Consider the following 55,585-nt stretch of genomic DNA (forward strand, 5'->3'; position numbering starts at 1 on the left):
ATGGCCGCCCGCCGTACCTCCTCCCGCATGAGCCGGCCGGCCGCGGGCGGGCGGACTCCCGCCCCGCCCGCGGCCGGCCGGGGTGGGGCGGGGTGGCCTCCCCCGCCCCACCCGCGGATCCGCTACCCGCGGGATTCGCTCAGCACCCGGAAGGCGATCCCCGCCCGCCGCAGGCGCTCGATCAGCGCGTCGCCCATCGCCACGGCGGTGGTCACCTGGCCCGAGACCCGCGGGAGGTCGTCGAAGGCCAGGCAGAGCGCCGACTCGGCGAACATCTTGGCGGTCTCGTCGTATCCGGGGTCGCCGCCCGACACCTCGGTGAGGACGCGCTCACCGCCGCCCCGCCCGTCGAAGGTGACCTTGAACCAGCTCGCGGCCCGCTGCTCGGGGGTGGGCCCGGAGCCGGGCAGGACCCGGCCGAGCAACCAGGAGCGCGCGGGCGGGATCTGCGCGAGGACGGCCAGCGCCCCGGCCCCGGCGGCCAGGCCGAGGGCGCCGCCCAGGTGCTTGACGGCCATGTGGTGCCGGTAGACGAAGTCCGGGCCGTAGCGCTCCAGGGCCCGGGCCGAGCGGCCGACGATCTGCGGGTCGATCGTGGGCAGCGGCAGCGCCCAGCCGCCCACGTAGCGGAGGGTGCCGGGCAGCCCGCGGGCCCGGCGCCCGGCGGGGCGCTCCTCGGCCCGGCGGCGGTCGAGGGCGGCCCGCGCGGCCTGCGGGGCGCGCGCGAGGACCGTGACGGCCGAGTGCAGGGTCCCGCCCGACGGCCTGCCGTTCCCCCGCACGTACCCGTCGATCCGGATCGGCACGTCCTTGGGCAGGAGGCCGACGGTGAAGTGGACGCCCAGGTCGTACGGGATCGAGTCGAACCCGCACGCGTGCACGATCTTGGCGCCGCTCTCCTGCGCCCGCGCGTGGTGCCGGACGTACATCAGATCGACGAACTCCGGCTCGCCGGTGAGGTCGGCGTAGTGGGTGCCGGCCCGCGCGCAGGCGGCCACGAGCGGCTCGCCGTAGGCGAGGTAGGGGCCCACGGTGGTGGCGACCACCCGGGCCCGGCGGGCGATGTCGTCCAGGGAGGCGGGCTCGCCTGCGTCGGCGTGGAGCAGCGGCAGCCCGGGCAGGCCGAGCCGCTCCCTGACCGCCTCCAGTCTGCCCCGGTCGCGGCCGGCCAGCGCCCAGCGGCAGCCGGGGCCGGCGTTGCGCGCCAGGTACTCGGCGGTGAGGGCGCCGGTGAACCCGGTGGCACCGAACAGCACGATGTCGTAAGGACGGTCGTCGGGCATGGGTGGGGCTCTCCCCTCGGCGTCACGATCTTCCTCCGCCCCACATTGACACGCGCGGGCGGCGGTTGGGAACCGTCCCCGGGCATCCGTGAACCGTCCCGCCCGCCGGCACGTCATGGTCGTTGGCGGCTCCGGCACTTCCAGGAGGTCTCATGCGTCGCGTTCTCGGTCTCGCCACAGGTCTCGTCCTCGCCTCCACGGCGCTGGTCCCGGCCGCCTCCGCCGCCCCCGTCCCTGCGGCGGCCGGCGCGGGCCGGGCGGGGGCCGCCTGCCGTACGGACGCCGGGAAGTGCGGGCGCGACCCGCTCATCGCCATCGCGGTGAAGGTGCGCGCCACGCCCGCCGCCCGTCCCGGCGGCAAGGTCACCTACGTCATCGACTACTCCCAGACCTGGACGCCGTCCTTCGCCCCCTACTGGGGCGCCCTCTGGGTCGGGGGCAGGTTCCCCAAGGGGGCGCGCGGCCCGGTCCGCGCCGCGCTCCACGACACGTCGGGCAGACGCCTGGCCGTCCTGCCCTGCCGCCGGTACGCCGACGGCGTCTGGTGCGACGCCCACGGCCCGATGCCGCATCAGGGACGGATCGTCATGTCCGCCCGCCTGCCCGCCACGGCGAAGGGCACCGTCACGGCCAGGCTCGGGTTCGACAGCTTCGAATCGCTGAACGAAGCCGAGTACGCCCGGCACCACGGCAGGAAGAAGCTGCGGGAGAAGTTCTGCGAGTTCCGCTTCACGAAGACCGCCGCCACACGGGTCCGCACCGAATGACGCACGACACATCAACTACGGCCTCCGTCTGCCGATGAGAGACGCGTGTGGAATGTGATCAAAGGCGAGACCGGCCGTGCCGTCCGGTCGGCAGGCGTGCTTGCCGTCCTGGCGGCGCTGCTGGTGGCGATCGTGGGCACGGCCCTGTCGATCGGGGCCGGGACCGCGCTGCGCACCGTGCAACAGCGCGCCGCCGACCAGGCCATGGACCGGCGGATGGAGCTGGCGTGCTCGGCGGTGGCCGCGGAGACCGGCCGTTACGTCGACACGATGCGCATGATCGCCGCCTCGGCCGGTTCGATGCGGCCGCTGACGAGGACCGCCTTCGCCCAGACCGTACGGCCCCTGGAGCAGATGGGCCTGACCGGTGCCACCTCGATCGCGTTCATGGTCGCCGCCACCGACGAGCAGATTCCGCGGCTCCGGGCCGTCTGGCGCGACCGCGGGGTGGCTGACCTGGGGCAGGGCGTCGTGGGTCCCCAGCACGGGCAGGGGCACGAGAACGAGAACGAGCACGAGCACGTCTTCTCCGTCTTCAGTCATCCCCTGGCCGGGCTGACCGCGGCCGAGGGCACCGGCTCCTCCCTCCCCCAGGCGGCCGCCCAGGCCCTCGTCGAGGCCCGCCACAGCGGCCAGGTCACGGTCTCGGACACCTACCTGCCGAGCCGTGACACCCAGCTGCCGCCACACCGGCAGCAGCGGTCGTTCGTGCTGGTCGCCCCGGTCTACGGGCCCCTCGCGGACACCGGCGCGGCGCAGTCGTTCCTCGGCTGGATGCTGATGGAGGTGCGCGGTCAGGACTTCATCGGCGCCACCCTGCAGCACGTCATCCACGGCAGCGCCGACGTGCAGCTGCGCGCCCACCACGCCGACGGCACCGACGTGACGGTGACCACGCTGGAGGCCGCCGGCGACGACCCGCGCGACCTGCAGCGCGGCGGCCAGGTACGCGTCGCCCAGCGCCACTGGCATCTGCGGATCGCCGCCACCAGCGCCTACCTGCCCGAGACGAACAGCGCCCTGCCCGCGGCCGTGACCGCCGCGGGGATCGCGGCGAGCGTCCTGCTGGCGCTCCTGGCCTTCACTCTGGCCGGCAGCCGGGCGCGGGCGCGCGCCCAGGTCGTCGAGGCCACCACCGAGCTGCGTGCCGCCGAGCAGGCCGCCCGCCGCCAGGCCGCCCTGCTCACGGCGGTCCTGGACAGCGTCAGCGACGGTGTCAGCGTCGTCGACGAGCACGGCGCGTTCCTGCTGCACAACCCCGCCGCCAAGAGCATCCTCGGCGTCACCTCCACCAGTGACCGGATCGGTTCCTGGCAGCGCCACTACGGCATCTTCACCCCCGACGGCGAGGATCCGTTCCCCACCGAGCAGATGCCGCTGGTGCGCGCCCTGGCGGGCGAGTCGGCCGAGCAGGTGCCGATGATGGTCCGCAACCTGGCCCACTCCGACGGAGTGATCATCTCCGTGTCGGCCCGGCCGCTGGACGCCGCCAGCGGGCAGGCCGGCGCGGTCGCGGTCTTCCACGACATCACCGCGGTGCGCGAGCGCGAGGCCAAGCTGGCCGCCACCAGCGCGGCGCTCCACGAGGAGCTGGCCCAGCACGAGGCCGACCAGGCCGAGCTGCGCGCCGCACGCGACGAGCTGGTCGCCCAGAAGGCCTACCTGAACCAGATCATGGACGCCATCAACGTCGCCGTGATGACCGTCGGCACCGACGGACGGCTCGTGCACGGCAACCGCGTCGCCCGCGTCGTCCTGCCGCCCGGGGAGGCGCCGACCGTCGCCGAGATCGCCATGAAACTGAACATGACCCACCCCGACGGCGCCCCCATGCCCATCGAGGAGACCCCGCTGGTGCGGGCGCTGCGCGGCGAGAAGGTCAACAACATGGAGGCCCTCGTGACCGTGCACGACGGCACCCGGCGGGCCGTCGCGGTGCACGCCCGGCCGCTGCACCGCACCGACGGCCAGGTCGTCGGCGCCGTCGCCTCCTCCTTCGACATCACCGCGCTGCGCGAGCGCGAGGCCGAGCTGAGCGCGTTCGCCGGCATCGTCGCCCACGACCTCAAACGCCCGCTGGCCGCGGTGCGCGGCTTCGCCGAGCTGGTGCACGAGAGCCTGGCCGACCAGACCGGCCTGGACGAGCAGGTGCGTCACCTGGAGCGCGCCATGGCCGCCACCGGGCGGATGAGCCGCCTGATCGACGACCTGCTCACCTACGCCACGGCCCGGGACGCCCCCCTGCTCCTGGCCCCGGTCCGGCTGGACACGCTGATGCGCGAGCTCGTCGACGAGCACCTGACCGCGGTCTCGGCCGACCCCTCGGCCCTCATCCCGCAGGTGTACGTCGGATCGCTCCCGAACGTCCGCGCCGATGTGGCCCTGATCCGCCAGCTGCTGGACAACCTGATCGGCAACGCCATCAAGTACACCCCGCCCGGCCGCGCGGCCCGCGTGGACATCACGGCCCATTCGGCCGGTGACGGCTGGGTGCGCCTGGAGGTCGCCGACCGCGGCATCGGCATCCCGCCGGGCGAGCACCAGGCGATCTTCGCCAGCTTCCACCGGGTCGCCACCGCCTACAGCGGCACGGGGCTGGGCCTGGCCATCTGCCAGCGCATCGTCGAGCGTCACGGCGGCACCATCGCCGCCGGCGACAACCCCGGCGGCGGCGCCCGCTTCAGCATCACCCTGCCGGCCGCCTCGGTCGGCGTGGAACAGGCGGCGTGAGCCCCGGCCCGGACCCGGCGCGGCGGCCGCCGTCCGGGTTCCGGCGGCACTGTGGTCGCCGTCCGGGTCCCAGCGGCCCCGAACGTGTCTCGCGGCGGCCCCGGGCGTGTTTCCGGCGGCCCCGCGCGCCGTCCCGAATCGGCCCGGGGCGCACCTGTTGGTAGGTTCTTGCCGAGGACCGATACGCGGGTGAGCGCGGCGCGCACGAACGGAGGATCAGCGTGGTGGAAGTCGAGCAGACGGTGCTGCCGGGGATCGGGTTGCGGCACGAGTTCACCACGCGCTCCGGCCGGCGGATCGGCATCGTCTCCCACCGCACCGGCCGCCGCGACCTGGTGATCTATGATGCCGACGATCCCGATCGGGCGTGCGAGACGGTGAAACTGAACGACGAGGAGGCCGACACCCTCGTCGAGCTGCTGGGCGCCCCGCGCATCGTGCAGCGCCTCAACGCCCTGCACCGCGACGTCGAGGGGCTGGTCAGCCTGCAGCTGCCGATCCCGTCCGGCTCGCCCTACGCCGGGCGCCCGATGGGCGACGCCCAGGTGCGCACCCGCACCGGCGCCTCCATCGTGGCCGTGGTCCGCTCCGGCCAGGTCGTCGCCAGCCCGGGGCCGGAGTTCCGGCTCGCCGGGGAAGACATCGTGGTCGTGGTGGGCAGTCCGGAGAGCACCGCCGCCGTCGCCGACATCTTCTCCCACGGATAGGCCGGCGAGTGGAGCACTCTCACACGGCGATCCTTTTCCTCGAGTTCGGCGCCGTCCTGCTCGGGCTCGGCATCCTCGGAGCGCTGGCGCTGCGCGTCGGCATCTCCCCCATCCCCCTCTACCTGATCGCCGGGCTGGCCTTCGGCACCGGCGGCATCGTCCCTCTGGCCACCAGCGAGGAGTTCATCGCCACCGGCGCCGAGATCGGCGTCGTCCTGCTGCTGCTCACCCTCGGCCTGGAGTACAACGCCGGCGAGCTGGTGACCAGCCTGAAGAGCAACGCCCCGGCCGGTCTGGTGGACCTGGTGCTCAACGCCGCGCCCGGCGCGATCTGCGCGCTGCTGCTCGGCTGGGGCCCGGTCGCCGCGGTGGCCATGGCCGGCGTCACCTACGCCACCTCCTCCGGCATCACCGCCAAGGTCCTGTCCGACCTGGGCTGGATCGGCAACCGCGAGACCCCGGTGGTGCTGTCGCTGCTGGTCTTCGAGGACCTGACCATGGCGGTCTACCTGCCGGTGCTGACCGCCATGCTGGCCGGTCTCAGCTTCGCCGGCGGCGCGGTCACCGTCGGCATCGCGCTGGCCACCGTCAGCGTGGTGCTGCTGGTGGCGCTGCGCTTCGGGCGGTTCATCGAGGCGTTCGTCTCCAGCCCCAACTCCGAGGTGCTGCTGCTGAAGGTGGTCGGCCTGGCCCTGCTGGTGGCCGGTGCCGCCCAGCAGCTGCAGGTGTCGGCCGCGGTGGGGGCGTTCCTGGTCGGCATCGCCCTGTCGGGGGAGCTGGCCCACGAGACCCAGGCGCTGCTGGCCCCGCTGCGCGACCTGTTCGCCGCGGTCTTCTTCGTCTTCTTCGGCCTGCAGACCGACCCGGCGAAGATCCTGCCGATGGCGGGGCTGGCCGTGCTGCTGGCCCTGGTCAGCATGGTCACCAAGCTGCTGACCGGCGTGTACGCCGCCCGGCGGGCGGGCATCGGCAAGGCCGGCCGGGCCCGCGCGGGCATCGCGCTCATCCCCCGGGGCGAGTTCAACATCGTGATCGCCGGCCTGGCGGTGACCGGCGGGGCCCACCCCGACCTGGGTCCGCTGGCCGCCGCCTACGTGCTGATCCTGGCCGCGTTCGGCCCACTGGCCGCCCGCCTGGTGCAGCCGTTCATCACCGCCATCGCCAAACGCGCCTGACCCCGGCCCGCCCGTGCCCGCCGGAGCCCGATCCGGTTCTCCGGACGACCCGGATCTGGTAGGCATGGGCGGGTGATGCGATCCCTCGCCGTCCCGGCCGCCGTCGTCCTCGCCCTGGGCCTCACCCCCGCGACGGCCGCGGCCGCTCCCGGCGGGCCCGAGGTCCCGCCGGGGACCGCGGCCGGGTACGTGGTCTACGACCGGCAGGCCGGCAGGATCGTCGCGCACCGCTCGGCGCACCGGAAGTTCCGGTCCGCCTCGGTGGTGAAGATCCTGATCGCGATCGACTACCTGGAGTCCCACCGCAGCGTGCCCCGGCGGGACCAGGCGCTGCTGCGGGACATGTTGCGGGTCAGCGACGACGCCGCCGCCACGGCGTTCTGGAACCGGGGCGGCCGGGGCGGGATCATCAGCCGCACGGCCCGGAAGCTGGGCCTGACCGACACCGCTCCCCCGCCCGCCGACAAACCCGGCTTCTGGGGCTACACCTCGCTCAGCGCGCTGGACGTCGTCAGGACCTACCGCTACCTGCTCGACCGCGCCGACCGGCGGGTCAGCGGCCTCATCCTCGGTCACCTGCGCCGGGCCGGGCGGTGCGGCTCCGACGGCTTCGACCAGTTCTTCGGGATCCCGCGCGGGGTGCCCGGCCCGTGGGCGGTCAAGCAGGGCTGGTCGGGGTACGGCTCCACGCCCCCGGTCCGCTGCGTCCCCAGGAGCGGGGCGGGCGCGGTCACGGCGGGCGCCTCCCTCCCGGCCGCCTCCCCCGACGTCCTCCCGGCCGACCGCACCCGGGCGGCGGCCTCCGCCGTCCCCGTCCGCGGCCCGGCCGCGGAGGGCTCGCCGGTCTCCGCCGGGGCGGGCCCCGTCCCCGACCTGGGCCGTCCGGTGCTGCACACCACCGGCCTCGTCGGGCCGGGGGAGCGATGGGTCATGGTTCTGCTCACCGCCCATCCCGCGGGGACCGGCTGGCAGCGTTCGACCGCCCGCACGACCAGGCTCGCCAGGGAGCTCTACCGCAGCGTGGCCCCGTGACCGTGCGGCCCCGCGGTCAGGGGAGGGGACGGCGGCCGGCGAAGCCGAGCTCGTCGCGGTGGTACCACCCCAGCTCGCGGTCCCCTTCGAGCCAGCACAGCCGTACGGAGACCCCGTCGAGCGCCGAGGGGAAGTCGACCAGCAGCGGCGCGACGCCCTTGACCTCGAGGCCGTGTGCGACGAACCAGCCGAGGATCTCGCCCAGCCGCGCCTCCAGCGCCTTGACCTCCGCCAGCCCGCCCCGCTCCGACTCTCCCCGGTCCCTGAGATCCTGGGCGAGCTCCGCCAGGTCACCCCGCATGCGCACGAACGCGTCGGCCCGTTCCATCACGGCGGGCATCATCGCCCGCGCCTCCTCGACGGTGAAGGTCCTGTCCACACCTGCACCGTAGCGCCTGGCCGTACCGGATCGCGGGCCTCGGTCGGCGTCCCGGAGCCGCACTGCTCCGCGGACTCCAGGGAATCCCCCCGAAAAGGGACACTTCTATCCGTTTCCCTGAATCTCTTCGCCTCTGGGGCGTTACCGGGTCCGCAGACCTGGTAGGACAGAGGCAGCCCGCCCTGCCACCCGCGGGCGGAGGAGTATCGGATGCCCTTTTTCACCGTCTCATCGGACGTGCGCGGCCCCGCGCTCGTCGTCCACGCCGACGGCGAACTCGACTACGGTCACGCCCCCGTGTTCCGGAGCGAGATGACCAGGGTCTGGGAGGCCGGGACCCCGTCGCTGGTCGTCATCAACGTCACCGGGCTCACCTTCTGCGACTCCGCGGGGGTCGCGGAGCTGATCTGGAGCCTTCAGCGCAGCCGCGCCCTGGGCACCCGGCTCATCCTGGCGGGAGTGCACGGCACCCTGGAGCGGATCCTCGCCATCACCGGCCTGCGCTCCGCCTTCGAGGTCTCCCCGACCGTCGAGGAGGCCGTCCAGGAGATCTCCTAGGGACCCGCCCGCCGGACCGCCGGGCCCGCTCAGGTGGCATCCGGGCGCGGCGGCGCGGCGGGCCGGGAACGCCGACTCAGCTCTTCCGGTCGATCTTCTCCGCCGTGAGCACACGCGGCGCGTCCACGATCACGTCGGAGAAGATGTCGACGACCAGGGCGATGACCCCGCCGACCGCGATGAGGCCCACGCCTGCCCAGACCAGCGGCCAGTTCGGACCGAGGCACAGCGCCACGCCGCCGAGCGTGAATCCCGCGATGATGACGATCACCGCGAGCCAGGACTTGGGGCTCCCTGCGTGACTTCCGGCCATGGCGTCTCCCTGCTTCCTCTCAATATGAATCATCTGTTCGCGTTGTTCGCGACGGCGATCACGCGGGTCAGCGTCCGGCGGAGGTCCTGCGGTTCGGCGGGTCCCACGCGCGGACGCCCCACGATCGTAGGCGGTACCGGCCTCGCCTCGCTCCGCAGGTCCGTCCTTGCGGGGCGGGGACGCCGGCCGGGAGTCGTCCGCCCTGGCTGCGGCGTCGCCGCTGGATGCGGCCGACCGGCTCCTACCGTGTGAGCAGTGGGGAGAGCGTACCCGGATCGGGCGGCGGCAATCCGCCGACCCCCAGGCGGAGCGGCCCGGGGCTCCGGGGAGCGCCTGCCGCCCGGGGCGGAGCGCTCGCTGCATCTCCCATATAAGTCTACTTCCGTCATAGTAGGATTTTCTGGGCGCGTGCCGTTGTCGTCACCGACAGTCCCCGACAACCCCCGAACGATTCTCCGGCCGAGGAGCCCCATGTTCCACAGCAAGTCCATCGAGGAGCGGATCGCCGAGCGCCAGGCCGGGCGCGGTCCCCTCAAGGAGGGCAAGCACTTCGAGCACGGGCCGGCCAAGTTCCTGTTCATCTTCATCATCGGTTTCGTCGTCGTGGGCCATATCGCCGGACTGCTTTTCCTGATGGCCCTGGGTCTCCACTGAGACTCCCGAAACCCCGGCGGATCCGCCTCGCGTCCGGAACGTGATTTCGGACATGAGAGGATGATGATCCGGTTGGCCGGAGTTGGACTACCCGTCCGGATCAGGAGGTCACATGGCCGATGTCACGCCGGAGCCCGAGGGCCCCGAGGACGACGAGCTGAAGCGCAAGTTCCGCGAGGCCCTCGAACGCAAGAAGCTCGCCCAGACGGAGGCGAACGCGGGCGGGCGGGGGAAGAACTCCTCGAAGATCCACGGCGCTCACGGCCCCGTCGGGGGCAAGCGCTCCTTCCGCCGCAAGAGCGGCTGAGAGCTCCCCGGGGAACCGCCGGGCCGTCCGGGAAACCTCACGTGAACCGCCGGACCGCCCGGGGCGCCCCGGCGGGGACTTCCGGGAAGGCCGGGGACTCACGCGACGACGGTCCGGCGGGGCGCGCCCGCCGGACCGTCCCGCTCTTCCCCCGGCCCTCTCCGCCCTCCCGAGGGCTCGCCCCGCTCTCCCGCCGGTCCTCTCCGCCCTCCCGACGGACCGTCTCACCCTTCTAGCAGACCTCCCCGTCCCCCCACTGGGCCGTCTCGTCGGCGACGATCTGGAACGCGGCGGCGGACCCCGCCGCGACCGACTCGGCGGCGCTCTGCTCCTCGCTGGTGAGGTCCCCGGCGGCGTAGACGCCGGGGATGCTGGTGCGGCGGCCCTCGTCCACCTTGACGTAGCAGTCGCCGTTCAGGGCCAGGCCCCGGTTCTCCGCGAGGTGGGCCACCAGGGGGACCGGCCGCTGCCCGGGCTGCCAGAACAGGGTCTGGCGGGCGACGATCCGGCCGTCGTCCAGTTCGACCGCGTACAGGTCCCCGTCGGTGTGGCGCAGCCTCCTGATCTCCCCCTCGATCACCTCCGCGCCGTCCTCCCCGCCCGGCACGCCGCTCCCGGCCCCCGGGACACCGGTGAAGATGATCACGTTGTCGCTCCAGGCGGCGAATCCGGTCGCCGCGCTCCGGGCGAACTCCGGATCCGAGGTGACCACGCCCCAGGCGCGGTCGCGGTTCTCCCAGCCCGCGCAGAGCGGGCAGTGCACGACCGTCCTGCCCCAGCACTCGCCGAACCCCTCCACCTCCGGGTGGACGTCGACCATGCCGGTGGCGAGCAGCACCCGCCGCGCCCAGACCCGGGCCCCGCTCTCGCCGGTCACGTCGAAGCCGCCCTCCGCGGCGGGCGCCACGTCGGCGACGTCCTCCTCGCGCCGCTCCGCCATGCCGTACGCGTCCAGGTCGGACCAGGCGCGGCGGCGGTACTCGGCGTGGCTCACCCCGTCCAGGCCGACGATGCCGTGGACTCCCCGGGAGGCGGCGTTGCGCGGCGGCCCCGGGGAGTCGAACACCACCGTGCGGCGTATGGACCGGCCGAGCGTCATGGCCGCGGTCAGACCGGCCGGGCCGCCGCCGACGATCGCGACATCGTAGTGCTGCATGGTGGCTGTCTGCCCCCTCACGGACGGCCGTCACATCCGCGGCGCACCCGCGTCCGCCGCCGGGGGCCGGATCCCGCCCGGCCTCGCCGGATCGCCGCGATCGCCGCGTCGCATCCCCGCGCCCGGACTCCCAGGTAACATTTTTGAGCCATGCTCATATTCGCCTTGACCGGCGAGTTGACACGGCAGATCATGAGGCACCCGCTCCTCCGCACGCAGGGGTGTCCCATGGTCAGAATCACCAGATCCAAATCCCTCGCAGTCCTGTTATCCCTCATCGGAACCTTGACTCTGGCGGCCACAGCCGCCGTCGCCGCCCCGGCGCCTCCCGAATCGGAGGTCGGCGCCGTCGGGGAGCCGCCGGGGAGCGCCGCCCCCGTCCGGGGGTTCGTCGACGGGCACTCCCACCTGATGTCGTACGAGGCGTTCGGCGGCATGCTGCTGTGCGGCAAGCCGTTCGATCCCGACGGCATCGAGCAGGCCCTGGTGGACTGCCCCGACCACTTCCCGAACGGCGAGGCCGCCTGGTTCGAGAACTTCACCCGGACCGGCTCTCCCACCGGCACCCACGACCCGGTCGGCTGGCCGACCTTCCGCAGCTGGCCCGCCCATGACTCGCTCACCCACCAGCAGGCCTACCACCGTTGGGTCGAACGGGCCTGGCGCGGCGGCCTGCGCGTCCTGGTCAACCACCTGGTCGCCAACCGGCAGCTGTGCGCGATCTACCCGCTCAAGCGCAACTCGTGCGACGAGATGGCCTCGCTCCGCCTGCAGGCGCAGCGCACCTTCGAACTGCAGGACTTCATCGACGCCCGGTCCGGCGGTCCCGGCCAGGGCTGGTTCCGCGTCGTCCGCTCCCCCGCCGAGGCGCGGCAGGTGATCGCCGCCGGCAAGCTCGCGGTGGTCCTCGGCGTGGAGACCTCGGAACCGTTCGGCTGCCGCCAGACGCTGGGCGTCCCACGCTGCACCAGGGCGCAGATCGACCGGGGCCTGGACGAGATGCAGGCGCTCGGCGTGCGCAGCATGTTCGTCTGCCACAAGTACGACAACGCGCTGTGCGGGGTGCGCTTCGACTCCGGCACCCAGGGCGTCATCGTCAACCTGGGCAACTTCCTGTCCACCGGCAGGTTCTGGACCGCCCGGACCTGCACCGGGCCCGAGCACGACAACACGATCGAGAAGGCCGGGGCGCTGCCGCCCCCGCTCGACCGGCTGCTCCCCGGCGGCGTCGGCCTGCCGTTGTACCCCCCCGCCCCGCACTGCAACACCAGGGGGCTGACGAGCCTGGGCGAGCACATGATCAGGGGAATGATGGCACGCGGCATGCTCGTCGAGATCGACCACATGAGCGTCAAGGCGGCCGACCGGACCCTCGACCTGCTGGAGGCCGAGGGCTACGCCGGGGTGGTCTCCTCGCACAGCTGGACCGACCCGGGCTACCTCCGCCGGATCTACCGGCTCGGCGGCATGGTCACCGCCTACGGCCACCACGCCGAGGAGTTCGCCGCGACCTGGCGCGAGACCCGGCCGCTGCGCGCGGAGTTCGGGCGTCCGGGGTACGGCTACGGCCTGGACGCCAACGGCCTGGGCACGCTGCCCTCGCCCCGTCCCGGCAACGCGTCCAACCCGGTCACCTACCCGTTCACCTCCGTCGACGGCGCGGTCACACTGGAGCGGCAGCGCACCGGGGAGCGGGTCTGGGACGTCAACGTCGACGGGGTCGCCCACTACGGCCTGGTCCCCGACTGGATCGAGGACATGCGGCTGGTCGCGGGGAACGAGCTCGTCCAGGACATGGCCGCCGGAGCCGAGGCGTACCTCCGCACCTGGGAGGCCGCGGCCTCGCGGGCCCCGTGAGAATACGCTGGCGCCGCCACGGACGGATCGGTTACCCTCGGCCGCATGCAGCGCGCCCATGTGACGACGACGCCGGACACCGTCCCGGCGCGCTGACACCTGTCTGAAACGAAGCCCCGGGCGAGCGCCCGGGGCTTCGTCGTCGTCGGCCGCTCGTCCTCCACCAGGAGCGAGGAGACCGCCATGAACGACCAGCGCTATGACCACCACCCCGACCAGCACCCCGACCACCACCTCGACCGGCGCCACGACCACCGGCGCCTCGGCCGCGAGCTCGACCTGTTCGACACCGACCCGCTCATCGGCAAGGGCCTGCCGTTCTGGCTGCCGGCGGGCGCCGCCGTACGGCACGCCGTGGAGGCCTACGTGCACCGGGCCGAACGCCTGGCCGGATACCGGCACGTCCACTCCCCCATCATGGGCAAACGCGAACTGTACGAGATATCCGGGCACTGGGCTCACTACCGCGAGGACATGTTCCCGCCCATGATGGTCGGCGGCGAGGAGTTCGTGCTCCGGCCGAGCCTGTGCCCGCACCACGCGCTGGTCTTCCGCTCCCGGCCGCGCAGCCACCGGGACCTGCCGCTGCGCCTGGCCGAGCTGGGCGGCATGCACCGGGCCGAGCTGTCGGGGGTGCTCGGCGGCCTGTCCCGGGTCCGGGCCATCCAGCTCAACGACGGCCACGTGTTCTGCGCCGGGGAGGACGCCGGCCGGGAGGTGGGGGCGGCGCTGGCGATGATCGCCGAGGCCCACCGGGCGCTGGGCGTCACCGCCTCCGGGTACCGGCTCTCGCTCCGGGGCGAGGGGGACAAGTACATCGACGACCCGGCCATGTGGCGGCGGGCCGAGGTGATCCTGCGCGAGGCGCTGGAGGAGCGCGGCCTGCCGTACGAGGAGGCGGCGGGAGAGGGCGCCTTCTACGGGCCGAAGATCGACGTGCAGATCACCGACCCGGCCGGGCGCGAGTCCACCCTCTCGACCGTGCAGGTCGACCTGTTCCAGCCGGGCCGCTTCGGCCTGGAGTACACCGGCCCGGACCAGCGCATGCGCCGGCCGGTGATGGTGCACCGCAGCGTGGTCGGGAGCATGGAACGGCTCATGGCCCACCTGGTCGAGCTGTACGGCGGAGCCTTCCCCGCCTGGCTCGCCCCCGTCCAGGTGGTGGCGCTCCCGGTCTCGGCCGCCGAGCTGCCCGCGGCCGGGGAGTTCGTCCGGGCGTGCGAGGAGGCCGGTCTCCGGGCCGAGCTGTCCGGGCCGCAGGACGGCACCCTCGGGGCCCGGATCCGCGAGGGCAGGCTGGTGCCGTACCAGGCGGTGATCGGGGCGCGGGAGGCCGCGGCGGGGCAGGTCTCGCTCCGCCTGCGCGACGGCTCGCGCCGGGAACCGCTCCCCGCCGCCGAGGCGGTCGCCCGGTTGTCGGGGGAGGCCGTCCCCTTCCCCGGTGACGGCCTCCCGGACGACGGGCGTTGATAAAGCCGATCTAAGGGCGTTCCTCCTCTCCCGCGAGGCCCGCCGCGCGCATCGCGGCGTGCAGCGGTTCCAGCAGCGCCGCCGCCTGGTCCTCCCGGGTCACCAGGGCGGGCATCGGCCCGTACGGCACCGCCACCGGCGCGTAGGTCCCCTGGGGGGCGATCCCGACGGCGACCGCCGCGTCGGGCAGCCCCGCGCCGACCCGCGACGGGTCGAGCTGCGGCAGCGGCCGGCAGGACGCTCTGATGACCGCGAAGAGCCGGTCGACCCGGATGCTGTCGCGCGCCGCCTGGGAGCGGCCGGGCTCCGGCCGGAACAGCGGGTGGTGGGCCAGCACCAGGGCCGCGACCGCGGCCACGTGCGCCGCCGCGGTTCCCGTGCCGCCGCGGGGCCCGTAGCTGGTGGGCGGCAGCCCGGAGACGATCGCCAGACCGGGGGCGCAGCAGTCCAGCCCGGGGCCCCCGGCGCTGAAGCGCGGCACGAAGACGCCCTCGGGCGTGGGCCGGCCGTCCAGGTGGACCAGGTCGGCGCCGTCCGGCGGGAACGTGCCCAGCTGCCCGATCGCGCCCACCGCCAGCACCCCGGGCAGGGCGGCCGGATACGACAGCGCCCCGCCGGAGTCTCCGGCGGCGGCCACGCACGCCACCCCGTTGCGGCGCGCCTCTTCGATCTTGGCGGCGACCAGGGGGGAGTGCTCGGGGAAGCCGTAGGCGATCAGCGCGACGTCGATCCGCTGCTCGATGCAGTAGTCGAGGGCCTCCACGAGGTCCAGGGTCCAGCCCTCCGGAGCGATCCGGCACGCGTACACCTCCGCCTCGGGCGTCAGACCCACCACGCCCGAGCCGTCGTCCCGCCCGGCCAGCAGCACCGCGTTGTGCGTGCCGCCGCCGATCAGGTCCTCCTCCCAGCTCTTGTCGTCCTGGCCGATCACGTCGCGCCCGGCGGGGATGCGATCGGACAGGTCCGGGTGCCCGGCCGCCACGCCCGAGTCGATCACCGCGATCCGCACGCCGTGCCCGCGGTGGGTCGGCGGCAGCCGGTCGAATCCCATCGCCCGCGTTCCCCAGGAGTCGAGCTGCCGGTCGGGGAAGTCCGGGTGGGTCTCCGTGATCCGCAGGCAGGTCACCCGGTTGGGCGCGTCCACGCTCAGCAGCGGCCGGTTGACCACGACCGGCCAGCAGGCCCGGGGCGGGTGCACCACCAGCGCCCTGACCGAGGCCAGGACGTCGGGGGGCACGGTCAGCTCCGCCCGGCCCTCCGCTCCGGTGTAGGCGGTGAACGCGGTGCCGTACAGGCTCACCTCCGCTCCCTCGATCGGCCTGCCGGCGTCGTCGCCGACCTCGACGGCGGCCGTGCGCAGCGTCCCCGCGGGGGCGTCCAGCTCGTGGGCGTCCGGGGCGCCGAGCCCGTGGAACGCCGCGTGCCCGGCCCGGCCGTCGTACCGGACCGCCGCGCGGCCGAGCGGCTGGTCGGGCTCGATGTGCAGGCCGGGCACCCGGGCCAGGGCGGCGGCGCGGTCGGCAGGCATCTCGACGGCCGCCAGGCGCGGGAAGGCGCCCGCGGGGTGGACCGTGCCGACGGTCCGCACCACCGTGCACGCCGGGTCCTCTTCCAGTTGCGCGAGGACCGCCCGCACGTCGGTCGGCGGCATGACGGCGACCAGGTATCTGTCGCGGCGCGTGCGGATGCCCGTCCGGGCGGCGGAACGCCGGGAGGCCTGACCCGGCTTCGCCTCGCCGGTCCTGCTCTCAGCGGTTCTGGCCCCGCCCGCCTCGCCCTGGGCGCCGGAAGCTTGACGGCCCCTGCCCGCGGCAGGCTTCGGTTCTCGTGATCCGTTGGCCATCTTCTCGACTCTTTCGTCTCGTGTCTCGCCGGAGAGTCTCGTGTCTCGCCGGAGACGGGTGCGGCGCGCAGGCACCGCACCCGCCGCCTCACGACGGAGGCCGCCTCACAGCGGAGGCAGTGCCGGGTACGCCTGCCGGGCCTGGTGCACCATGGCGATGACGCCGGACAGCTGCCGCCGGGCGGCCGGATACTGCCCCGCCGCGTAGAGCTGCGCCGCCACGGTCAGCGCGGGCGCCGTCTGGGCGACCGCGGGAACCACCGCGCTCGCCGCGCGCAACCAGCGGTAGGTGTGTTCCAGGAGCCCCGCGACCTCCTGCCGCGAGACCGTGTCCGCGGGGTTCCGCGGCGCGGTGGCGGCGAGCAGGACCGGGTTCGTGGTCGGGTGCATGACCGGCCTCTAGAAGCCGCGGAGTTGGCCCGGCACCTGCTGGAAGGGCTGCTGCCAGAGCTGGCCGTACTGCTGCGGGCTGTACTGCTGGGGGCCGTACTGCTGCTGGAAGGGCTGCTGCCAGAGCTGGCTCTGCTGCCCCTGCTGCTGGGAGATCTGCTGGGCGACGAGCTGGTGGAGCTGCTGGTGGATCTGCTGCGCGGCGATGCTGACGACCTGCGGCAGGATGTACTGCTGCGCGATCGGCAGGATCTGGCTCACGAGCTGCTGGACGACCTGCTGCACCTGGTACGGCCCCTGCATGCCGAGCTGCTGCTCCAGCCCCATGGAGGCGGGGAAGCCCGGGGTGTAGCCCTGCTGCTGAAGGGCGGGAACCTGGGTGGTCGTGGTCATGGAGTCCTCCCTAACGCCGGTTCGGGCACCGCTCCGTCCGGTAACCCCAGATGAATGTCCAACCACATTGGACGCTACGTCGGCATTCGCGATCACACAAGGGCGGAAATCCCGGCTCCGGACCGGGACGCCGCGTTAGCCTTCTCCTTAGGAGAGGCATCGAATGAACGCGCTACAACGGCTCATCCACACCCGAATGGCCGAGCTCAACCGCTCATACGGCGAGGTGGCCCGTCAGGGCGGACTGCCCCGCTCGACCGTGCACCATCTCGCCTCCAACTCCCGCCTCAGCCGGCTGCCCAACCCCGTCACCCTCGAACGCCTCGCCCGCGGGCTCGACGTCCCCCTCGACGTCGTCCGCTCCGCGGCCGCCGCCGTGGCGGGCTTCAGCCTCAGCAACGGCCCCGCCGACGACCCGGAGATCGAGGTCCTGATCGCCTCGCTGGCCAAGCTCAGCCCCCAGGACCGCAGGCACGTGGCCGCGCTCGTGCGCTCCCTGCTCACCGCGGACGGCGCCGGCGACTCCGACGGCTCGGGCGGCTCGAATAGCTCCGGCGACGCCGCCGATGTCCCTCAGAAATCGGACAGAAAAGACGGATGAGACCTAGCCGAGGCTCCCGATCGCGCCTAGGTTCGTCAAGGGGAACCACACAACACAGTCAACCAGCTACGTGTCTGGGAAGTGTGTCATGCGCGTTGTGCGATGGCCCGGCCCACCGGCGGTTGTCAAGGTCAAAACTCGGGGCGTCCTCACGGTGGCCGTGTCCCCGGCCCTGACGCACCGGGAGGTCCTCGAACTGGCCAGCCTTGTCCTGTCCGGCAGTGAATATCAGGAATTCCGCAGAGAGATCGACCCCGCCCCGCCCGCTTCCGGGGCCACCTGACAGGCGCCGGCGTCCACGGCGCCGGCGGGCGGACCCGGGACCGCGGCCCGGCCGGCCGGACCGCCTTCCCAGCGTGCCGCCGCGCGGGCCGGGACCCGGGCGTCAGCCGGCGGAGGCCGTGCGCACCGGGCCGAACACGGCGCGGGTGTCGACGACCTTCCCGAAGGGAGACCAGAGACCCTCCTCGAACCTGGCCAGCATCATCGACTCGATCGGGAAACCGTCGCCGGGACCGGTGGACAGCGTGATCCCGGGGAGCAAGGTGTCGACGGGCACGTCGTCGAGGCTGCGGACCGCGTCGCGCAGCCCCTCCCGGGTGGGGCACTCCATCTGCTGGAGCGCCTTGACGAAGGCCTGGGCGGCGGTCCAGCCGAACACGGTCTGCGGGGCGGCGGGGTCGGCCTCGGGGGCGTACCGCAGCAGGCTCCTGCGGTAGACCTCGACCGCGGGATCGTCCGCCCACTGCGGGTCCGCGGGGTCCTTCTGGTACACGGCGGACACGATCTCCCGCACCTTCCCCGTGTCCACGGTCTTCATCACGGCCGGGGAGACGGCCACGCTGTTGAGGATGTGCAGGGGGTTCCAGGAGGTGATCGCCGCGTCGACGGCGAGGGCCTGGGCCCCGAACTTGGGCGTGGTGACGCTCAGCAGCACGTCGGCGCCCGAGGAGGCGAGGTTCGCCAGCTGTCCCTGGACTCCGGGGTCGGTGACCTCGTAGCTCTGCTCCGCGACGATCCGGACGCCGCTGTCGCGGACCGCGTCGGCGAAGCCGTCGAGCAGGTCCCTGCCGAAGTCGTCGTTCTGGTACAGCACCGCCACCGTCGCCCGCGGCATCGTCTCCTTCAGATGCTGGGCGTAGACCCTGGCCTCGGCCACGTAGCTGGGCTGGTAGCCGATGGTCCACGGACGGCCCCGGTCGGTCCCCCACCGGGAGGCGCCGGTCGCCACGAATACCTGGGGCACCCGGCGGCGGTCGGCGTAGTCGCGCACCGCGGCGGTCGAGGGCGTGCCGACCGTCTGGAAGATCGTGAACACCTTCTCCAGCTCCACGAGCCTGCGGGCCTCCTCCACGGCCCTGGCGGGCTGGTAGCCGTCGTCGCGGACGAGAAACTCGATCTTCCGGCCGTCCACCCCTCCCCCGTCGTTGACATGGCCGAAGTAGGCCCGCACGCCCGAGGCGATCAGCCCGTAGGCGGAGGCGGGCCCGGACAGGGGATAGATCCCGCCCACCCTGACGGCATCCTCGGTGATGCCCGTGACGTGCTGGCCCCGGCAGGCGCCGGCGGCCAGGACCTCGGGGCCGCCCGTGAGACGGCACCCGCCCAGCGGGAGCGTCAGGGCGAGCACGGCGGCCATCGCCGTACCCCGGACCGCCGTACCCCGGACCGCGCCGCGTGGCGTGCCCCGCGCCACCACACGGGTCACGCCGTACGACATGCCCCGGGCCGCCCCACGGGTCCTGGTCCTTCCCTGCACGGTCAGCCCCTCCCGAGCCGGCGCGCCACCCCGCCGGCCGCCATGCGCAGCAGCCCGGCCAGCCCGGTGGGCGCGAAACAGACGACTACGATGATCAGCAGTCCCGAGACGATGCCCGGGAGCGCGTCCCCGGCCCGCTGCGCGGCGGCGGGGACGAACGTCACGAAGACCGCGCCCAGGAGCGGGCCGGCCAGCGAGCCCGGTCCGCCGATCACGACGGCGGCGAGCAGGACGATCGAGAGCGTCACGGTGAAGGAGTCGGGGGAGACGAACCCGACCACCCACGCGTAGAGCGTTCCCGCCACCCCCGCGTACATCGCGCTCCACCCGAACGCCAGTGCCCGGTGGGAGCCGGGCCGCACCCCCAGGATCTCGGCCGCGTGCGGATTCTCCCGGACCGCCGTCAGCGCCCGCCCGGCACGCGACTCGAGCAGGTTGCGGGCCGCGGCGAAGGCCGCCGCCGCCACGGCGAGGACCAGCAGGTAGAGCCACTGGTCCTCGGCGAGCCCGGTCCAGGACGGCGCGGACGGCACGGGAACCGGCAGCCCCATCGACCCCCCGGTCACCGTCCCGAAGCGTTTGATCACCGGTGGGACGACCGCGGCGATCACGAAGGTCACCACCGCCAGATAGGGCCCGCTCAGCCGCAGGGCCGGCCGGCCGAGGGCGAGGCCGAGGCCGAAGGTGACCAGCGCGGCCACCGGCAGGGCCAGCGGGTACGGCACGCCGAGCCGGCCCGTCATGACCGCCGCGATGTACGCGCCGATCGCGAGGAACGCCCCGTGCCCGAGGGACACCCGGCCACCGTGCCCGACGACGAGGTTCAGCCCGAGCAGCGCGATCCCGTAGACGAGGACCATGGTCAGCTGGAAGACCCGGTACGGCTCCAGGACGAAGGGGGCGGCGCAGGCGGCCACGGCCAGCGCCGCCAGCGTCGTCCGCCGCCAGGGCCACACCCGCCTCCGGTCCCCGGCCATCCGGCCGACCGCGAGCCTGCGGTGCCCGGTCTGCGCGACGGCGTTCACGCCGGTCCCCTCTCGCCCGTCGTTCCCGTGCCGCACCGCGCCGCGCTCACCGCTGTCCCGCCGTTCCCGCCGGGCCGCGGCGGAGCATCAGGACCACGACGATGACCAGCAGCGGCACGATCACCTTGAGGTCGGCGCCGACGAACGCCACATACGTCCCGGCCAGCGTCTCGGCCACACCGAGCCCCAGTCCCGCCACGACGGCCGCCACGGGGTCGCGGAAGCCGCCCACGACGGCGGCGGCGAAGGCGTACACCAGGACGCCTCCCATCATGTTCGGCTCCAGGAACAGGAGCGGGGCCACGAGGATCCCGGCGATCGCCCCGACGGCGGAGGCCATCCCCCAGCCGAGGCCGAGCACCCTGCCGACCCGGACGCCGGACAGGCGGGCCGCCACCGGGTCGGCCGCGACCGCCCGCATGAGCAGCCCGGCGCCGGTGTGCCGGAAGAACACGTGGAGCAGCAGCATCATGACGGCGACGACCCCGAGCACGCCCAGCGCGGAGAAGCCGCTCTGCGCGCTGCCGAAGCTGAGCGCGGCGGGGAAGGGGTTGGGGAAAGAACGGACGGCGAAGGACCACACCAGGCCCGCCGCAGCGTTCACGAAGACCATCAGCCCCACCGTCACGGCCACCGGCGCCAGCTCCCGGTCACCCTCGACCCGCCGGATGATCGAACGTTCCACCAGCATGCCGCCCACGACCGAGACGGCGAGGGTGATCGGCAGCGCGGCCCAGAACGGCAGGCCCGCGTCGAGGAGCTGCCAGGCGACGTACGCCGAGAGCATGGCCAGCTCACCCTGGGCGAAGTTGACGATCCCGTTGAAGCGGTGGACGAGCACCAGGGCCAGGGCGAGCCCGGCGTAGACGGCTCCCAGGCTCAGTCCCTGCACGATCTGGAGCAGCAGTCCGGCCACCGCCGGTCACCTCCCCGGCCGGAAGAGGGAGGGACGGCGGCCGGCCTGCGGCCATCCCGCCGGGCCGCCCACGGTCAGGCGCCCCGACTCCATGACCAGGGCGCGGCTGGTGAACTCCAGCGCCAGCCGCGCGTCCTGCTCGACCAGGAGCATCGCGACCCGGTCGTGGGAGCCGACCGCGCGGAGCACGTCGAACATCCTCCGGGTGGCGACGGGCGCCAGTCCCCGGGAGGGCTCGTCGAGCAGGAGCAGACGGGGCCGCGTCATCAGGGCGCGGCCGACCGCGAGCATCTGCTGCTCGCCCCCGCTCAGGGTCCCGGCGGGCTGGCTCAGGTGCGCCCGCAGGACCGGGAACCAGGCCAGGACGCGGCGCATGTCCTCGGCCCGTTCATTGGCGGGCCGCAGGTGCGCGCCGATCCGCAGGTTCTCCTCCACGGTGAGGGGGGCGAACAGGCCCCGGCCCTCCGGGACGTGCGCCACCCCCAGCCGGACGATCTCCTCCGGGGCCCTGCCGAGCAGCTCGGTCCCGTCCAGAAGGACCGATCCCCGGCCGCGTACCAGGCCGGACAGCGCCCGCAGCATGGTCGTCTTGCCCGCGCCGTTCGGGCCGAGGACGGCGACCATCTCCCCCGCCGCCAGTTCCAGATCGACACCGTGCAGGACCCGCGCCGGGCCGTAGCCCGCGCGCAGGCCGTGCACCCGCAGCAGGGCCGCTGGACCGTTCCCCGTCCCGGGCGGGGGATCGAAGAGGGATCGGGGGTGGTCCCCCGGGCCGTTCACGGTCACGGGGCGACTCCCAGGCACGCGTCGATGACGGCCGGATCGCGGCTGACCCGGTCCGGCGGCCCGTCCGCGATCTTCCTGCCGGAGTCGAGGCAGACGATCCGGCCGCACAGGCCCATCACGAACTCCATGTGGTGCTCGACGACGATGATCGCGGCGCCGGAGACGAAGTGCGCGTCCCGGATGAGGCGGGCGATCTCCGCCACCTCGTCCTGGCCCAGGCCGCTGATCGGCTCGTCGAGCAGGAGCAGGCGGGGCCGTACGGCCAGCGCGCGGGCGATCTCGATCCGCTTCAGCGTCCCGTGCGGGAGGTGGGCGGCCGGGTGGTCGGCCAGCGGGAGCAGGCCCATGCGCTCCAGCACCTCGTCGGCGATCCGGTGGATCTCCCGCTCCTCCCGGCGGCTCCGGGCCAGCCGGAGCGCGGCCGCGCCGAATCCGGACCGCCCGTGGCGGTGGGCGCCGACCATGACGTTCTCCCGCACCGACAGGCCGGGGAAGAGGCCCAGGTGCTGGAAGGTCCGGGCGATCCCGCGACCGGCGACCTCGTACGGGGGCAGCCCGCCCAGTTCCCCGGTCTCGAAGAGCATCCGGCCCGCGACGGGGTCGCGCCGCCGGGTCAGGCAGTCGAACAGGGTGGTCTTGCCCGCTCCGTTCGGCCCGATCAGGCCGACCAGCTCGCCGGGACGGACCGTGAGATCGACCTCCGACAGGGCGGTGACGCCGCCGAACCGCACGGTCAGGCCGCCGATCTCAAGGGTCACCGTTTCTCCTCGGGAGAACATGGCCGGTCAGGGGGTTCTGGGAGGGCCGGCTGGGAGAAGGGAAGTCTCCGTGCTCCATGCCGGGGTGCGCATCGGTGAAATCACCGGTCTTGGGACCGTCCGCGCAGGTGTCGAGGACGATCCGACACCCCCTCTTCTCAGTCAGGACACCCGCGCGTAACACTGGGTCATGTCCTGCGCCTCTCCCGCCACCCTGGCATCGATGCCGCACCCCCGCGTACCGGTGCCGCACGCCCGGACCCCGGTGCTGCACGGCCGTGCCACCGAACTGGAGGCGCTGTGCCGCCTCGCCGGCGGCGCCCTCCTCGGTTCGGGCGGCGCGCTGCTCCTGCTGGGCGACCCGGGAACCGGCAAGTCCGCGCTGCTCGAGGCCTTCGCCTCGGTCGCCGCCTCGCCCATCGCCTCGACCGCCGCCGATACCGGTGCCGGTGCCGGTGCCGAGGGGGCCGGCGGCTTCGTGGTGCTGCGGGTGCGCGGCACCCAGACGGAGGAGCACCTGCCGTACGCCGGGTTGCACGCCCTGCTCCGGCCGATCGCGGCCGGGCTGGCGGCGCTGCCCCCGGCCCAGGCCGCGGTTCTGGCGCGGGTGCTGGAGCTGGGCACGGCCGACGGCGGGCTGGCGCTGCCCGCCGCGGTCCTGGCCCTGCTGCGCGCCGTGGACCGCCCGCTCCTGATCTGCGCCGACGACGTCCACCGCCTCGACGCGCCCAGCCGCGAGGTCCTGTTCTTCGCCGCCCGGCGCCTGGCCGGCGAGCGGATCGCGATGCTGCTCACGGCCGGCGCGGAGGCCGCGGAGGAGGCCACGGAGAGGGCGGGCGGGGGCGGCGGCGTCCCGGGTGACGTCCCCCGGCTCGTGCTCGGCGGGCTCGACGAGGAGGCGGCCCGGCGGGTCCTCACCGATCTGGCGCCGGAGATGCCCGAGGACCTGCGCGCGTCGCTGGCGCAGGCCGCCCACGGCAACCCGCTGGCCCTTCGCGAGCTCGTGGGCTCGCTGACCGCGGCGCAGCTGAGCGGCACCGCCGCGCCGCCGGAGACGCCCCCGCCCGGCGGCCGGCTGTGGCGCGCGCACGCCGACCGGCTCGCCCGGCTGCCCCGTGACACCGGAGACCTGCTCCTGCTGATCGCGGCCGACCCGGACCTGGACACGGTCACGCTCCTGCGCGCCGCCGAGCCGGGGTGCGCGCTCACCGCGCTGGAGGCGGCCGAGCGAGCCGGCGTCGTCGTCCGGCTGGCCGAGGACCGCTACGGCTTCCGCGAGCCGGTGACCCGGGCGGTGGTGTACGGCGACGCCCCGGCCGCCCGGCGGCGCGCGGCGCACCTGACGCTCGCGCGGATCCTGGACCAGGAGCACCAGGGCCTGCGGCGGGCCTGGCACCGGGCGGCCGCCCTGGACGGGCCCGCCGAGCGGCTGGCGGACGGGCTGGTGGAGGAGCTGGCGGCCGCGCCGCCCGGGGCGACCGGCGGGCGGGGTTCGTTCCCCGAGCCGTTCCGCGTCCTGGAACGGGCCGCCGAGCTGACCGTCCGCGGCGACGCCAGGGCGGCCCGGCTGGCCGCCGCCGCCCGCCACGCCTGGCACGCGGGCCTGCCGCAGCGCGCCCGGTCGCTGCTCAACCGGCTCAACCGGCTCAACTCCCTGACGATCTCCGAGGAGGTGCGCGGGCGCGCCGAGCTGGTCCGCGGCAGCCTGGAGCTGCGCAGCGGCAAGACCGGCAGCGCCTGCGACGAGCTGCTGGCGGCGTCGGAATGGCTGCTCGACCGGGACCGGGAACAGGCCGTGCGCACGCTGGTGCGGGCGAGCGAGGCCAGTTACATGGCCGGTGACACCCATCGGTTCCTGTCCATCGCGCGGCGGGCCGCGACGCTGCGCCGCGCGGACGACCCTCCGGTCATCCAGCTGATGTTCGAGTACCTGGAGGGCATGGCGGCGACCTTCCGCGGGCGCCACGGGGAGGCCGCGCCGCCGCTGCGCCGCGTGCTGGACCTGGCCCCCTCGGTGGACAACCCGTCCGTGCTGGTCTGGGCCTGCGTGTCCAGCCTCCTGCTGGGCGACGACGCCCAGGCGCTGAAGCTGTCCACCAGGGCCATCGAGACCGCGCGCGCCCAGGGGGCCGTCTCCACCGTGCCGCAGGTGCTGGAGTTCCTGATCCAGGCCGAGCTCTGGCTGGGGCGCTACGCCTCCGTCGCGGCCAACGCGATGGAGGGCCTGCGCCTGGCTCAGGAGACCGGCCGGCTCAACAGCGCGGCCCAGCATCTGGCCTGGCTCGCCCTGGCCGCCGCCGTGGAGGGCGACGAGGAGACGTGCCGGATCAGGGCCGGCAGCGCGATCGAGCTGGCCGACGCCCACGGCCTGGGCGTCGTCGGCGCGCTCGGCGGCTGGGCGCTGGCCCACCTCGACGTCGCCGCGGGCCGCCACGCGAACGCGGCCGGGAGGCTGCGGGCGGTGGCCCGGGCCGACGGGACGGGCGGCCACCTCGTCATCCGGGTGATGGCGACGCCGCACTTCGTCGAGGCGGCGGCGCGGACCGGTGACGTCGAGCACGCGCGGGCGGCCCTGGCCGTGCTGGACCGCTGGGTGGCCAGCACCGGCAGCCCCGACCGGCTGGCGCTGGCGGCGCGCTGCCACGCCCTGCTGGCGGGGCCGGGAGAGAGCGAGGAGCGCTTCCGCGAGGCGCTGGACCTGCACCACCGGGGCTCCTGCGCGTTCGAGACGGCCCGCACGCAGCTGCTGTTCGGCGGGGCGCTGCGCCGCAACCGGCGGCCCGGCGCGGCCAGGGAGCACCTGCACGGCGCGCTGGAGACCTTCGAGCGGTACGGCGCGCGGCTCTGGGCCGAGCAGGCGCGCAGCGAGCTGCGGGCCGCGGGGGAGGCGACGCCGCGGCCGGAGGGCCGTACCCGCGCGACCGGCGCGCCGGCGGCGGAGGCGGCCGAATCACCGGCGGTCCAGGCGCTCACGGCGCAGCAGCTGCAGATCGCCCGGCTGGTCGCGGACGGGGCCACCAACCGGGAGGTGGCCGCCCGGCTCTTCCTGAGCCCGCGCACCGTCGAGCACCACCTGCGCAACATCTTCTCCCGCCTCGGCATCCGCTCCCGCGTCGAACTGGTCCGGCTGCTGTCCTGAGCGGTGCCCGCTCCGGATTCTTACCAGTTCGAGCGTTCATGTGGCGCGTGCGCCGACGTCGCTGTTCACTGTGAGGCAGAACTCGTCAAAGTGCGGGCGCATCGACCACCGGCCCATGAAGGGCTTCGATTCCGGAAATACGTATCGTCATCATTGTGAGCCGTCAGTGGGAAGATTCAGGCGATGGTTCAGCGGGCTCGACCTCGCGACGCGCGGTGCGATCCTGGCGGCTGCGATCACAGGATCATTCGCGATCGCCGCCGCGGTTGTTCAAGGGCTTTTCGGACTATGGGGTAGCCAGGCGTCCAAGTCCGACCTTTTACCTGGCGCTTCCAGCCCGACCATCGCAGCGGCCGATCCGCTCCGGTCCTCCCCCTCTTCCCCACCCAGTCCGCCTGCGACGGTGTCGCCCAGTCCCACACCCGGCAGCCAGATGACGGCGCCTCCCGCCGCGACACCATCCGGCAGTTCTTCGGCCGTCACCGGCGGCCCGGATCAACTCCTGGTCAACATAAAGGTGTATGCGAACGGATCACGAAAAATAGGGATAAATCCAGACACGTTCCGAAGCCCCATGGAATGGGGATACACGACGGAGGTGTACGGGCAGGACGGGTTGCTCGAAGACGGTTGCTACGTGAAGACAACCCTGTTCCAGGGAAATACCCCCGTCTATCGCGGCCGGACGGCATGCAGCAGCAGCGTCAGCAATATAACGGTCATCAAATCAGGACGCTACCGGCTCGTCATCGACATCACGACCGATCAAGGACTTACCGGCACCGGCGAGAAGATATTCCAGGTCGAACAGGTGTGATCACGAAACACCCGCCGCACCGCACCCGGACCGCACGCCTGCATCTATCTCAGCCACACAGACAAGGAAATGCGCCACGATCGCATCGTGGCATCGGCGACCAGGCCGCCCGTGCTGAACGGCAGGCTCTTGATGTTCATTCAGACACTGTTCTCATGTGATCCGAAGATCACGTCAGCGGTCAAGGACTACATATCGCCGACGGCCGGCCTCCGGGAGAGATCACAGAGAGGCTTCTCCGGCAGGCGGTCGGCAACCCTCGGCGAGTATCGCCGCGGCCTCCCCGGTCCGGCCGCCGTGTCCGGCGCCGGCGCCCTCCGGGGTTCCGCGTCCCTGTCCCGGCGCTCGGAAAACCCATTGCCGTTGCGCCCGCAACCTGGTGGAGTGCCTCGGTGGCCGACATCTCAGCACACCGGGAGTTCTCCGCCCTGCTCACCCGCATCGGCGCCGACCCGGCCGTCGTCGGGGGGATCCTGAGCGGATCCCGGGCACGGCAGGGGATGGCGACGCGCCGTTCCGACTACGACGTCTACCTGATCACCGCCGATGACGGACCGGTCGGCGAAGAACGCCGCGACGCGCTGCTGGACGTCACGGCCATGTCACTGGAGGAGTTCCGCGCCCACGCGATGCCGGGATCGGGGACGGAGTGGAACAGATACTCCTTCGCGCATGCCCGCATCCTGAAAGACCGGCCGGACGGCCTCATCGGTGAACTCGTCTCCGCCAAAGCGACGCTGTCGGCCCCGGAGGCCCGCCAGACGGCCGCCGCCGCCCTGGACTCCTTCGTCAACGCCGTCTACCGCTGGCTGAAGAACCATCGCGACGGGCACGCCGCCGAAGCCCGCCTGGACGCCGCGGAAAGCATCCCTCCCCTCCTGACCTTCCTCTTCGCCCTCGATCACCGGGTCCGCCCCTACAACAGGTATCTCGCCTGGGAACTGCGGAACCACCCCCTCGGACCGCCTCCGTGGCGGCATGAGCGGCTGCTGCCGCTTTTGGAGAGCGTCTTGTCGCACGCCGCTCCGCACATCGCTCGGCGGCTCTTCCAGGAGGTGGAGCCGTTCGCACGTGCCGCCGGTCACGGCCCGACACTGGAGGCGTGGGGCGACGACCTCCGTCTCCTGCGGCGAGATCCCGCCGACGACGGCGCCTGCCATCCTGAGTAGCGACGCCCGTCGACGAGCCGCAGGCCGAGGGCTACCGCGCCTCCACCGGTCGTCGCCGCGAGACCGTCCGAGCACGACCCGCAAACAGGCAAGACCCGTGATTTCACCGATGCACTCGCGGCCCTGACAGAGCGAAAGTACTCCCGTCAACGTTCCGAGGGAACCGAGGGTCCCGGAACCGGGCCGTCGCATCCGGCGGCCGGGGATCCGGGGCGGCCTTCCTCCGCGGAGGCCGTCACCCGGTTTCCCTCCTACGGACAGGAGTACGTCACGTGCAGTCACACCCCCCGATCTCAGCAAGCCGCACGGCCCGGACGCTCGCCAAGCTGACCCTCGCGCTGGCTCTCGCCGCCGGGACCGGCGCGGTCGCCCCGGTCGCCGCCCACGCCGCCGTCGGATACGAGCGCGGTCCCAACCCGACCGAGTCCATCCTGGCCGCCACCCGCGGCCCGTTCTCCGTCTCCGACACCAATGTCTCCTCGCTGCTCGTCAGCGGCTTCGGCGGGGGCACGATCTACTACCCGACCGACACCAGCCAGGGGACGTTCGGCGGCGTCGTCATCGCCCCCGGCTACACCGCGAGCAAGTCCAGCATGGCCTGGCTCGCCGAGCGGCTCGCCTCGCACGGGTTCGTGGTGTTCAACATCGACACCATCACGCGCTCCGACCAGCCCGACAGCCGCGGCCGGCAGATCCTGGCCGCCGCCGACTACCTGACCGAGGACAGCAGCGCCACCGTCCGCAGCCGGCTCGACTCCAGCCGCATCGGCGTGATGGGCCACTCCATGGGCGGCGGCGGCACCCTCGCGGCGGCCAACAGCCGCCCGTCGCTGCAGGCGGCCGTGCCGCTGACCCCCTGGCACCTCGACAAGACCTGGGGAGGCGTCCAGGTCCCGACGATGATCATCGGTGCCGAGAACGACTCGATCGCCCCGGTGGGCTCGCATTCCGAGCCGTTCTACAACAGCCTCTCCAGCGCCCAGGAGAAGGCGTACCTGGAGCTCAACGGCGCCAGCCACTTCGCGCCCAACAGCGACAACGACACCATCGCCAAGTACGCCATCTCGTGGATGAAGCGTTTCGTCGACGACGACCTGCGCTACGACCAGTTCCTGTGCCCGGCTCCCGGCCGGAGCACGACCATCGAGGAGTACCGCTCCTCCTGCCCCCACTCCTAGCGGACCGTCCCCGGACGGGGACCGGATGATCGCGGCGGCGGCCGTCCCCCGGGCGGTCGCCGCTCCGCGTTCCCCCGGCGGGACTTCTCACCTGGCCGCGGCCGAACGCCGCTCCAGCACGGTCAGCGCCCACTCGCCCCAGACCTGGTTCTCACGCTCGAACGCCAGACCGCGCATCAGCGTCAGATAGGGCCCGACGCGTTCGGCGCACGCGAGATACTCCTCCTCGCTGCGGCCGTCCAGCAACCGGGCGCGCAGCCGCTCGTATCTGGCGATCTTGGCCTGGGCCCAGCCCATGCGCTCCTCGATGGCCGCCCGTACGGCCTCGGCCTCACCGACGTCCACGGCCTGCACCTTGACCATCAGCTCGTCACGGATCGCGCCCGGCCGCGGCGGCGCGGCGGTGAACTCGCGCAGGACGCGGCGCCCGGCCTCGGTCAGGGAGAACAGCCGCTTGTTGGGGCGTCGTTCCTGCTGGACGACCCGCGCCTGGACCAGGCCCTCGGCCTCCATCCTGTCCAGCTCCCGGTACAGCTGCTGGGGCGTGGCCATCCAGAAGTTGGCCACCGACGCGTCGAACCCCTTGGCCAGGTCGTATCCGGACGCCTCACCCTCCAGGAGCGCGGCCATCACCGCGTGGCGCAACGACACCCGCCCAAGGTATCACCGCGTTGACTAAGCACTTCGTTCTCTAGTCAACGAGACGACTACCAGGACCTGGACAGCCCCTCCGCGCATGGTTACTGTCTACCGCAAATAGTAAACAAATTGACTAGGAGTGGGCATGCATCCGTTCCGTCAGGCCGTCGAGGCCCGAGACAGCGCGGCGATCGAAGCGCTCCTCGCCGACGACGTCGTGTTCACCAGCCCGGTCGCCTACAAGCCGTACCCCGGCAAAGCCATCACGGCGGCGATCCTGCGCGGCGTCATGAGGGTGTTCGAGGACTTCCACTACACCCGTGAGATCTCCGGGGCCGACGGCCGCGACCATGTGCTCATGTTCCGGGCGACGGTGAACGGCAAGCAGGTCCACGGCTGCGACTTCCTGCACATCGACGACGACGGCCTCATCGACGACCTCACGGTCATGGTCCGCCCGCTGTCGGGAGCCAACGCGCTGGCCGAGGCGATGGGCGCCCAGTTCGAGCGGATCCAGAACGAGGCGACGGGCGCGGCCTCGCCGTCGACGGCGTGATCCTCGGCGGCGCCGCGTCCCGCCGGACCCCGGTGGCGGCCGACCGGGTCGGCACAAGTTGCTCACAAGTCGGCTCTGTCATCGTGGAGTCATGAGGAAAAGCCGTCGTGGAGGCACGAACAGACGCCGTCGTCACGTCACCGGCCGCGGTCACGCCGCGGGCGCCGGCGGAGGCCGCGCCGGAGACGCCGGCCACGACCCGGCTGTGATCACCGCCTCCGCGAGACGGGCGCCCGGGCCGATCGGCATGGTGGTGCTCATGCTGCTGTGGGGAGGCGCGTTCCTGGTGCCGATCCCGCTGTCCGTGCCGGGGATCCGGCTGGCGGCGGGCGCCGTCGGCACGCCCGGCACGCTCACCGTGGACGTGTGCGAGCCCCTCGGCCGGAACAGGTACGACTGCGAGGGGACGTTCGTGCCCGACGGCGGCGGCCGGGCCGTCCCGGTCTCCGCCCCGCCCCACCTGGAGGTGGGCGACGAGATACCGGCCCAGCTCACTCCCGAGGGCGATCGCGCGGCGCAGGCGGGTCCGCGCGGCGTGCTCGGCTCGCTGATCCTGCCCTTCCTGTGCGTCGGCGGACTCGGCTTCCTGCCGTACGTCATCCTGTACTCGACCTCCCGCGCCACCCGCCGCCACCTGCGCACGGCGGCGATCGCGGGCTGGGCGCTGACCGCAGTCTCGGCCGCGGGCATCACCACCGGGCTCGTCGCGGTCTACTCCACCTGATCGGCCCACGGCCCCGAATCGCGGCCCTGACGCCGGAGGCTCGCCCCCGGACGGGCGGGACGGGGAACGGTCTCTCAGCTTCCTCACAGTCCGCGTCATGGATCCTTGGGCTGTCGGTCCTCTCCGCATCGCCACGACAGGAAGCAGGCGTATGAAGGCAGCCGTCTACACCCGGTTCGGCCCTCCCGAAGTCCTCACGCTGTGTCAGCTGCCCAAACCGGTGCCCCGGGACGACGAGGTGCTCGTCCGGGTGCGGGCGACGACGGTCACCTCGGCGGAGTGCACCATGCGCCGCGGCGAGCCGCTGTGGGGCAGGGTCATTCTCGGGTTCCTCCGTCCGAGGGTGAGGATGCGCACGCTGGGCACCGAGCTGGCCGGGGAGGTCGAGCAGGTCGGGGCCGGGGTCACCCGCTTCCGGCCCGGCGACGAGGTCTTCGGGTTCACCGGGTTCCGGCTCGGCGCCAACGCCGAGTACGTGTGCCTGCCGCAGCGGGCCTCGCTCGCGCCCAAACCGGTGAACATCGGCTTCGAGACGGCCGCCGCCGCGGTGGACGGCGGTTCGACGGCGTTGTACTTCCTCCGCAAGGCCGGGATCCGCGACGGCCACAAGGTCCTGGTCTACGGCGCGTCCGGCAGCATCGGCACCTATGCCGTGCAACTCGCCAAGCACTTCGGGGCGCACGTCACGGCGGTGTGCGGCCCCCGGAACGCCGGCCTCGTCGCCGAGCTGGGAGCCGACGAGGTGATCGACTACACCAAGGAGGACTACAGCAGGAGCGGGGAGGTCTACGACATCGTCTTCGACACGCTGGGCAAGACCTCGTTCTCCCGGGCCAGGGCCGTGCTGGCGCGCCGGGGCCGCTACGCGCCCACCGTCGGGTTGCACAACACCTTCCTGTCGCTGGGGACGTCGCTGTCGCGCGGCCGGAGAGTGGTGACCGGTATGTCGGTGGAGAAGAACGACGCGCTGCTCTTCCTCAAGGAGCTCATCGAGGCGGAGAAGCTGCGGATCGTCATCGACCGGCGCTATCCCCTGGAAGAGCTGGCCGAGGCCCACCGCTACGTCGAGACCGGCCACAAGAGCGGGAACGTGGTGGTCACCGTCGGATCCTGACCCGCCCCGGGAGCGGCCGGGCGGGGCGGAGACGGCCGGCGGCGCCCCGCCGGAGGCAGTGCCCCGCCTCGCGGAGCGGAGACGGCCGGGCGCCGCTCCGCGTTCAGGTCAGCAGCCGGTAGAACCGCCAGAAGCCGAAGTCCTCGATCGGGAGGACCTCGATGCCGCGGAAACCCGCCTCGACCGCGTAGCGGCGCAGTGTGTCCGGGCGCATCACGGTGCCGGTGCCCGCCGAGGGCTGGTGGGCCATCCCGTCCGGCAGGCAGATGAGCAGGCTGAAGCCGTACAGCAGCCGCTCGGTGTCGTCGGCGGGGGCGGTGAAGGAGTCCGCGGCGGCCTCGTCCATGACGACGACCGCGCCGCCGGGTCTGATCGCCCGCCGTATCGCGGTCAGGGTCTCCACCGGCCGGGACATGTCGTGCAGGCACTCGAAGGCGAAGATCGCGTCGTAGCCGTCCTCGCCGAGCAGGGTCGCGTCGCCGTGGTGGAAGGCGACCTCGGCCCCCGCCTCCTTCGCGTTGCGTGCGGCCAGCTCGATCGAGGGCGCGTCGACGTCCACGCCCTCCACGACCGCCTCCGGGTAGGCGCGGGCCAGGGCGATGGAGGACCAGCCCCCGCCGCAGCCGACGTCGGCGACGCGCGCGCCGGGGCGGCGCAGCGCGGCGTCCAGGTCGGTCACCCCGGCCAGGGCCCCCGGGAGGGCGTGCTCGAACCAGGGACGGTTCATCTCGGCCTGGGACTCGCGCACGTCCGGGCCGAACACCTCCCAGGCGACGCCGCCGCCGTCGCGGTAGGCCTCCAGCAGGGCGGGCGTCTGGACCGCCGCGCCGGCGAGCATGCGGGCCAGCGGGGCGAGGTAGGCCAGGCTGGATTCGTCCGTCAGCACCTCGGCCGCGCCCGCCGGAAGGGCGAAGCGGCCGTCGCCGCCGACGGTGAGGATCCCGCAGGCGGCCTGCTGCTCCAGCCACTCGCGGGCGTAACGTTCGTGGCCTCCGGCGCGCGCGGTCAGCTCCGCGGGGGTGGCGGGGCCCCGTGCGGCCAGCGCGCGGTACCAGCCCAGGCGGTCCCCCAGGTGGATCGAGAGGATCTCGATCGCGCCGAGCGCGGACCGGAACACCCGGTCGGCGAACTCTTCGGTGTTCATGTCTCAGTCTCCCTCCGTCATCCCGCCGATGGTCCGGAGGGGGCCTGTCAAACCGCTGTCGCCAGGCTGTCGCGGCAGGTCGGGAGCCGTCCCTCGATCACCCCGTCGACGTACTCGGTGACGGCTCCCGCGGAGCGGATCAGGGCGAGCGCGCGCCGGTTCCGCGGGTGCACGGTGAAGGCGAGCGTGCAGATCCCGCGCTCGGCGGCGTGGGCGGACAGCGCGTCCAGGAGCATCCGGCCGACGCCGCGCCCCTGGTAGTCGTCCACCACGGAGAACGACGCCTCGGCCGTGCGCTCCTGATCGGCGATGACCACGTAGCGCCCGATGCCGACGGCCCGCCGTCCCGCGGCCGCGACCAGGGCGACGTGCCTGTCCTGGTCGGGATCGGCCAGGACGCGCAGCATGAACCCCGGCAGGCGTGGCATCGGCGCCAGGAAGCGCATGAACCGCGAGTTCTCCGACATCCCCTCGAACACCTCGAGCACGGGGGCGGTCTCGCCGCGGGTCAGGGGGCGCAGCCGTACCGGGACGGGCAGCGGCATGGTGACAGTGGTCATGGGGACCTCCGTAGGTCGGCGGATTCGGTGGATACCGCCACTGTCCACGCCCCCGCTGTCGAGGGTCTTGCACGCCGCTGTCATCCGGCGGACCCCTCCGGAGTTCCTCCTGTTAAGGATGGGGCAATAGGGTTAATCCGCTATGACCGGGAACATTGATAATCGTCTGCGTAAGCCCTATTTGTGGCTGCTCGGCTTCGGCGGTACGGCCACGCTCCTGGTCGGCGGCAGCGCCGTCACGCCACCGGCCACCCCGGTCTCCACCTCTCCCTCCCCCACCGTGCTGGCCCAGGTCACGGCCCCGCCCGTACCCGTCCCGACGGTGACGACGGCGACGGCGACGGCCCAGCCGACGGCCGCACCCCGCACGACGAGCACGCCCCAGACGGCGGTCACCCCTCAGGCGACGATCACCTCCCAGCCCGCGGTCGCCCCCCGGGTGACCGCCACCGCGCAGGCGACGGTCGCGCCGACCCCGCCGCCGGACCCGCAGGAGGCCGGCGCGCCGAAGACGCAGCTGTTCGCCAACGGGCGGCTGCAGCCGGAGAAGGTCCGGGTGTCCCGCTCCGCCAGCGGCCGCTACCGGGTCGTCCCCGGCGAGTCCCTTCCGCCCCGGGGCAAGAAGAAGGTCGTCCGCTACAAGGTCGAGGTCGAGCGCGGGCTCCCGTTCGACGCGGAGGAGTTCGCGCGGGAGGTGCACCGGATCCTCAACGACCCCCGTGGCTGGGGGTTCCGCTTCCACCGCGTCTCGCGCGGCCCGGTGGACATCCGCGTGTCGCTGTCCAGCCCGGCGATGACGGACCGCCGGTGCCTGCCGCTGCGCACCTTCGGCCTGCTGTCCTGCTGGAACGGCGGACGGGCGGTCATCAACGCGATGCGCTGGAACGAGGGCGTGCCGGGTTACCGCGGCGACGTCGCCTCCTACCGGGAGTACGTCGTCAGCCACGAGGTCGGCCACGGCCTGGGCCACGGCCACGTCCCCTGTCCCGGCCCGGGCCGGCGCGCCCCGGTCATGCTCCAGCAGACCAAGTCCCTGTACGGCTGCCGCCCCAACCCCTGGCCCTTCCCCAAGCGCGGGCCGCGCGCCCTGGGCTGAGGACGCGCGGCCGGGCCGGTCAGGTCTCGCCGCGCACCCTGCCGAGGATCCGGTGCGCGACCACGACGGCGGCGAGGAAGGCCCCGCTCACCACCTGCTGGAAGGAGGAGGTGAGCCCGGGGATCTGATTGATCAGGTTCTGGATCACCCCGAGGAGCAGCGCCCCGGCCAGGCCCGCGGGCAGCCCGGACACCAGACAAACGATGATCTTCGTACGGGCCACCGGCACGCCCATCAGCGCGGAGGTGGCCCGCGCGCTCGCGGGAGGTCTGCGTGGTCCGGACCGGCGAGGGCCAGCCGTCCGGGAGACCATCCGGCCATCATGGGCCGCCAGGGGTCCGCTCCGGCGACGGCCAGGGCGCGGGCGTTGTCCAGGCGACGGGCGAAGACGGCCACCCACAGGGCGGTCCGGTCGTCGTACTCGGCGTCCACGTCGTCGACGCGACGGGCCAGCTCGGTCACCGATTCAGGGGTTCCCCATTCGGCTGCGAGGTGCAACGGCTTTCCATCGTGGCTGCCGAAGGCGTAGACACCCGGGTTCGGATCGGCGCCCGCTTCCAGCCTGACACGGATCGCCTCGAGATCAGCTCAGCCGTACCCGCTGATGCCAGACCATCCCGCTGGTCCGGACCCTGTCATGGCGCTCCTCGGACGGCGTTTCACGGACATGGCGAGTATGCCGTATTCGAACTGACCGTTGATCACCCTGACTCAGCGCCGGGGAGCGGGTGATCGGAGCACGGCGCGCACCACCGCGTCGGTGTCGGCCAGATCGGGCAGCACGACCTCCGCGCCGGCGGCCCGCAGCGCGGCGGCGTCGACGAATCCGGTGGCCACCGCCACCACCCGCGCCCCGCCCCGGTGCCCGGCCAGCACGTCGTTGGGGGTGTCGCCGATCAGCACCGTGCTGTCCGCGGTGAAGACCTCGCCGTACTTGCGCCCGGCCCGCCGCTGGGCCAGCCGTACCAGCTCCGGGCGCTCGGCGTGGTCCATGCCGTAGGCGCCGACCTCGAAGTCCACGAAGCGTTCCAGGCCGAAGGCGGCCAGCTTGCCGATCGCGATGGGCTCCATGTTGCCGGTCAGCACCGACTGCACCACATCCTCGCGGACGGCCAGCGCCTGCAGCGCCTCGCGTGCTCCGGTGAGCGGGCGGCCGTGCTCGCCGATAGCGGCCTCGTAAGCGCGGAACGCCTCGACCAGCGCCGTTCCGAAGGTCTCCAGCAGCGCCTCGGAGACCTCGATGCCATGCAGTCGCAGGGTGTCGATGGTGATCGCCCGCTCGGTGCGGCCCAGCATGTCCGCCGGCTGCTTCATCGGGTGGCCGGTGGCGGCGCGGAAGGCCTCGGCGTACAGCAGCTTGCCGATCCCGGTGATGCTGACCAGCGTGTGGTCGATGTCCCACAGCACGAGCGTCCTCGGGTCGGCCACCGCCTGAGCATAACCCCGCGGACTCCCATGGAGGGGAGCCCGCGCACCGGCTTACGCGCCTCGACTTCTCGAAGGGGGCAGCTCTTGAAGGGGGCGGCTTCGGGCGGGAAGCAGTTCCTCAGACGCGCCAGGGCATGTGCTGGAGGGTCCAGGTGTTGCCGTCCGGGTCGGCGAAACGGGCGTAGTGGACACCGCCCAGGTCTTCGACCGGCTCCACGTCCGCGCCGCGCTCGATGAGCTCCGCGCGGGCCTTGTCGATGTCGCTCACCACCAGGTGCAGGCCGCGCAGCGTGCCGCCCGGCATGTCGAGGGACTCGATGCCCTCGGTCAAAGTGATCGAGCAGGCCGAGCCCGGCGGGGTGAGCTGGACGATGCGGACCCCGTCCGCGGGCTGCACGTCGACGTCCACCTGGAAGCCGAGGCGGTCGGCGTAGAAGGCCTTGGCCCGGTCGATGTCCGTGACGGGCACCGGGACGAGTTCGAGCAGGAACGCGCCGGGGCGGACGGGCGGCGCGGTGTGGTCCGCCGGGACGTCGGCGATGTCGGCCGGGATCTCGGTCTGCGTGGGCCGGGCCGGGGTGTGCTGGATGTCGGTCATTGCAGCTCGCCTTTCAGAGTCATCTCGTTCAACGTCTCGGCGAGACGGTCGTACGCCTCGCCCGCGCCGCGTTCCATGGGAGTACGGAGCACGCTGTCGCGGATCTCCCGCGAGGGGTAGCGCACCGTGGTGGTCATCGCCGTCCGGCCGTCCCGCTCGTCGAAGACGGTCGTGACGAGAGCCTCTCCTTCCTCCCAGCCGTCGTGAAGCTCGCTGTGAACCAGCCGGCCGGGCGCGTCGACCTCGTGGAAGACCCCGCCGAGGCCCATCTCGGCGCCGTCGGGCCCGCGCGACACGAAGCGCCAGACTCCGCCCGGGCGCAGGTCGACCTCGCAGACGACGAGGTGCCAGCCGCGCGCGCCGTGCCACCGCCGGAGGAGCTCGGGCCGGGTGAAGGCGTCGAAGACGAGCCGGCGGGGGGCGGTGAAGGTCCTGGTGAGCAGGAGATCGGTGTCGGACAGCGCCCGTACCGTCAGCCCTTCGCCCTGTTCCTGCCGCGACGTCACCGGATCTCCCGTTCGGCGGCGTCCGGCCCCTCGTGGTCGAGTTCGCCGAGCAGGGCGTCCAGCCTCTGGTAGCTCTCCTCCCAGTAGGAGCGGTAGTTCGCCAGCCAGTCCACGGCGTCCTTGAGCGGAGCGGCCTCCAGCCGGCAGGGCCTGCGCTGCGCGTCGCGCCCACGGGAGATCAGTCCGGCCCGCTCCAGCACCCGCAGGTGCTTGGAGATGCCCGGCTGGGTCATCGCGAACGGCGCGGCCAGTTCGGTCACCGTGGCCTCGCCCTCCCTCAGGCGGGCCAGAATCGCCCGCCGGGTCGGGTCGGCCAGCGCGGCGAACGTCGCGTCGAGAACGTCAGGAGCCATGAAGATTACCTTTCGGTTTTATAACCGACTGGTTTTCTATCGCGCCGGACCCGGTCCCGTCAAGGACTCGGCCGGACGGTGCTCTCCCGGACCATGAGCCGGTAGCCGGCCCGCAGTTCCTGCGGGGCGTGGGCGCGGCCGTCGAGCCGTCGTTTGAGCAGGTCCACCGCGATGTGCGCGAGCTGGCTCTTGTCCGGGGCCACGGTGGTGAGGGTCGGCGTGCTGTAGCGGCCGTCCTCGATGTCGTCGAGCCCGGCCAGCGCGATGTCCTCGGGCACCCGGAGCCCGGAGGAGAGGATGGCCCGCATCGCGCCGAGGGCGAGCAGGTCGTTGAAGCAGAACACCGCGTCGGGCCGCTCCCCCGCGCCGCCCGCGAGCAGGGCGGCCATCGCCGCGAACCCGTCGGCCCGGTGGTAGCGCTCCACCGTGGCCACCGTCTCCGGCAGCCCGTGCGCGGTCATCGCCTCCCGGTAGCCGGCCAGCCGGAGCGGGGCCGTACCGCTGACGGAGCTGTCCTGCGCGCCGAGCGCGGCGACGCGGGTGCGGCCCAGGCCGATCAGGTGCTCGGTGACGTCCCGGGCCGCCCGCACGTTGTCGATGGCCACGTGGTCGGCGGGGCCGTCGTGGATGCGCTCGCCCAGCAGCACCAGGGCCGTGTCGTCGGTGCGGGCGGCGAGCTCGTCGGCGCCGATCGCGATGGGGCTGAAGATGAGCCCGTCCACCCGGTGGTCGCGCACCCCGTCGAGGATCTGCCGCTCGCGCTCCAGGCTCCCGTCGGTCTGCTCGATGACCACCAGCCACCGCTGCTCGGCCGCGGCGTCGATGACGAACCGGGACAGCTCGGCGAAGTAGGGCGCGTCGAGCTCGGGCAGGGCCAGGGCGATCACGCCGGTGCGCCCCTGGCGCAGGTTGCGGGCCGACAGGTTGGGCCGGTAGTCGAGCCGGGCCAGCGCCTCCTCGACCTTGGCCCGGGTGGCGGGCGCGACATGGGCGTAGCCGTTGACGACGTTGGAGACCGTCTTCACCGACACCCCCGCCAGGACCGCGACGTCACGCAGGCTCGTTCCCACCTGCCCTCACCTCCCCGGCCGTACGGCTGCCGGGAGCCGCACACGATTCGACGGGGTCGATCGTAACGCCCCGGTATCGACCTGCGCGCACCCCGTTTACAACGTTGGAACAACGTTGTAGAAACTGCCTACCCGTAATGCCGCGTTAACAGAGAGGTCGTGTCTTGACGACCAGTGCCCGCCTCACCCTCGATCCCGCCTTCCGGATCGCCCCGGTGGAGCCCCGGCTGTTCGGCTCGTTCGTCGAGCACATGGGCCGCTGCGTGTACACCGGGATCTTCGAACCCGGGCATCCGCTGGCCGACGCCGACGGCTTCCGCACCGACGTGCTGGAGCTGACCCGGGAGCTCGGCGTGACCCTGGTCCGCTACCCCGGAGGCAACTTCGTCTCCAACTACCGCTGGGAGGACGGCGTCGGCCCGGTCGGGGACCGTCCCGTCCGGCTGGATCTGGCCTGGCGGAGCCTGGAGGGCAACGCCTTCGGGCTCAACGAGTTCATGGCCTGGACGGCGAAGGCTGGCGCGGAGCCGATGATGGCCCTCAACCTGGGCACCCGGGGTGTGGCCGAGGCTCTGGAGCTGGTGGAGTACGCCAACTACCCCGGCGGCACCCGCCTGTCGGACCTGCGCCGCTCGCACGGCGTGGACAAGCCGCACGACGTGCGGCTGTGGTGCCTGGGCAACGAGCTGGACGGCCCCTGGCAGATGGGGCACAAGACCGCCCGGGAGTACGGCCGGCTCGCCGCCGAGACCGCCCGCGCGCTCAAGCGCTTCGACCAGGGGCTTTCCCTGGTGGCCTGCGGAAGCTCCAACAGCGGCATGCCGACCTTCGGGTCGTGGGAGGCGGAGGTCCTGGAGGCCGTCTACGAGATGGTCGACTACATCTCGCTGCACGCCTACTACGACCCGTCCGACGGCGACGCCGACTCCTTCCTGGCCAGCGGGGCCGAGATGGACCACATGATCCGCTCGATCGCCGCCACCGCCGACCACGTGGGCGCGAAGCTGCGCAGCCGCAGGCAGATCAAGCTCTCCTTCGACGAGTGGAACGTCTGGTACCAGAGCCGCTTCCACGGCGAGTCGTCGCTGGAGTGGGCCGAGCACCCCCGGCTGATCGAGGACGACTACGACGTCACCGACGCGGTCGTGGTCGGCAGCCTGCTCATCACGCTGCTGCGCAACGCCGACCGGGTGGGCGTCGCCTGCCAGGCCCAGCTGGCCAACGTGATCGCGCCGATCAGGACCGAGCCGGGCGGCCCGGCCTGGCGACAGACGATCTTCCACCCCTTCGCGCTGACCGCCCGGCACGCCCGCGGCGAGGTGCTGCGGGTGGAGCCGGAGTGCGCGACGATCCCCACCGCCAGGTACGGCGAGACCCCCGCCATCTGGGCCACCGCCACCCACGAGGAGGCCACCGGGGAGATCACACTGTTCGTGGTCAACCGCGACCGGCACGACCCCTGCGAGCTCGACGTCACCCTCCCGGCGGGCCTGGTCCCCGCGGAGCACCTGGAACTCGCCGACGAGGACCCGTCGGCGACCAACACCGCCGCCGACCCCGACCGGGTCGTCCCCCGCCCCGGCGCCGGCCTCCGCCTGGACGGCCGCCGGGCCGCTCTTACCCTCCCTCCAGTTTCGTGGAGTATTGTCCGCTTCGCCCCCCAGGAGTAAGACATGACCAGCCCTCTCTCCCGCCGCTCCTTCCTCACGCTGTCCGGCGCCACCGGCCTCACCGCGGCGCTGGCCGCCTGCGGCGGCGGCACGAAGATCGGATCGGGCTCCACGGCCCCCGCCTCGGCCGCGCCGACGTTCTCCGGCGGCGAGTACTCCGGCCCCAAGGTGACCCTCGACTACTGGAACGGCTTCACCGGCGGCGACGGCCCGCACATGCGGACCATGCTGGACTCCTTCAACAAGGAGTTCTCCGGCCGGATCGAGGTCCGCAACGTCACCCGGCGCTGGGAGGACCTCTACCCCGCGATGCCCACCGCCATCTCCGCCGGCAAGGGCCCCGACGTGGCGATCATCCACAACGACTGGATCGGCACCTTCGCCGCCCGCCAGACGCTCGTCCCGCTGGACGACGTGGTCGGCGCGCTGGAGCTGACCGAGGCGGACTTCATCCCCGCCGTGTGGAACGCCGGCGTCTACAGCGGCAAGCGCTACAGCGTCCCGCTGGACGTGCACAGCCTGGCCGACTACTGGAACAAGAAGCACCTGGAGAAGATCGACCTGACCGAGGCCCCCGCCGACAAGGAGTCCTACGAGAAGGCCCTCGCCGGGCTCAAGGACGCCGGGATCGCCACCCCCTTCTGGATGCCGAACAAGTGGCCGGCGCACCTGATGTTCATGAGCCTGCTCTGGCAGTACGGCGGGCAGCTCTACAGCGAGGACGGCGCGAAGGCCCTGTGGGGCTCCGACCAGGGCGCCGAGGCGCTGGGCTGGATGGTGGAGCAGATCGACAAGGGCTACAGCCCGGCCAAGGTCGCCATCGACACCCAGTACGCCGCCTTCAAGAACGACAAGGTCAGCTTCACCTGGGACGGCATCTGGCAGATCAACGACCTGAAGACCAACGCGAAGTCCCTGGAGTGGGGCATGTCCCCGGTGCCGAACATCGGCGGCACCCCGGCGGTGTGGAGCGCCTCGCACAACTTCGTGCTCACCTCCCAGGCGGGCAAGGACCCGAACAAGGTGCAGGCCGCGAAGTTCTTCATCGACTACATGAGCCGCCAGTCCGTCGAGTGGGCCAAGGCCGGCATGATCCCGGCCCGCAACTCCGCCCGCCAGGACCCGACCGTCGCCGACCTCCCCCAGGTGCGCATGGCCGAGGACGTGAGCATCTTCCACTTCCTGCCCGCCCTGCCGGGCGTCGGCGACGTGCAGTCCAAGGCGCTGGAGCTGGCGGTGGCCAAGGCCGTGCTCAAGGAGGCGAGCCCCGCCGACGCCTTGAAGGAGGGCGTGGCCACCGCCGACAAGCTCCTGGCCGACAACAAGCGGAAGTACGGCCAGTGACCGCCGTGCGACCGAGCCCCGGGAGGCCCCGATGAGCCTTCTGACCCGGCAGAAGAGCCCGTCCGGGGCGGCGGAGCCCGCCGCCCCGGCGGGGGCCGCGCGGAGGATGCGGCGGTGGACGCCGTACGCCTTCCTCGCGCCCTACCTCACGTTGTTCGCCGTCTTCATGGTCCTGCCGATCGGCTTCGGCTTCTGGACCAGCCTGCACGAGTGGGACATCAACCTCCCGGCCAAGCCGTTCGTCGGGCCGGAGAACTACACCGACCTGTTCGACCCGGCCAGCGTGGACGGCGGGCGGTTCTGGACGGCGATGCGGGCCACGGCGATCTTCACCCTGTTCTCGGTGCCGCTGCTGATCGTGCTGCCCCTGCTGGTGGCGCTGCTGATGAACGGCCGCTTCCGGGGGCGCAACCTCTACCGGGCCGTCTACTTCGCGCCCTACGTGCTGGGCGTGGCGGTGGTCGGCTTCCTCTGGCGCTTCCTGCTCGACGGCAACATCGGCCTGGTCAACCACTACCTCGGCCTCGACGTCCAGTGGACCACCGACGAGCCGCCCGTCTGGATCGCGCTGGTCGGGGTGACCGTCTGGTGGACGCTGGGACTGAACGCGGTGATCTTCCTGGCCGGGCTCCAGGACATCCCGCGCGAGCTGCACGAGGCGGCGATGGTCGACGGGGCGTCGGCCTGGCGCCGGTTCCTCGCGGTGACCCTGCCGGGCCTGCGGCCGGTCACCGTGTTCGTGGTCAACGCCACGATCCTGGCCTCGGCCAACATGTTCGGCCAGTCCTACCTGATCACGGCGGGCGCCCCGGCGGACCGGACCAAGACCGCGATCTACCTCATCGCCGAGACCGGCCTGCGCCACTTCGACATGGGCACCGCCTCGGCCATGAGCTTCATCCTGGCCGCTTTCCTGATGGCCGCCAGCGCCCTGGTCTTCGGGGCCTTCAGAGACAGGAGCCGGCGATGACCCGTGACACCCGCGGCCTGCGGCGGGCCCTGCTCCACCTGGTTCTCGCGGTGGTCGCGGCGCTGTACCTGAGCCCGCTGGTCTACATGGTCTCCACCTCGTTCAAGACCCGCGAGGGCGCCGGGTCCACCGACCCCCAGTGGATCCCGGACCCGTTCACCACCGACGCCTACCGGGAGATCCTCGGCAGTGCGGACAGCCCGATCCTGACCTGGTTCGTCAACAGCCTGATCGCGGCCACCGGCCACGCCGCGCTGGTGCTCGTCACCGCGGCCCCGGCCGCCTACGCGCTGGCCCGGCTCCGCTTCCGGGGCCGTAACACGATCTTCACGGTGGTCGTGGCGACGCTGTTCGTGCCGCCCGTGGTGCTGCTGATCCCCACCTTCCTCATCGTCAACGAGCTCGCCTGGGTCGACAGCCTCCCGGCGGTGATCGTCCCGGCCGCGGCGGGCGCGTTCGGCGTGTTCTTCCTGCGGCAGTTCTTCCTCACCCTGCCCGGCGAACTGGAGGAGGCCGCCGAGCTGGACGGGTGCAACCGCTGGCAGATCTTCACCTCCGTGGCGCTGCCGCTGGCCCGCCCCGCGCTGGTGACGCTGTTCCTGCTGTCGTTCCTCACCAACTGGAACGACTTCCTGTGGCCGATCTACGTCCTGCTCAGCCCCGAGTCCCTGACCCTGCCCGCGGGCCTGGGCAACTTCCAGGGCGCCAACAACATCCGCTACGACCTGCTGATGGCCGGGGCGGTGATCGCCAGCCTGCCGGTGATCGCGCTCTATCTCGTCGCCCAGCGATGGGTGATCGAGGGCATCTCCCGCTCGGGCCTGAAGGGCTGAGAGACCGGGGCCGTCACAGGGGCTTGGCGAAGCAGAAGGTCGTGGGCACGTCCACGTACTTGCCGTAGGGCGGGATCGGCTCGTAGCCGGAGCCGCGGTACAGGCTGATCGCCTCCGGCTGGAGGTGGCCCGTGGCCAGGCGGAGGACCGTGTTCCCCTGCGCCCGCGCCAGGTCCTCCAGCGCCGCGAGCAGGGAACGCGCGACGCCCCGGCCTCGGTGGTCCGGGGCGACGTACATCCGCTTGACCTCGCCGGTCGCGGGGTCCACCGGCTGTACGGCCCCGCATCCCACGGCCCTGCCGTCGACCACCGCGACGAGGAAGCGCGCCTCGGGGTGCACCCCGGAGCGCCCCTCGGCGCCGTACTTGGCGACCAGCTCCGCGAAGGCGGCGGTCACGAGAGCGGAGAGGCCCTCGTCGTTCAGGGGCCGTTCCTCGATCAGCATGGTGATCATTTTAGGGGCGCCCGCACGGCCTCGCGATGCGCCCCCTCCGCGGGGCCGTACGGGCGCGCCGGAGAGCGGAACTCAGGGCTTGCGGCCGACCCCGGCCAGGATGTCGAGGCGGGGGCCCTGCCGATTCCCGGGCTGCCGGTCCTCGGGCCGGTGGTCCGGCCGCCATGACGCGACGGGCACCAGACCGGGTTCCACCAGGTCGAACCCGTCGAACAGGCGGCGGATCTCCTCGGGAGAGCGGTTCGCCGCCTGGGAGGTGGCCCGGTTGTAGACCGCCTGCGCCTTCTCCTCGTCCTCGGGCCTGACGCCGCCGCTGCCGTGCGAGATCACCAGGTAGCTGCCCGGGGCCATCCGGTCGCGGAGGCTCGCGACGATGCCGTGCGGGTTCTCGGCGTCGGTGACGAAGTGCAGGACCGACACGAACAGGACGGCGACCGGCTCGTCGAAGTCGATGAGCTCCAGCAGCCTCGGGTCCTCCAGGATGGCCCGCGGCTCGCGCATGTCGCCCTGGATGATCGCCGTGGCGTCGTCCGTCGCCAGCAGCGCGCGGCCGTGGATGAGGACGATCGGGTCGTGGTCCACGTAGACGACCCGGACCCCGGGGTCGACGCGCCGGGCCACCTGGTGGACGTTCTCCTGGGTGGGCAGGCCGGCGCCCAGGTCGAGGAACTGGCGGATCCCGGACTCCGCCAGGAAGCGGACGGCGCGGCCGAGGAAGGCGCGGTTCTCCCGTGCCATCACCGGCGCCTCGGGGAGCGCGGCGAGCACCATCTCGGCGGCCTCGCGGTCGGCGGCGAAGTTGTCCTTGCCGCCGAGCATGTAGTCGTAGATCCGGGCGGTGCTGGGGATCGAGACGTCGATCCCGGCCGGGGGGCGTGGCTGATCGGTCACGGAAATGATCATAGTGAGCGCCGGGCCGTACGGGGATGATTCGCCGTCCCCGTTCTTCTTCTCATCGCCGGAAGACCGGCCGGATTCCCTTTGACTCAGGACATTTCCCGACCTCTGTTCCGTCTAGGGTGAGAGATCAACCGGACCGGGAGGGCCCATGGAACAGCGGCACGAGGAAGAGATCTCGGACAGCCCGACGGGCTGGGTGGCCAAGCACGTCCGCGACTACCTCGCCTCGGACGGCGACAAGGGGCACCTCTACCACGGCATTCCGACCCTGCTGCTGACCACCCGGGGACGCAAGAGCGGGAAGCTTCGCCGTACCGCGCTGATCTACGGCACGGACGGCGGCCGCCACCTGCTCGTGGCCTCCAACGGGGGCTCCGCCGAGCACCCGGCCTGGTACCTCAACCTGACCGCGGAGCCGGACGTCCACGTCCAGGTCGGCGCGGAGAAGTTCGCGGCGCGGGCCCGTACGGCCAGCGCCGAGGAGAAGACGTCACTGTGGCCGATCATGGTGAAGGTCTTCCCGACGTACGACCGCTACCAGGCCAAGACGCCCCGGGACATCCCCCTCGTCATCATCGAACCGACCGAGCGGCCGGAGTGAGGCCCGCCGCGCGCTCCAACCGTGGGGCGCGCACGCGGTCGCCCCGGTCGTGGTGATCACTGCCGTGGGACACCCGGTGCGGAGGGGGCGTCGCCGCCCCCGCAGCCGAACGGTCACTGCCGCCCCTCGGCCTCCTCGGCCTCCGCGCGGGCGGCGTCCAGCACCCGCGCGGCGTCCCGCTCGAAGAAGCCGCGGGCGGCGAGGCTGAGCAGGCCGCCGACGACCATGGGCGCGATCAGCACGTACATGGCGGTGACCAGGGAGCCGCTCCGGTCGGAGGCGATGCCGACGGCCAGCGGCCCGAACGCCGCACCGGCCGCGAGGAGCAGCTGCAGGACGGCGAAGCCGAGCCCGCGCGAGGCGGCCGCCACCACGTCGGCGAGGGAGGCGGTCATGTTGGGGATGGCCATCGCGGACAGGAACGCCGCCAGCAGCAGCAGGACGACGAACGCGGTCAGGGAGTCCATGGCGATGGCCACGCCCTGGACCAGCGAGCCCAGGGTGATGCCGACGCCGCCGACGAGCAGCCGGCCGCCCTTGCGCGTGCCGTGCGAGCGCCGGCCCAGCCACGCGCCGACCAGGGTGCCGCCCACCACTCCGGCCACGGTGATCAGGCCGGCCAGGGACCCGGCGGCGGCGGTGTCGACGCCGAACTTCCGGACCATCAGGGTGGGCAGCCAGAAGTGGATTCCGGCGAGGCCGAGGGTGAGGAGCATCAGGCCGATGCCGACCACGGTGAGGGTGGGGATCCTCAGGACCTCGCGGAACTGACTGCCGAACCTGAGGCGGTCGGACAGCCGCTCGGCCACGCCGGTGACCTCGGCGGAGCGCGGCGCGGACGGCCCGGGGACGGGCACCGGCTCGGCGGAGTCGCGGGCGACCACCCGGTCCAGGAACCCGCGGGACGGCTCCCGCAGCCACCAGACGAGCAGGGCGGTCAGCACGCCGGGAATCGCCATGATCATGAAGGCGGTGCGCCAGTCTCCGAAGGCCTTGCCCAGCACGCCGCCGAGCGCGGTCCCGAATCCGCCGAGGTAGGTGGTGATGCGGACCAGCCCGTACGCCTTGGCCCGCGTGACGGGGGGATAGTAGTCGGCGATGAGGCTGCCGGAGGCGGGGTTGTCGATGCTCTCGGCCGCCGCCAGGAAGACCCGCATGGCGTAGAAGACGGCGAACCCGGTGGCCAGCCCCGAGCCCAGCGTCGCCAGTCCCCAGCAGAACACGACGACGGCGATGATCCGGGTGCGGCTGTACCGGTCGGCCAGGTAACCGGCGGGCAGGGTGACGATCGCCGCGGCCAGCGCGGAGGCGGTGGGGATGGAGCCGGCGACCGTGTCGCTGATCTTCCACTCCGCCTGGATCATCGGCAGCAGCCCGGACAGCAGGTTGGCCTCGATCCGGTCGACCAGCCCGACCAGGAACAGCACCGCCAGGGGGGCCCACCCGTAGGGGGCGTGGTCCTTCGCGCTGATCGCCGGGCGCCGTGGACCTCCCATCCCCCGGCGCGGCGTCTCCCGTTCTCCGCTCTCCTCGGTGACGACCTCGGCCAACGCACTCTCCTCCGCTGTGGTGCCGGAAGGCACGGGACATGCAGGCCCAGACCGGAGGGAAGTTCTAAAACTTCCTTCTAGTGGGTGTCCCATAAAGTGCCATAAATCACACCCGATTTACAGAAGCAGTCGGTAATCAGTGAAAAATCCTCCGCGACGAGAAGGGCCCGCCGGGCTCGCCCGGGGGACGGACCCGGCCCTCCCGATCGGGACGGGTCAGGGACGGGTCAAGGGTGGAGGCACGGGCCGTCATTGCGGGAAAACCCGTATTTACCGCAGCTCGGCCCCGTGTCATCATGCGCTCACCGTCTGCCGATGGGGGCGTAGTGATCCGCGACCTGCTGACCGTCCTGCGTTGCGCCCGGCCGGCGACCGCCCTTCCCGCCGCGCTCAAGGACGCCGTCGCCTGCGCCCCCGCCGCCGTGCGCGACTTCGAGCGGGCGGTGGAGCCGATCGTCCGCGACGTGTTCCCCGGACCCGGGCGCGAGGCGATGATCGCCTCCCTGCGCGGCACCGCGCTGACCTTCACCATCGGCATCCGCGCCTACGCCAGGATGGCGGGCCGGCCCTGCGACGGCGAGCTGGTCATGCTCGCCGGGTCGGTCGCCCGGCTCTACGACGACATGATCGACAACAGCGACGACCCGGACGTCGACTCGTGGGCGGCGTCCCTGTTCGGAGCCGGCGGGCACGCCGTACCCCGCGACGATCACCGGCGCCTGCTGGCCGCGCTCTACGCGGAGATCCGCCGCCGCGCCCCCGGCGACCTCTGGCACACCGCGCTGCTCGAACTGCACGACTACCAGGTGCTCTCCCGTGAGCAGCGCGACCCCGCCACCCCGGCGGCGCAGCTCGGCAAGATCACCCGTGGGAAGGGCGGGCTGGCGTGCGTCGTGCTGTTCGGCCTGGTCCATCCGGACATGAGCGTGGTGCAGCGCGACGCGGTGATGGAGGCGGGCGAGGCGCTGCAGCTCCTGGACGACTACCTCGACCAGGACGCCGACCTGCGCGACGGCATCGGCACCCCGGTCAACCGGGGCGAGGTGAGCCTGGCCGAGGTGGGCGCCCGGCTGCGGGCCCTGCGGCCCCGGCTGGCCGCCTGCTACGGGAGGGCCGCCGCCCGGCCCTTCTCCGCGACGCTCCTTCTCGTCCTGGCGGCCGACGTGCTCAAACGCCACCGGCTCGGACGCGCCGGGAGGAAGAGAGACACCCCGCTGGGACTGCTGCTCGCCGGCGGCACTCACGCCATCCCTCCGAAGAGGGTCGCGTAGATGCGCAAGCTGCAGACGGCGGTCTTCGTCATCGTCCCGCTGGCGTTCGTCCTCCTGGCGGTCGTACGGCTGGCGGTGGGCGGCTGGTCCAACGTCGAGGCGGTCATCGCCGCGGCCGCCCTCGTCGTGGCCTACGCCGGCACCCTGCGCGGCGCGCGGCCCCCGGACGACGCCTCCGACCTGGCCGACAAGCTGGCCGACGAGGTCATGAAGGCGGCCAGACGAGAGGCGGGCAACCGCGACATCCCGCACGATCGCGGCATCCCGATCCGCTGCGAGTCCGGCGGCGGCCTGCCCGGGACGATCGAGGAACTGGCCGACCACCTCCTCAGCGTGAAAGGCCGCGTGGTGGTGACGGGAGAGCGGGGATCGGGCAAGACCACGCTCGGCCTGCTCCTCGCGCTGCGGATGTCCTCGGTGCAGCACCGGCCGATCCCGGTCACGTTGCCGCTGTCGTCGTGGGAGCCGCGGCTGACCCTGCGCCAGTGGGTGGCGCTGCGGCTGGCGGCCGAGTACCCGTTCCTGCGAGCCGCTCCCCTCGCGCTGGAACGGCTGATCAGGAGCGGCAGCCTGCTGGCCGTGTTCGACGGCTTCGACGAGGTGCCGCCGGCCCGCCGCGCCGAGGTGGTCAGGGCCGTCGACGAGGACTGGTCCGGCTCGCCGTACGTGCTCACCAGCCGGGTCGAGGCCTTCACCGGCCCCGTCACCCGCAGGCTCGCCGGGACGCCGACGGTGCGGCTGCTGCCGGTGGACGCCGCCGGGGCCGCCGGATACCTGGAGGCGCGCTGGGGCGACGTGCCCGAGACCGCGGCCCTGATCGCCCGGCTGCGCGCGGAGCCGCGGGGTCCGCTGGCCGAAGCGCTCGACACCCCACTGATGATCTTCCTTGCGGCGCGGACCTGCGAGAGCGGCCACGCCCCGCGCGTCGACGGCACCACCGCGCAGATCAGGCAGGGCCTGGTCACCGGGTTCGTGCCGGCGGTCTACGGGCGGGATCCGGGGGACGGCTACGAGCCTGACCCGGAGGCCGATCAACCGTGGAGCCCCGACGAGGCGGCCCGCCACCTGCGGTTCCTGGCCGACTTCCTGCGCCGGAGCGGGACCCGCGACCTGGCCTGGTGGGAACTGCACCGGGCGCTGCCCCGCACGGTGCTCCCCGCTTTCCAGGTCGTGCTCGGGACGGCCCTGTTCGGGCCGCTCTGCGGCGCCGTGTCCGCGGTGTTCGGGCTGGGGGCGGCCGGCTGGTGGTTCGGCCTGGCGATCGGGCTCGCCGGCGGTTTCGCGGTGTCGCTGGCCAGGCAGCACCACCCGCGCGAGGTGGGGCCGAAGCTGCGCAAGACGCTGACCCGGCGCTACCTGCTGCGCCGCCTCCTCCAGGGCCTGGTGTGCGTGGCGCCCGGCATGGCGATCATCCTGGTGCTGTACGACGGGGTGACCTACGCGCTCACCGAGGGCGCGGTGTTCCTGCTCGGCTTCCTGGCCGCCTCCCTCGCCCTGGCCCCCGCCAACGCGGACAGGGCTGGCTCACCCGACGGCTTCCTGCGCAACGACCGGGCGGCCGTGCTGCTGGCCTTCGCCGCGGGCGGCCTGATCGGGCTCGCCGTGGGCGCCTATCTCGGCTGGTGGATGGAGGCCGGGCTGCGGGTCAGGGACCACGTCTGGATGCTCACCCTCGATCGGTGGCAGCAGACGCTCATCAGCGCCGCCTTCGGCGCGGTGCTCGGCGCGGCCGGATTCGGCGTCACGATGATGGCGCCGAGCGCGTGGGGGCGGTTCGTCGACGCCCGGGTGTGGTTCGCGTGGCGGCGGAAGCTGCCGCTGCGGCTGATGGCCTTCCTGCACGACGCCTACGAGCGCGGCGTGCTCCGCCGCGCCGGCCCCTATTACCAGTTCAGGCATGAGCTCCTGCAGGATCAGGCCGCAGCCGGGCCGGAACCGCCGGGGTCAGGAGCACCGGCCCCGCCAGCGACCACGCCGTGACCCGGCCGCTCGCGCCGATGACGTATCTCGCCTCGGGGAAGCGCGCCCGGCCGCTGTCCGGCGCGAAGCGCACGTACCGTATCTCCAGCTCCGCACGCCCGCGGCGGACCCGCTCGACCGCGACGCGCCCGCCCGGCGCGGGCCGGTAGCCGAACTCCAGCACCACCTCGGCGCCGGGCGCGGCCCGCGCCAGCGCCGCCACGTCGCCCGGCCTGGTCAGGTCGCAGACCCGGCCCTCGACCGTGCAGCGCAGGACGTCGAAGCCGTGCCCGCGCAGCACCCGCGTCTGCGCGGCCAGCCAGGCGGGCTCGAACCGGCTCTGGGCCCGCGCCAGCAGCCGCAGGGCCACGGCCCGCGCCAGCACGTACCCCGCGGTCAGCCAGGTGGCGGCGGAGAAGACGGGATGCGGCGCGAAGGTCGCCGCCAGCGCGAACGCGGCGGTGAGCAGCGCCCAGCCGAACGTCGCCGCGGGGGCGCGCTCCGGCGACGGCCCGGTGAGGGCCCGGCGGACCGGCGCCGGCACCCCGGGCAGCGGCACGAGCGGGACCGGCAGGTCGGGGCGGGAGTATTCGGACCCGTAGGTGACCGGCATCTTGCCAGTATCACCCGAGATGCCGTGCGATGTTACTGACCTGCCGGTCCGTCCTCCGGTGCGGGCCGGAGCCCGGAAGCGCGCGGTCCACGGCTGCCGCGGCCACCGCGGCCGGAAGCGCACGCGAGGCGCGGCTACCCGCCGGGCCGCAGCTTCCCGCTGGTGAGGCCGTCGAGCACGAGCCGGCTCAGCAGCTCGCCCGCCGCGCCGGCCCGGTGGAGCGCCTCGTCGAAACGTTCCAACTGGCGGAACGCCTGGCCGTACCGCCGCTGCTCGGCGAGGGGGAGCCGGGGCAGCTGCGCTCGGCGCGCGTCCACGCGGGAGACGCCGGACGACGTGCCGGCGGGCTGGCGGACCGAGGCCCGCAGGAAACCGGCGACGAAGTGGGGGTCGAAGAGCTCCGGATCGGGCCGGACGAGGATCAGGTGGGGACCGAGCACGATCTTCTCCTCGATCACCCTCGCGGCCGGCGTCCGGGCCGACAGGGGGATGACGACGTCCCCCGGCCGGGCGGTGACCAGGCCGGGACCGGCGGAGCCCCGGCCCGTCGCGGCCCGCCCGAGCGCCACGTCCTGGGCGGTCAGCACCCTCAGCTCCCCGGAGCCGGTCTCCATCCGCAGCGGCGTCGGGATGATCTGCACGCTCCCCGCCCGCGCCAGCTCGCTCAGGGAGGTCATGGTGAAGGGATCCCCCGGCGACTCGGTCGCCGCGGGCAGCAGCCCGGTCAGCTCGGCGGTCGCGCTCAGCAGCTCCTCCCGGGCCCCGGCCGCTCCGCCGGGGCTGAGCACCGGCCTGACCAGGTAGCGCCCCGGGGTGAGGTCCACCTCGTCGTCGAGCAGGTCGACGACCGGGACGGCGTGGCCGCCCGGCACCGTCTCGCGCCGCGGGTCCGCCGTGAAGGCGCGCCAGGCCGCGATCACGGCGTCCTGCGACTCGGTGGCGTCGATCATCAGCACGTGCGAGGGGATCTGGTCGCCGGCGTCCGGCCGCCGCAGCAGCCACAGGTGGGGCGGCATGGCCGACTGGGGGGCCGCGCCGGAGGGCAGGGCCACCACGGCGCGCAGCGCGCCCGCCCGGATGAGCTGCGAGCGGATGCGCCGGCCGGATCTGCGGCCGGCGGCGGCGGGCGGCATGAGGACCACCACCTGCCCGCCCGGGCGGGCGTGGGCCAGGCAGTGCTGCACCCACGCCAGCTCGGACTCCCCGCGCGGCGGCAGGCCGTACTGCCAGCGCGGATCGCTCGCCAGCTCCTCGTATCCCCAGCCGCGCTCGCTGAACGGCGGGCTGCACAGCACGGCGTCGGCCTGGAGGCTGGGGAAGGCGTCCCCGGTCAGGGCGTCCCCCCGGCGCACGTCGGAGTCGATGCCGCGCACCGCCAGCCGCGCACCGGCCAGCCGGGCCGTGGCCGGATCGCGCTCCTGGCCCATCGCCCGGACCCTGCCCGGCTCGCTCCCCGCCGCGATCAGGAGCCCGCCGTGGCCGCACGACGGGTCGAACACCTCCCCGGCTCTCGGCTCGACGAACGCCGCCATGAGCTGGGCGACCTCGGGGGAGATCTCCTGGATCCGGCGCGAGTGCGCCTCGGCGTAGCGGGTGTAGAGGAACTCCACCGTCTCCTCGGGCCCCCGGGCCTCGGCCAGCGCCGCGGTGGCGCGGATCAGCGGCACGTCGCCCTCGCCCACCACCAGCTCGGGAAGGGCCTGGGCGATCCCGGAGTCCTCCTCGTCCAGGAGCGCTCCCAGCCTCCGGTGCGCGATGGCCGCCGCCAGCCGGCTGACGAGGGAGAGCAGCCGCAGGTCGTCGGCCGAGTTGCGGACCCGCTGCCACAGGAGCTCGTCCTCGGGGAGCTCCCGGAGCTTGCCCTGGGCGCGCAGCCAGGTCTCGACCTCGGCGAGGGAGAACAGCGGGCTGGAGGCGGTGCCGCCGACGGGTTCAGGGAAGTCTCCGAACCGGCGGCGCCAGTTGCTCACCGCCGCCCGGCCGACCCCCGCAAGCCTGGCGATGTCCCCCGCGGTCACCGTCGCGCCGCCCTCCGTGATCACTCTCACCCCTCCACTTGAACCGACAGCTCCGGCCGAGGTCCTCGCCGCGATCGCCGCGCCTCCCCGGCCGCGGCCGGCGAAAGCGGCTCAGACGTGCATCTTCGCACCCTCCCCGGTCTCTTTCCCACCCAACCTGTACCGGTTCCGAAACAACAGGCGCGGGAACGCGGGAGCGGGAACCGCCTACTTGATCGAACCCGCGGTCAGGCCTCCGACGACCTTTCTCTCGATGAGGGCGAACAGGATGATGACCGGGATGGTGGCGATGACCGAGCCCGCGAACAGGTTCTGCCAGTCGACCTGGTACTGGCCGATGAAGGAGTTCAGCGCCACCGGCAGGGGCTGGGAGGCCGGGGTCGTGATGAGCGTCAGGGCGACGACGAACTCGTTCCAGGCGGCGATGAAGGTGAAGATCAGCGCGGTCACCACGCCGGGCATCGCCAGCGGGAGCGTGACCCGGAACAGCGCGCCGAGGCGGCCGTTGCCGTCGATGAACGCCGCCTCCTCCAGCTCGCGGGGGATCGAGGAGAAGTAGGCGTGCAGGATCCACACCGCGAAGGCCAGGTTGAAGCCTCCGTTGACCAGGATCAGCGCCCAGACCGAGTCGACCAGCCCGAACTGGTGGAATTCGCGGTAGATGCCGACCAGCATGGCGGTGGGCTGGAACATCTGGGTGATCAGCACCAGGATCATGAACGCCGTACGGCCCCGGAAGGCGTGCCGCGCCGTGTAGTAGGCGGCCGGCAGCGCCACCAGCAGCACCAGCACGGTCGATCCGGCCGCGACCTGCAGGGTGACGCCCAGGTTCCGGGCCAGCCCGCCGCTCCAGAAGTTCGTGAAGTTGGACCAGGCGAAGGTCTCCGGCAGGAAGGTCGCCCGGCGCAGCTCCTCCTGCGGGCGGAGCGCGGTGAGGATCATCACCAGGTAGGGGAAGAGGAAGACGAACGCGATCAGGTAGGCGCTCGCGGCCACGACCGTGGTCTTGAGCGACGGCGGCCGTCGCGCCGGGGCCGGGCGCCGTACGGCCGCCGGGCGGGGCGCCGGGGCGCCGCCCGCGACGGCCGCGACCTCCTGCGGCGGTCTCGCGATCGGGGCGTCGTGCTCGTCGACGGCCTTGCTGCGCTCGGTCATCGGACCTCCGTCCTCCACTTGGTGACCCTCAGGAAGATGACGGTCAGGACGATGACCATGCCGAAGTTGACGACGGACATGGCCGCGGACTCGCCGATGTCGGACCCCTTGAGGATGTACATGAAGATGGTCGAGGTGGCGGTGGAGTAGCCGGGCTGGCCGTGGGTCATGGCCCAGATGATCGGGAAGCTGTTGAAGACGTTCATCACGTTGATGAGCGCCGCCACGATCAGGGCGGGCCGGAGCAGCGGCAGCGTGATCGACCAGTAGATGCGCGGTTTCGAGGCCCCGTCGATCCTGGCGGCCTCGTAGACGTCGGGCGGGATCGCCGACAGCCCCGCCAGCAGCGCGTAGGTGGTGAACGGCAGTGAGACGAACACCGCGACGAAGACCAGCCACGGCATCGCGGTGGCCGCGTTGCCGAGCGGGTCGGCGTCGGCGCCGCCGAGCGCGTCCAGCACCCCGATCTCGCGCAGGATCATGTTGATCAGGCCGACCTCGGGGTCGAGCATCCACTTGAAGATGATCGCCGTCATCAGCACCGAGGCCGCCCACGGCGCGATCAGCGCCCAGCGGGCCAGGCGGCGGCCGGGGAAGCGCTGGTTGAACAGCTGGGCCAGGCCCAGCGAGAGCACCACCGTGATGGTCACCACCGCGACCACCCACAGCAGGCTCCTGACCATGATCCCGTCGAAGTCGGGCTCGGCGAAGAGCTTGGTGTAGTTGTCGACCCCGTTCGCCCCCTGGACCACGCCGAACCTGCTGATCCTCAGGAAGGACGACTGGATCATCACCACGACCGGCCAGACGACGACCACGCCGATCAGGACGACGGCGGGGCCGATCCAGACCAGCGGGGCCAGCGCTCGCATCACCCGGGCGGGGGTGAGTGTCTGCTGCATGTGTCCTGCTTTCGGTTGGCGGTGGTACGGCGTGCGCCCCGGGGCGCACGCCGTACCACCGCCGTGATCGGACCGGGAGGGCGCTAGTCGGAGGTGGCGACCTTCTGGATCGCGCCGAGGATCTCCTTGGGGTCACCGTCGACGGCGCCGCCGATGGTCTGCTTGATCTGGGTGTTCACCTCCGACCACTTCGGGTCCTGGAAGGGGTAGAACGTCGCGTTGGGCAGCGCGTCCAGGAACGGCTTGAGCTTCTCGTCCGACCCCAGCTTCTCGATGCCGGACTTGGTCACCGGGAGCAGCTTGTAGGTGTCGCTGATCTTCTGGGCCGCGGTGCCGCCGTAGAAGAAGTCGAAGAACTTCTTGATCTCTTCCTTGTGGCCGTTCTTGTTGAACGC

General features: G+C 72.8%; 57 protein-coding genes (1 of these 57 cut by a window edge). 27 read left to right on the plus strand and 30 right to left on the minus strand.

Annotated features, from left to right (window positions below; genetic code table 11):
* Positions 1–122: 122 nt before the first annotated feature.
* Entirely contained in the window at positions 123–1,283 is a 1,161-nt protein-coding gene (locus tag Plo01_RS15785; protein ID WP_203891351.1) for a saccharopine dehydrogenase family protein, read from the minus strand.
* Positions 1,284–1,435: 152 nt separating this feature from the next.
* Between Plo01_RS15785 and Plo01_RS15790 the strand changes: the two genes are divergently transcribed.
* The 5 genes from Plo01_RS15790 (at position 1,436) to Plo01_RS15810 (ending at position 7,694) form a co-directional block, all read left to right on the plus strand.
* Complete coding sequence (locus Plo01_RS15790; protein WP_203891352.1) at positions 1,436–2,050, plus strand: hypothetical protein; 615 nt, start codon at positions 1,436–1,438, stop codon at positions 2,048–2,050.
* A gap of 96 nt (positions 2,051–2,146) precedes the next feature.
* Positions 2,147–4,780: an ATP-binding protein gene (locus Plo01_RS15795; RefSeq protein ID WP_203891353.1), complete on the plus strand. Its 2,634-nt coding sequence runs from the start codon at positions 2,147–2,149 to the stop codon at positions 4,778–4,780.
* A 224-nt stretch (positions 4,781–5,004) separates the two neighbouring features.
* Entirely contained in the window at positions 5,005–5,487 is a 483-nt protein-coding gene (locus tag Plo01_RS15800; protein WP_203891354.1) for a cation:proton antiporter regulatory subunit, read from the plus strand.
* An 8-nt stretch (positions 5,488–5,495) separates the two neighbouring features.
* The gene (locus Plo01_RS15805) at positions 5,496–6,662 is read left to right on the plus strand and encodes a cation:proton antiporter (protein WP_203891355.1); all 1,167 of its coding nucleotides are present in this window, start codon (positions 5,496–5,498) and stop codon (positions 6,660–6,662) included.
* Positions 6,663–6,737: 75 nt separating this feature from the next.
* Positions 6,738–7,694, plus strand: a complete 957-nt coding sequence (locus Plo01_RS15810; RefSeq protein WP_239316512.1) for a serine hydrolase — start codon at positions 6,738–6,740, stop codon at positions 7,692–7,694.
* 16 nt (positions 7,695–7,710) lie between these two features.
* Here the strand turns inward: Plo01_RS15810 and Plo01_RS15815 are convergent, their stop codons facing one another.
* Positions 7,711–8,073, minus strand: coding sequence for a DUF2203 domain-containing protein (locus tag Plo01_RS15815; protein WP_203891357.1), 363 nt, complete (start codon positions 8,071–8,073; stop codon positions 7,711–7,713).
* A 210-nt stretch (positions 8,074–8,283) separates the two neighbouring features.
* Here Plo01_RS15815 and Plo01_RS15820 point away from each other — a divergent pair, with 210 nt between their 5' ends.
* On the plus strand, positions 8,284–8,631 hold the full coding sequence (locus tag Plo01_RS15820) for an anti-sigma factor antagonist (RefSeq protein WP_203891358.1): 348 nt from the start codon (positions 8,284–8,286) through the stop codon (positions 8,629–8,631).
* Positions 8,632–8,707: 76 nt separating this feature from the next.
* Here Plo01_RS15820 and Plo01_RS15825 read toward each other — a convergent pair whose 3' ends face one another.
* Entirely contained in the window at positions 8,708–8,944 is a 237-nt protein-coding gene (locus Plo01_RS15825) for an HGxxPAAW family protein (protein WP_203891359.1), read from the minus strand.
* A gap of 471 nt (positions 8,945–9,415) precedes the next feature.
* On the opposite strand from Plo01_RS15825, the gene Plo01_RS15830 reads away from it, so the two are divergent.
* Both Plo01_RS15830 and Plo01_RS15835 read left to right on the plus strand, forming a co-directional pair.
* On the plus strand, positions 9,416–9,598 hold the full coding sequence (locus Plo01_RS15830; protein ID WP_203891360.1) for a hypothetical protein: 183 nt from the start codon (positions 9,416–9,418) through the stop codon (positions 9,596–9,598).
* 112 nt (positions 9,599–9,710) lie between these two features.
* The gene (locus tag Plo01_RS15835; protein WP_203891361.1) at positions 9,711–9,905 is read left to right on the plus strand and encodes a DUF5302 domain-containing protein; all 195 of its coding nucleotides are present in this window, start codon (positions 9,711–9,713) and stop codon (positions 9,903–9,905) included.
* Positions 9,906–10,137: 232 nt separating this feature from the next.
* On the opposite strand, the gene Plo01_RS15840 is transcribed toward Plo01_RS15835, so the two are convergent.
* Positions 10,138–11,061 carry an NAD(P)/FAD-dependent oxidoreductase gene (locus Plo01_RS15840; RefSeq protein WP_203891362.1) on the minus strand — a complete coding sequence of 308 codons (924 nt, stop codon included), beginning with the start codon at positions 11,059–11,061 and terminating at the stop codon, positions 10,138–10,140.
* A 285-nt stretch (positions 11,062–11,346) separates the two neighbouring features.
* Here Plo01_RS15840 and Plo01_RS15845 point away from each other — a divergent pair, with 285 nt between their 5' ends.
* Together Plo01_RS15845 and thrS are read left to right on the plus strand one after the other, a co-directional pair.
* The gene (locus Plo01_RS15845) at positions 11,347–12,918 is read left to right on the plus strand and encodes an amidohydrolase family protein (RefSeq protein WP_239316415.1); all 1,572 of its coding nucleotides are present in this window, start codon (positions 11,347–11,349) and stop codon (positions 12,916–12,918) included.
* A 183-nt stretch (positions 12,919–13,101) separates the two neighbouring features.
* Complete coding sequence (gene thrS, locus Plo01_RS15850) at positions 13,102–14,388, plus strand: threonine--tRNA ligase (RefSeq protein ID WP_203891364.1); 1,287 nt, start codon at positions 13,102–13,104, stop codon at positions 14,386–14,388.
* A 10-nt stretch (positions 14,389–14,398) separates the two neighbouring features.
* On the opposite strand, the gene Plo01_RS15855 is transcribed toward thrS, so the two are convergent.
* The 3 genes from Plo01_RS15855 to Plo01_RS15865 all read right to left on the minus strand — a co-directional run bounded on the left by Plo01_RS15855 (position 14,399) and on the right by Plo01_RS15865 (position 17,014).
* A complete protein-coding gene (locus Plo01_RS15855) occupies positions 14,399–16,039 on the minus strand; it encodes a S8 family serine peptidase (RefSeq protein WP_203891365.1) in 1,641 nt (546 codons plus the stop codon).
* A 297-nt stretch (positions 16,040–16,336) separates the two neighbouring features.
* Positions 16,337–16,621 (minus strand): hypothetical protein, encoded by a 285-nt coding sequence (locus Plo01_RS15860; protein ID WP_203891366.1) that lies wholly within the window; start codon positions 16,619–16,621, stop codon positions 16,337–16,339.
* A 9-nt stretch (positions 16,622–16,630) separates the two neighbouring features.
* Complete coding sequence (locus tag Plo01_RS15865) at positions 16,631–17,014, minus strand: hypothetical protein (RefSeq protein WP_203891367.1); 384 nt, start codon at positions 17,012–17,014, stop codon at positions 16,631–16,633.
* A gap of 163 nt (positions 17,015–17,177) precedes the next feature.
* On the opposite strand from Plo01_RS15865, the gene Plo01_RS15870 reads away from it, so the two are divergent.
* Positions 17,178–17,615, plus strand: coding sequence for a helix-turn-helix domain-containing protein (locus tag Plo01_RS15870; protein WP_203891368.1), 438 nt, complete (start codon positions 17,178–17,180; stop codon positions 17,613–17,615).
* Between the two features lie 88 nt (positions 17,616–17,703).
* Positions 17,704–17,898 (plus strand): hypothetical protein, encoded by a 195-nt coding sequence (locus Plo01_RS15875; RefSeq protein ID WP_203891369.1) that lies wholly within the window; start codon positions 17,704–17,706, stop codon positions 17,896–17,898.
* 102 nt (positions 17,899–18,000) lie between these two features.
* Here the strand turns inward: Plo01_RS15875 and Plo01_RS15880 are convergent, their stop codons facing one another.
* The 5 genes from Plo01_RS15880 to Plo01_RS15900 are packed head-to-tail and all read right to left on the minus strand — an operon-like array spanning position 18,001 to position 22,859.
* Entirely contained in the window at positions 18,001–19,323 is a 1,323-nt protein-coding gene (locus Plo01_RS15880; protein WP_239316417.1) for an ABC transporter substrate-binding protein, read from the minus strand.
* Between the two features lie 53 nt (positions 19,324–19,376).
* Entirely contained in the window at positions 19,377–20,399 is a 1,023-nt protein-coding gene (locus tag Plo01_RS15885) for a branched-chain amino acid ABC transporter permease (protein ID WP_239316419.1), read from the minus strand.
* Between the two features lie 46 nt (positions 20,400–20,445).
* Positions 20,446–21,315: a branched-chain amino acid ABC transporter permease gene (locus Plo01_RS15890; RefSeq protein ID WP_203891370.1), complete on the minus strand. Its 870-nt coding sequence runs from the start codon at positions 21,313–21,315 to the stop codon at positions 20,446–20,448.
* A 6-nt stretch (positions 21,316–21,321) separates the two neighbouring features.
* A complete protein-coding gene (locus tag Plo01_RS15895; RefSeq protein WP_239316421.1) occupies positions 21,322–22,101 on the minus strand; it encodes an ABC transporter ATP-binding protein in 780 nt (259 codons plus the stop codon).
* Positions 22,098–22,859 carry an ABC transporter ATP-binding protein gene (locus tag Plo01_RS15900; protein ID WP_239316423.1) on the minus strand — a complete coding sequence of 254 codons (762 nt, stop codon included), beginning with the start codon at positions 22,857–22,859 and terminating at the stop codon, positions 22,098–22,100. The genes Plo01_RS15895 and Plo01_RS15900 overlap by 4 nt, the downstream gene beginning before the upstream one ends.
* Positions 22,860–23,082: 223 nt before the next feature.
* Between Plo01_RS15900 and Plo01_RS15905 the strand changes: the two genes are divergently transcribed.
* From Plo01_RS15905 to Plo01_RS15920, 4 genes are all read left to right on the plus strand, one after another.
* A complete protein-coding gene (locus tag Plo01_RS15905) occupies positions 23,083–25,998 on the plus strand; it encodes a helix-turn-helix transcriptional regulator (protein WP_203891372.1) in 2,916 nt (971 codons plus the stop codon).
* Positions 25,999–26,113: 115 nt separating this feature from the next.
* Positions 26,114–26,815, plus strand: a complete 702-nt coding sequence (locus Plo01_RS15910; protein ID WP_203891373.1) for a hypothetical protein — start codon at positions 26,114–26,116, stop codon at positions 26,813–26,815.
* 392 nt (positions 26,816–27,207) lie between these two features.
* Entirely contained in the window at positions 27,208–27,984 is a 777-nt protein-coding gene (locus Plo01_RS15915; protein ID WP_203891374.1) for a hypothetical protein, read from the plus strand.
* Between the two features lie 272 nt (positions 27,985–28,256).
* Positions 28,257–29,162, plus strand: a complete 906-nt coding sequence (locus Plo01_RS15920) for an alpha/beta hydrolase family protein (RefSeq protein ID WP_203891375.1) — start codon at positions 28,257–28,259, stop codon at positions 29,160–29,162.
* An 87-nt stretch (positions 29,163–29,249) separates the two neighbouring features.
* Here Plo01_RS15920 and Plo01_RS15925 read toward each other — a convergent pair whose 3' ends face one another.
* Positions 29,250–29,813: a PadR family transcriptional regulator gene (locus Plo01_RS15925; RefSeq protein WP_203891376.1), complete on the minus strand. Its 564-nt coding sequence runs from the start codon at positions 29,811–29,813 to the stop codon at positions 29,250–29,252.
* 133 nt (positions 29,814–29,946) lie between these two features.
* Here Plo01_RS15925 and Plo01_RS15930 point away from each other — a divergent pair, with 133 nt between their 5' ends.
* From Plo01_RS15930 to Plo01_RS15940, 3 genes are all read left to right on the plus strand, one after another.
* Positions 29,947–30,357, plus strand: a complete 411-nt coding sequence (locus Plo01_RS15930) for a nuclear transport factor 2 family protein (RefSeq protein WP_203891377.1) — start codon at positions 29,947–29,949, stop codon at positions 30,355–30,357.
* 205 nt (positions 30,358–30,562) lie between these two features.
* Complete coding sequence (locus Plo01_RS15935) at positions 30,563–31,081, plus strand: hypothetical protein (RefSeq protein ID WP_239316425.1); 519 nt, start codon at positions 30,563–30,565, stop codon at positions 31,079–31,081.
* Positions 31,082–31,232: 151 nt separating this feature from the next.
* On the plus strand, positions 31,233–32,195 hold the full coding sequence (locus Plo01_RS15940) for an NAD(P)-dependent alcohol dehydrogenase (RefSeq protein WP_203891378.1): 963 nt from the start codon (positions 31,233–31,235) through the stop codon (positions 32,193–32,195).
* 103 nt (positions 32,196–32,298) lie between these two features.
* Here Plo01_RS15940 and Plo01_RS15945 read toward each other — a convergent pair whose 3' ends face one another.
* Both Plo01_RS15945 and Plo01_RS15950 read right to left on the minus strand, forming a co-directional pair.
* Positions 32,299–33,339, minus strand: a complete 1,041-nt coding sequence (locus tag Plo01_RS15945; RefSeq protein WP_203891379.1) for a class I SAM-dependent methyltransferase — start codon at positions 33,337–33,339, stop codon at positions 32,299–32,301.
* A gap of 47 nt (positions 33,340–33,386) precedes the next feature.
* On the minus strand, positions 33,387–33,899 hold the full coding sequence (locus Plo01_RS15950; protein ID WP_203891380.1) for a GNAT family N-acetyltransferase: 513 nt from the start codon (positions 33,897–33,899) through the stop codon (positions 33,387–33,389).
* 142 nt (positions 33,900–34,041) lie between these two features.
* On the opposite strand from Plo01_RS15950, the gene Plo01_RS15955 reads away from it, so the two are divergent.
* Entirely contained in the window at positions 34,042–34,995 is a 954-nt protein-coding gene (locus Plo01_RS15955; protein ID WP_203891381.1) for a DUF3152 domain-containing protein, read from the plus strand.
* A gap of 19 nt (positions 34,996–35,014) precedes the next feature.
* On the opposite strand, the gene Plo01_RS15960 is transcribed toward Plo01_RS15955, so the two are convergent.
* The 7 genes from Plo01_RS15960 to Plo01_RS15990 all read right to left on the minus strand — a co-directional run bounded on the left by Plo01_RS15960 (position 35,015) and on the right by Plo01_RS15990 (position 38,950).
* Complete coding sequence (locus Plo01_RS15960) at positions 35,015–35,230, minus strand: hypothetical protein (RefSeq protein WP_203891382.1); 216 nt, start codon at positions 35,228–35,230, stop codon at positions 35,015–35,017.
* Complete coding sequence (locus tag Plo01_RS15965) at positions 35,230–35,493, minus strand: ankyrin repeat domain-containing protein (protein WP_373871693.1); 264 nt, start codon at positions 35,491–35,493, stop codon at positions 35,230–35,232. Before Plo01_RS15965 ends, Plo01_RS15960 begins: the two co-directional genes overlap by 1 nt.
* Positions 35,494–35,706: 213 nt before the next feature.
* A complete protein-coding gene (locus Plo01_RS15970; protein ID WP_203891383.1) occupies positions 35,707–36,423 on the minus strand; it encodes an HAD family hydrolase in 717 nt (238 codons plus the stop codon).
* Between the two features lie 118 nt (positions 36,424–36,541).
* Positions 36,542–37,021: a VOC family protein gene (locus Plo01_RS15975; protein WP_203891384.1), complete on the minus strand. Its 480-nt coding sequence runs from the start codon at positions 37,019–37,021 to the stop codon at positions 36,542–36,544.
* Positions 37,018–37,527, minus strand: coding sequence for an SRPBCC family protein (locus tag Plo01_RS15980; protein WP_203891385.1), 510 nt, complete (start codon positions 37,525–37,527; stop codon positions 37,018–37,020). The genes Plo01_RS15975 and Plo01_RS15980 overlap by 4 nt, the downstream gene beginning before the upstream one ends.
* Positions 37,524–37,880 (minus strand): ArsR/SmtB family transcription factor, encoded by a 357-nt coding sequence (locus Plo01_RS15985; RefSeq protein WP_203891386.1) that lies wholly within the window; start codon positions 37,878–37,880, stop codon positions 37,524–37,526. The genes Plo01_RS15980 and Plo01_RS15985 overlap by 4 nt, the downstream gene beginning before the upstream one ends.
* A gap of 59 nt (positions 37,881–37,939) precedes the next feature.
* Positions 37,940–38,950, minus strand: coding sequence for a LacI family DNA-binding transcriptional regulator (locus Plo01_RS15990; protein WP_203891387.1), 1,011 nt, complete (start codon positions 38,948–38,950; stop codon positions 37,940–37,942).
* 164 nt (positions 38,951–39,114) lie between these two features.
* On the opposite strand from Plo01_RS15990, the gene arfA reads away from it, so the two are divergent.
* Genes arfA through Plo01_RS16010 form a run of 4 tightly spaced genes read left to right on the plus strand, consistent with a single transcriptional unit; the run spans position 39,115 to position 43,767 of the window.
* The gene (gene arfA / locus Plo01_RS15995; protein ID WP_203891388.1) at positions 39,115–40,620 is read left to right on the plus strand and encodes an arabinosylfuranosidase ArfA; all 1,506 of its coding nucleotides are present in this window, start codon (positions 39,115–39,117) and stop codon (positions 40,618–40,620) included.
* 3 nt (positions 40,621–40,623) lie between these two features.
* Positions 40,624–41,964 (plus strand): extracellular solute-binding protein, encoded by a 1,341-nt coding sequence (locus tag Plo01_RS16000; RefSeq protein WP_203891389.1) that lies wholly within the window; start codon positions 40,624–40,626, stop codon positions 41,962–41,964.
* Positions 41,965–41,995: 31 nt separating this feature from the next.
* On the plus strand, positions 41,996–42,934 hold the full coding sequence (locus Plo01_RS16005; RefSeq protein ID WP_203891390.1) for a carbohydrate ABC transporter permease: 939 nt from the start codon (positions 41,996–41,998) through the stop codon (positions 42,932–42,934).
* Positions 42,931–43,767 carry a carbohydrate ABC transporter permease gene (locus Plo01_RS16010; RefSeq protein WP_203891391.1) on the plus strand — a complete coding sequence of 279 codons (837 nt, stop codon included), beginning with the start codon at positions 42,931–42,933 and terminating at the stop codon, positions 43,765–43,767. Before Plo01_RS16005 ends, Plo01_RS16010 begins: the two co-directional genes overlap by 4 nt.
* Positions 43,768–43,780: 13 nt before the next feature.
* Here the strand turns inward: Plo01_RS16010 and Plo01_RS16015 are convergent, their stop codons facing one another.
* Together Plo01_RS16015 and Plo01_RS16020 are read right to left on the minus strand one after the other, a co-directional pair.
* Complete coding sequence (locus Plo01_RS16015) at positions 43,781–44,212, minus strand: GNAT family N-acetyltransferase (protein ID WP_203891392.1); 432 nt, start codon at positions 44,210–44,212, stop codon at positions 43,781–43,783.
* An 81-nt stretch (positions 44,213–44,293) separates the two neighbouring features.
* Complete coding sequence (locus Plo01_RS16020) at positions 44,294–45,112, minus strand: SAM-dependent methyltransferase (RefSeq protein WP_239316427.1); 819 nt, start codon at positions 45,110–45,112, stop codon at positions 44,294–44,296.
* A gap of 157 nt (positions 45,113–45,269) precedes the next feature.
* Here Plo01_RS16020 and Plo01_RS16025 point away from each other — a divergent pair, with 157 nt between their 5' ends.
* Positions 45,270–45,722: a nitroreductase family deazaflavin-dependent oxidoreductase gene (locus Plo01_RS16025; protein ID WP_203891394.1), complete on the plus strand. Its 453-nt coding sequence runs from the start codon at positions 45,270–45,272 to the stop codon at positions 45,720–45,722.
* A 113-nt stretch (positions 45,723–45,835) separates the two neighbouring features.
* Here Plo01_RS16025 and Plo01_RS16030 read toward each other — a convergent pair whose 3' ends face one another.
* Positions 45,836–47,272: an MFS transporter gene (locus tag Plo01_RS16030; protein WP_239316428.1), complete on the minus strand. Its 1,437-nt coding sequence runs from the start codon at positions 47,270–47,272 to the stop codon at positions 45,836–45,838.
* A 296-nt stretch (positions 47,273–47,568) separates the two neighbouring features.
* On the opposite strand from Plo01_RS16030, the gene Plo01_RS16035 reads away from it, so the two are divergent.
* Positions 47,569–48,543, plus strand: coding sequence for a class 1 isoprenoid biosynthesis enzyme (locus tag Plo01_RS16035; protein ID WP_203891395.1), 975 nt, complete (start codon positions 47,569–47,571; stop codon positions 48,541–48,543).
* Entirely contained in the window at positions 48,544–50,523 is a 1,980-nt protein-coding gene (locus Plo01_RS16040) for an NACHT domain-containing protein (RefSeq protein ID WP_203891396.1), read from the plus strand.
* On the opposite strand, the gene Plo01_RS16045 is transcribed toward Plo01_RS16040, so the two are convergent.
* The 5 genes from Plo01_RS16045 to Plo01_RS16065 all read right to left on the minus strand — a co-directional run.
* Positions 50,435–51,115, minus strand: a complete 681-nt coding sequence (locus Plo01_RS16045) for a hypothetical protein (RefSeq protein WP_203891397.1) — start codon at positions 51,113–51,115, stop codon at positions 50,435–50,437. The two genes, Plo01_RS16040 and Plo01_RS16045, sit on opposite strands and share 89 nt — an antisense overlap.
* Positions 51,116–51,249: 134 nt before the next feature.
* Positions 51,250–53,163 carry an N-6 DNA methylase gene (locus Plo01_RS16050; protein WP_239316429.1) on the minus strand — a complete coding sequence of 638 codons (1,914 nt, stop codon included), beginning with the start codon at positions 53,161–53,163 and terminating at the stop codon, positions 51,250–51,252.
* A 177-nt stretch (positions 53,164–53,340) separates the two neighbouring features.
* Positions 53,341–54,288 (minus strand): carbohydrate ABC transporter permease, encoded by a 948-nt coding sequence (locus Plo01_RS16055; RefSeq protein WP_203891398.1) that lies wholly within the window; start codon positions 54,286–54,288, stop codon positions 53,341–53,343.
* Positions 54,285–55,190: a carbohydrate ABC transporter permease gene (locus Plo01_RS16060; RefSeq protein WP_239316431.1), complete on the minus strand. Its 906-nt coding sequence runs from the start codon at positions 55,188–55,190 to the stop codon at positions 54,285–54,287. The genes Plo01_RS16055 and Plo01_RS16060 overlap by 4 nt, the downstream gene beginning before the upstream one ends.
* A gap of 83 nt (positions 55,191–55,273) precedes the next feature.
* Positions 55,274–55,585, minus strand: the 3' portion of a protein-coding gene (locus tag Plo01_RS16065; protein ID WP_239316433.1) for an extracellular solute-binding protein. Its footprint extends 948 nt past the window's final position; 312 of the gene's 1,260 nt are visible here — the last part of the coding sequence; the start codon falls outside the window, past its right edge — the gene reads right to left on this strand; its stop codon occupies positions 55,274–55,276.

It is taken from the genome of Planobispora longispora (assembly GCF_016863135.1).
GTDB lineage: Bacteria > Actinomycetota > Actinomycetes > Streptosporangiales > Streptosporangiaceae > Planobispora > Planobispora longispora.

Excerpts from the sequence above, each read along its gene's own strand:
- Plo01_RS15785 (WP_203891351.1), bottom strand. The coding sequence starts at position 1,283 with ATGCCCGACGACCGTCCTTACGACATCGTGCTGTTCGGTGCCACCGGG.
- Plo01_RS15790 (WP_203891352.1), top strand. The coding sequence starts at position 1,436 with ATGCGTCGCGTTCTCGGTCTCGCCACAGGTCTCGTCCTCGCCTCCACG.
- Plo01_RS15810 (WP_239316512.1), top strand. The coding sequence starts at position 6,738 with ATGCGATCCCTCGCCGTCCCGGCCGCCGTCGTCCTCGCCCTGGGCCTC.
- Plo01_RS15820 (WP_203891358.1), top strand. The coding sequence starts at position 8,284 with ATGCCCTTTTTCACCGTCTCATCGGACGTGCGCGGCCCCGCGCTCGTC.
- Plo01_RS15825 (WP_203891359.1), bottom strand. The coding sequence starts at position 8,944 with ATGGCCGGAAGTCACGCAGGGAGCCCCAAGTCCTGGCTCGCGGTGATC.
- Plo01_RS15830 (WP_203891360.1), top strand. The coding sequence starts at position 9,416 with ATGTTCCACAGCAAGTCCATCGAGGAGCGGATCGCCGAGCGCCAGGCC.
- Plo01_RS15835 (WP_203891361.1), top strand. The coding sequence starts at position 9,711 with ATGGCCGATGTCACGCCGGAGCCCGAGGGCCCCGAGGACGACGAGCTG.
- Plo01_RS15840 (WP_203891362.1), bottom strand. The coding sequence starts at position 11,061 with ATGCAGCACTACGATGTCGCGATCGTCGGCGGCGGCCCGGCCGGTCTG.
- thrS (WP_203891364.1), top strand. The coding sequence starts at position 13,102 with ATGAACGACCAGCGCTATGACCACCACCCCGACCAGCACCCCGACCAC.
- Plo01_RS15855 (WP_203891365.1), bottom strand. The coding sequence starts at position 16,039 with ATGCCGCCGACCGACGTGCGGGCGGTCCTCGCGCAACTGGAAGAGGAC.
- Plo01_RS15860 (WP_203891366.1), bottom strand. The coding sequence starts at position 16,621 with ATGCACCCGACCACGAACCCGGTCCTGCTCGCCGCCACCGCGCCGCGG.
- Plo01_RS15865 (WP_203891367.1), bottom strand. The coding sequence starts at position 17,014 with ATGACCACGACCACCCAGGTTCCCGCCCTTCAGCAGCAGGGCTACACC.
- Plo01_RS15870 (WP_203891368.1), top strand. The coding sequence starts at position 17,178 with ATGAACGCGCTACAACGGCTCATCCACACCCGAATGGCCGAGCTCAAC.
- Plo01_RS15875 (WP_203891369.1), top strand. The coding sequence starts at position 17,704 with ATGCGCGTTGTGCGATGGCCCGGCCCACCGGCGGTTGTCAAGGTCAAA.
- Plo01_RS15905 (WP_203891372.1), top strand. The coding sequence starts at position 23,083 with ATGCCGCACCCCCGCGTACCGGTGCCGCACGCCCGGACCCCGGTGCTG.
- Plo01_RS15910 (WP_203891373.1), top strand. The coding sequence starts at position 26,114 with ATGAAGGGCTTCGATTCCGGAAATACGTATCGTCATCATTGTGAGCCG.
- Plo01_RS15930 (WP_203891377.1), top strand. The coding sequence starts at position 29,947 with ATGCATCCGTTCCGTCAGGCCGTCGAGGCCCGAGACAGCGCGGCGATC.
- Plo01_RS15940 (WP_203891378.1), top strand. The coding sequence starts at position 31,233 with ATGAAGGCAGCCGTCTACACCCGGTTCGGCCCTCCCGAAGTCCTCACG.
- Plo01_RS15945 (WP_203891379.1), bottom strand. The coding sequence starts at position 33,339 with ATGAACACCGAAGAGTTCGCCGACCGGGTGTTCCGGTCCGCGCTCGGC.
- Plo01_RS15950 (WP_203891380.1), bottom strand. The coding sequence starts at position 33,899 with ATGACCACTGTCACCATGCCGCTGCCCGTCCCGGTACGGCTGCGCCCC.
- Plo01_RS15955 (WP_203891381.1), top strand. The coding sequence starts at position 34,042 with ATGACCGGGAACATTGATAATCGTCTGCGTAAGCCCTATTTGTGGCTG.
- Plo01_RS15960 (WP_203891382.1), bottom strand. The coding sequence starts at position 35,230 with ATGGGCGTGCCGGTGGCCCGTACGAAGATCATCGTTTGTCTGGTGTCC.
- Plo01_RS15975 (WP_203891384.1), bottom strand. The coding sequence starts at position 37,021 with ATGACCGACATCCAGCACACCCCGGCCCGGCCCACGCAGACCGAGATC.
- Plo01_RS15985 (WP_203891386.1), bottom strand. The coding sequence starts at position 37,880 with ATGGCTCCTGACGTTCTCGACGCGACGTTCGCCGCGCTGGCCGACCCG.
- Plo01_RS16000 (WP_203891389.1), top strand. The coding sequence starts at position 40,624 with ATGACCAGCCCTCTCTCCCGCCGCTCCTTCCTCACGCTGTCCGGCGCC.
- Plo01_RS16005 (WP_203891390.1), top strand. The coding sequence starts at position 41,996 with ATGAGCCTTCTGACCCGGCAGAAGAGCCCGTCCGGGGCGGCGGAGCCC.
- Plo01_RS16010 (WP_203891391.1), top strand. The coding sequence starts at position 42,931 with ATGACCCGTGACACCCGCGGCCTGCGGCGGGCCCTGCTCCACCTGGTT.
- Plo01_RS16015 (WP_203891392.1), bottom strand. The coding sequence starts at position 44,212 with ATGCTGATCGAGGAACGGCCCCTGAACGACGAGGGCCTCTCCGCTCTC.
- Plo01_RS16025 (WP_203891394.1), top strand. The coding sequence starts at position 45,270 with ATGGAACAGCGGCACGAGGAAGAGATCTCGGACAGCCCGACGGGCTGG.
- Plo01_RS16035 (WP_203891395.1), top strand. The coding sequence starts at position 47,569 with ATGCGCTCACCGTCTGCCGATGGGGGCGTAGTGATCCGCGACCTGCTG.
- Plo01_RS16040 (WP_203891396.1), top strand. The coding sequence starts at position 48,544 with ATGCGCAAGCTGCAGACGGCGGTCTTCGTCATCGTCCCGCTGGCGTTC.
- Plo01_RS16045 (WP_203891397.1), bottom strand. The coding sequence starts at position 51,115 with ATGCCGGTCACCTACGGGTCCGAATACTCCCGCCCCGACCTGCCGGTC.
- Plo01_RS16055 (WP_203891398.1), bottom strand. The coding sequence starts at position 54,288 with ATGACCGAGCGCAGCAAGGCCGTCGACGAGCACGACGCCCCGATCGCG.
- Plo01_RS16060 (WP_239316431.1), bottom strand. The coding sequence starts at position 55,190 with ATGCAGCAGACACTCACCCCCGCCCGGGTGATGCGAGCGCTGGCCCCG.